This window comes from Klebsiella sp. KPN54798 (genome assembly GCF_021184225.1).
GTDB lineage: Bacteria > Pseudomonadota > Gammaproteobacteria > Enterobacterales > Enterobacteriaceae > Klebsiella > Klebsiella pneumoniae.
This window is the reverse complement of the sequence record NZ_CP089234.1, coordinates 1482197-1539867: the sequence shown is the minus strand read 5'-3', so window position 1 is coordinate 1539867 and position 57671 is coordinate 1482197. Positions and strand designations below refer to the sequence as shown.

The window sequence follows — 57671 nt, the reverse complement described above, 5'->3', positions numbered from 1 at the left end:
ATTAAAACCCACGGCCTGCGCAACTCCACGCTCTCCGCGCTGATGCCGTCCGAGACCTCGTCGCAGATCTCCAACGCCACCAACGGCATTGAGCCGCCGCGCGGCCACGTGAGTATCAAAGCGTCCAAGGACGGTATCCTGCGCCAGGTGGTGCCGGATTACGAAAACCTGCAGAACGCCTACGAGCTGCTGTGGGAGATGCCGAACAACGACGGTTATCTGCAGCTGGTGGGTATCATGCAGAAGTTTATCGACCAGTCGATCTCTGCCAACACTAACTACGATCCGACGCGCTTCCCGTCCGGAAAAGTGCCGATGCAGCAGTTGCTCAAAGACCTGCTCAACGCCTATAAATTCGGCGTCAAAACGCTGTACTATCACAACACCCGTGATGGCGCTGAAGACGCCCAGGATGACCTGGCCCCGTCCATCCAGGACGACGGCTGCGAAAGCGGCGCTTGTAAGATCTAAGGTATTTTTGCCGGGTAACGCTACGCTTACCCGGCCTACGTTTGTGTAGGCCCGGCCAACCCATTCCTGCCGGGCAATACAGTTCAACAGGACTCACTTCAATGGCATACACCACTTTTTCACAGACGAAAAACGATCAGCTGCTGGAACCTATGTTTTTTGGCCAGCCGGTTAACGTGGCCCGCTACGATCAGCAAAAATACGACATCTTTGAAAAGCTGATTGAAAAGCAGCTCTCCTTCTTCTGGCGCCCGGAAGAGGTTGACGTTTCCCGCGATCGCATCGACTACCAGGCGCTGCCGGAACATGAAAAACATATTTTCATCAGCAACCTGAAGTACCAGACGCTGCTCGACTCCATCCAGGGCCGTAGCCCGAATGTGGCGCTGCTGCCGCTGATCTCCATCCCGGAACTGGAGACCTGGGTAGAAACCTGGGCCTTCTCCGAGACCATTCACTCGCGTTCGTACACTCACATCATCCGCAACATCGTCAACGACCCGGCGACCGTGTTCGACGACATCGTCACCAACGAGCAGATCCAGAAACGTGCGGAAGGCATCTCTCACTATTACGATTCGCTGATCGAGATGACCAGCTACTGGCATCTGCTGGGCGAAGGCACCCACACCGTCAACGGCAAGACCGTGACCGTGAATCTGCGCGAGCTGAAAAAGAAACTCTATCTGTGCCTGATGAGCGTTAATGCCCTGGAAGCGATCCGCTTCTACGTCAGCTTCGCCTGCTCCTTCGCTTTCGCCGAACGCAAACTGATGGAAGGCAACGCCAAAATTATCCGCCTGATCGCCCGCGATGAAGCGCTGCACCTGACCGGCACCCAGCATATGCTGAACCTGCTGCGCTCCGGCAGCGACGATCCGGAAATGGCGGAAATCGCCGAAGAGTGCAAGCAGGAGTGCTATGACCTGTTCGTGCTGGCGGCGCAGCAGGAGAAAGAGTGGGCGGACTACCTGTTCCGCGACGGCTCGATGATCGGCCTGAATAAAGATATTCTCTGCCAGTACGTCGAGTACATCACCAATATCCGCATGCAGGCGGTGGGCCTCGATCTGCCGTTCCAGACCCGCTCCAACCCGATCCCATGGATCAACACCTGGCTGGTCTCCGACAACGTTCAGGTGGCGCCGCAGGAAGTGGAAGTCAGTTCTTATCTCGTCGGCCAGATCGATTCTGAAGTCGATGCCGACGATCTGAGCAACTTCCAGCTGTAATGAAGCGGATCTTCCTGAAAATCTCTGACACTCGCCTTGAGTGTCAGGATGAACACCCTTCCCTGCTGGCGGCGCTGGAGTCGCATAATATCGACGTCGAATATCAGTGCCGCGAAGGCTACTGCGGCTCCTGCCGCACGCGTCTGGTCTCCGGCCAGGTTGACTGGCTGACCGAGCCGCTGGCCTTTATCCAGCCAGGAGAAATTTTGCCCTGCTGCTGCCGGGCGAAAGGCGATATTGAGATCGAGATGTAGTCTTGTCAGGTGGCGCTACGCTTACCTGACCTACTGTTCCAGGACCGGCCGTTTACGCACTGCCGCCCTGGGCTGCTGAAACTGCCGGTGTTGACGGCCTCAAAATCGCTGAGACGTTCCCGGAAGGCCGGGGCAGCCCGCATGGATGCGGGACTGAGGGCCGTGTTTTGCATGGACGCTACCTCGGCCCGACCCGAAGCCTGCAGGGATAAGTCGAAGGGACTGCGCAGCGGCGATTTTGCTGGCCGGAGCCCGGGGTACAGGGGAGGCGGCGACTGGCCTCCCCTGTGCGCTCCCTGCGCTATGAAAGGCATAACGCAGAAGAAATATCGGGAGCGCAATCTTCCAGGAAATAACATAGAACAAACGTTATTCCCGGGTCGAAATCGTTGCACGCCGAGAACAGTGTCAACAAAACCGCAGTTCGTACGCCGGGTAAGGCGTAGCCGCCACCCGGCTTTTTAGTGTTTCGCGTCCAGGAACTGCACCGCTTTATCCGGGAAATCGGTAAATAAGCCGTCGACGCCCGCCTGGTTATACAGCACGTCATAGAGCTGATTAACGTTAGTCGCGTACTCCGGCAACTGATCCGCGCGCACGGTGTACGGATGCACCTGCAGATGGCTGGCATGCGCCTCTTTCACCATCGCCGTCAGCTTCACCGCCCCCGGCTTCGAGCCTTCCGCTACCAGCATATGGTAATCCGGGCCGATACCGTCCGCGTACTGCGCAATCTGCGCCATCGCCCCTGGCTTGAACATCCAGTCATAGCTGTAGTTCACCCACTTACCATCGGCCTGTTTCTGCTGGGTTTCATTCCAGTCGGTATAGGCGATGAGCTGCACCAGATTGAGATCCATCCCCATCTTCGGCTCCAGCTCATTTTTAATGCGTTTGAGCTCGTTGGCGTCAAAGCACTGCAGATAAACCTTATCCTGCTTGCTGGTATAGCCATATTCCTTCAGCACCTTCAATGTGCTGGCGGCAATATCTTTGCCTTCCTGGTGGTGGAACCACGGCGCTTTGATTTCCGGGTAGATACCGATGTTTTTGCCGGTTGAATGGTTCAGCCCCTGGACAAACTCAATCTCCTCTTCAAAGGTATGAATACGGAAATCGGATTTGCCCATCGGGAATCGCCCGGGATAGGTTTGCACGTTCTTACCATTTTTCGGCTCAAAACCTTCGGTGAACTTCAGCGACTTAATCTCGTCCAGGGTAAAGTCGATGGCGTAGAAACGGCCATCTTTACGCGCCCGCTGCGGGAAACGCTGCGCAACGTCAGTCACCCGATCGAGATAGTGGTCGTGTAACACCACCAGCCGGTCGTCTTTGGTCATCACCAGGTCTTGCTCAAGGTAATCCGCCCCCTGAGCGTAAGCCATCGCTTTCGCCGGCAGGGTATGTTCCGGCAGATACCCGCTGGCGCCGCGGTGGGCGATGACCATTTTATCAGCCGCTGTCGCACTGAAGCACAGCGCCGAACTGGACAGAATCATTCCGCTCATCAGCGCGGTAAGTTTCATTTTCATCGCCGCTCCTTAGGCTTGTTTCAGCTGTTGGTGATGGCGACGTTCACCGAGCATCACGATAACCAGCAGGATAACCGCCAGCACGCTGCCGCCGATCATCACCATAAAGCCGCCGTCCCAGCCGAAGAAATCGACGGTGTAGCCGACGATAGCGCTCGCGGCCACGGAACCGCCAAGATAGCCGAACAGGCCGGTGAAGCCCGCGGCGGTCCCGGCGGCTTTTTTCGGCGCCAACTCGAGGGCATGCAGACCAATCAGCATCACCGGGCCGTAGATCAGGAAGCCAATGATGATCATACAGGCCATATCGACGCCCGGATTACCCGGCGGGTTCAGCCAGTAAACGACAGTGGCGATGGTCACCAGGGTCATAAAGAACACGCCGGTGGCGCCGCGGTTGCCTTTAAACACTTTGTCCGACATCCAACCGCACAGCAGCGTGCCCGGGATCCCCGCGTACTCGTACAGGAAATAGGCCCAGGAGGATTTATCCAGCGCGAAGTGTTTAACTTCTTTCAGGTAGGTCGGCGACCAGTCGAGAATGCCGTAGCGCAGCAGATAAACGAAGACGTTAGCGATAGCGATGTACCACAGCAGCTTGTTCGGCAGAATGTACTGCATAAAGATCTGCTTCGCCGTCAGCTCTTCTTCGTGCTTTTCGCTGTAATCGTCCGGGTAGTCGTTTTTATATTCTTCAATCGGCGGCAGACCGCAGGACTGCGGGGTGTCGCGCATCATTGCGAAGGCGAAAATCGCCAGCAGAATGGCGCCGAATGCCGGCATATACAGCGCCGCGTGCCAGTCGTTAAACCACGCCATCCCTAACAGGAACAGCAGCGGCGGAATGCCGCCGCCGACGTTATGCGCGCAGTTCCACACCGAGACAATCCCGCCGCGCTCTTTCTGCGACCACCAGTGCACCATGGTCCGGCCGCACGGCGGCCAGCCCATCCCCTGGAACCAGCCGCAGAGGAACAGCAGCACGAACATTATCATGATGCTGGACGTCGCCCACGGCACGAAGCCCATCACCAGCATCACCAGCGCGGCGAGGATCAAGCCAGCCGGCAGGAAAATGCGCGGATTCGAGCGGTCAGAGACCGATCCCATGATGAATTTCGAAAATCCATAGGCGATGGAGATACCGGAAAGGGCGAAGCCGAGGTCGCCACGAGAGAACCCCTGCTCGATAAGATAAGGCATCGCCAGGGCAAAGTTCTTACGAACCAAATAGTAGGCGGCATAACCAAAAAAGATGCCAATAAAAATCTGCCAGCGTAATCGGCGATATAGCGGGTCAATCTCCGCTGCTGGCAAACGCGCTTTATGCGCGGCGGGTTTAAAAATACTTAACATATCAGCCTCCGTGGCCCTTGCTGTTTTCTACTGACGTCACGACAAAATCCCAGATTAATCACCAACTTCAAATATGGTCGCGATGGTAGGCAATACCTTGAGTTGATACTGTGAAACATCGCACAATTTGTTACAGAAATATGACAAAACGTTCCAATGTGAGCACGAAATCACATAACACGCTCAAATAACGCGCGAATATGCTCGAAATCAAACAATAACCTTACTAATTGTGGCTAAATGGCGTTAAACGAAAGCAGAGGAGCTGAAGATGACGGGACGTCTTGATAGCGAGGTCATTATCATCGGCGGCGGCGCAACCGGCGCCGGTATCGCCCGCGACTGCGCCCGGCGCGGATTACGAACGCTGCTCATTGAGCGCCATGATATCGCCACCGGGGCGACCGGCCGGAATCATGGACTGCTGCACAGCGGCGCCCGCTACGCGGTGACCGACAACGAATCCGCCCGCGAATGCATCAGTGAGAACCGCATCCTGCGCCGCATCGCCCGCCACTGTATTGAACCGACCAATGGGCTGTTTATCACCCTGCCTGAAGATGACCTGGCATGGCAGCAAACCTTTATCGACGCCTGTCAGCAGGCTGGCATAGAGGCCACGCCGCTCTCGCCGCAGGAAGCGCTGCGCCGGGAGCCCGCCGTCAACCCGACGCTGCTGGGCGCGGTGCAGGTCCCGGACGGTACCATCGACCCGTTTCGCCTCACCGCGGCCAATATGCTCGACGCCCGCGAACACGGCGCGCAGATCCTTACCGGCTGCGAAGTAACAGGCCTGCTGCGCCGGGGCGATCGCGTCTGCGGCGTCCAGGTATACGACCGCCAACTTCACCAGGCCCGCACTCTGTACGCCGGGATGGTGGTTAACGCCGCCGGGATCTGGGGACAGCGTATTGCGGAATATGCCGACCTGCGCATCACCATGTTCCCGGCGAAGGGATCGCTGCTGATCCTCGATCATCGGATTAACAACCTGGTGATCAACCGCTGCCGTAAGCCGGCCGACGCCGATATTCTGGTGCCCGGCGATACCATCTCGCTGATCGGCACTACCTCAATGCATATTCCTTATGACGAAATTGACGACAACCGGGTAACAGCGGCGGAGGTCGATACCCTGCTGCGCGAAGGGGAAAAGCTGGCGCCGGTCATGGGCCGCACCCGGATCCTCCGCGCCTACTCCGGCGTCCGCCCGCTGGTGGCCAGCGATAACGATCCCAGCGGGCGCGGCGTCAGCCGCGGCATCGTCCTGCTCGACCATGCCCAGCGTGACGGTATGGAAGGCTTCATTACTATCACCGGCGGCAAGCTGATGACCTATCGCCTGATGGCCGAGTGGGCCACCGACGCCGTCTGTCGTAAGCTGGGAAACACCACCCCCTGTACCACGGCCGAAGCCCCGCTGCCCGGTTCACAGGAGCCAACGGAAAGTACCCTGCAAAAGATTATCTCCCTCCCCACCCCGCTGCGCGGCTCGGCCGTCTACCGTCACGGCGATCGCACCCCGTCCTGGCTTGGCGACAGCCGCCAGCACCGTAGCCTGGTCTGCGAATGTGAAGCCGTCACTGCCGGTGAAGTGAAATACGCGGTGGAAAACCTGGCGGTCAACACCCTGCTCGACCTGCGCCGCCGCACCCGGATTGGCATGGGGACCTGTCAGGGGGAACTCTGCGCCTGCCGCGCTGCCGGACTGCTGCAGCGCTTTAACGTCACCACGCCCGCGCAGTCGTTAACCCAGCTCTCGGAATTTCTCAATGAACGCTGGAAGGGCGTGCAGCCCATCGCCTGGGGCGATGCGCTGCGCGAAAGCGAATTCACCCGCTGGGTCTACCTCGGCCTGTGCGGATTGCCACAGGAGCACCGGGATGAAGTTTGATTGCGCGATTATCGGCGGCGGGCTCGCCGGCCTGCTGTGCGGGCTGGCCCTGAATCAGCACGGCCTGCGCAGCGTCATCATCAGCCGCGGGCAGAGCGCGCTGCATTTTTCCTCCGCGTCGTTAGACCTGCTCTCGGCGCTGCCCAACGGCGATAACGTCACTGACGTCGCACAAGGTCTGCAGCAGCTCGCTGAAGAGCTTCCTGAACATCCTTATTCCCGGCTCGGCGCCGAGGCGGTGCTCGAATACGCGACGCAGACCGAAGCCCTGCTGGCCGCCTGCGGCGCGGTGATGCAGGGCGATGCGCGCCGGCCGCACCGGCGGGTAACGCCGCTGGGGACGTTGCGCCCGGCATGGCTGTCGCCCCTTGAGGTGCCTGTCGCGCCCCTGCCGTCGCAGGGCGCCTGTCTGGTGGGGATCAGCGGCTTTGCTGATTTTCAGCCGCATCTCGCCGCCGCCGCGCTCGGTCAACACGGAGTTACCGCCGCGGCGGTGGAAATCGAGTTACCGCTGCTGGATGTGCTGCGTGACAACCCGACCGAGTTTCGCGCCGCCAATATCGCCCGCGTCCTGGATGATGAGAATATGTGGCCGGCCCTGCATGCAGCGCTGCTACCGCTGGCGCAGCAGTATGACCTGCTGATCATGCCCGCCTGTTTTGGCCTCGCCGACGATCGCCTGTACCACTGGCTGCAGGCGCGTCTACCCTGCCCGCTGCGTCTGCTGCCGACGCTGCCGCCTTCGGTTCCCGGGATGCGTTTGCATTCTCAGCTGCAACGCCAGTTCATTCGCGAGGGCGGCGCCTGGCTCGCAGGCGATGAGGTGGTGAAAATCAGCCATCGACAGGACGCCGTCGAGGCGGTCTGGACGCGCAATCACGGCGATATTGCGCTGCGTCCGCGCTTTACCGTGCTGGCCAGCGGCAGCTTTTTCAGCAACGGTCTTGTCGCCACTCGCGATAGCGTGCGCGAGCCGATCCTCGGCCTCGACCTTCACCAGACCCTGCCACGGGAAAGCTGGTACCAGCGCGATTTCTTCGCCTCACAACCGTGGCAGCGCTTCGGCGTGAAAACCGATGCCCTGCTGCGCCCCCTGCTGGGCGGGCAGCCGTTCCATAATCTGTTCGCCATCGGCTCATTGCTCGGCGGGTTCGATGCCATTCAGCTCGGCTGTGGCGGCGGCGTCTGCGCCGTTACCGCGCTGCACGCCGCCAGACAGATCCACGCCCTTGCCGGAGGCCGGCCATGAACGATACCCGTTTTGAAAGCTGCATTAAGTGCACGGTCTGTACCACCACCTGCCCGGTAAGTCGGGTCAATCCGCGCTATCCCGGCCCGAAACAAGCGGGGCCGGACGGCGAACGCCTGCGTCTGAAGGATGGCGCGCTGTACGACGAGGCGCTGAAGTACTGCATTAACTGCAAGCGCTGCGAGGTCGCCTGCCCGTCGGATGTGAAAATTGGCGATATAATTCAACGCGCCCGGGCACAGTACGGCCAGCAAAAGCCGACCCTGCGCGACGCCATCCTCAGCCATACCGACCTGATGGGTACCCTTTCCACCCCCTTTGCCCCCCTGGTCAACGCCGCCACCGGCTTAAAACCGGTGCGCCGTCTGCTCGACGCGACGCTCAACATCGATCACCGGCGTACGCTGCCGAAATATGGTTTCGGCACCTTCCGCCGCGCTTACCGCCAGCTCGCCGCCCGTCAGAAGCAATACAGCGAACAGGTGGCTTTCTTTCACGGCTGCTACGTCAACTATAACCATCCGCAGCTAGGTAAAGATCTCATTCGCGTCGTCAACGCGCTGGGTACCGGGGTGCAGTTGTTATCAAAAGAAAAATGCTGCGGCGTACCGCTCATCGCCAACGGTTTTTTCGACAAGGCGCGTAAGCAGGCGCAGAGCAACGTCGCCGCGATGCGGGAAAACACGCTACCGATCATTGCCACCTCCTCGACCTGCGCCTTTACGCTACGTGATGAATACCCCCATCTCCTCGATGTCGATAACAGCGATCTTCGCGATCGGGTCGAGCTTGCCACCCGCTGGATCTGGAAACAGCTGGCTGCCGGCAGGACGCTACCGCTGCGCCCGCTGCCGCTGAAGGTGGTCTATCACACCCCGTGTCATATGGAAAAGATGGGCTGGTCGCTGTATACCCTCGAGCTGCTGCGGCTGATCCCCGGCCTGCAGCTGGAGGTGCTGGATTCACAGTGCTGCGGCATCGCAGGCACCTACGGGTTTAAAACTGAGAATTACGCGGTATCCCAGGCTATCGGCGCCCCGCTGTTCCGTCAGATTGAGGAGAGCGGGGCCGACCTCGTCGTCACCGACTGCGAGACCTGCAAATGGCAGATTGAGATGTCCACCAGCAAACGCTGCGAGCATCCGCTGACGGTGCTGGCGCAGGCGCTCGTCTGAGCCCAGCGCCAGCCTGTGCCGTCAATAGCTCGTTTTCTCTTGCGGCTGGGCGCTGTCAGATTTAAACATCGCCAGCCGGCGGTCCAGCGCCTGGGTATACAGCATGGTATCCACCCCGACGGCGACAAAGTTGGCCCCCCAGGCAAGACATTTTTCCGCCATCGCCGGGTCGACCGCCAGAAATCCGGCCGCTTTCCCCGCCGCGCGAATGCGCCGGATGCTCTGCTCGATCACCCGCTGCACGTCAGGGTGACCGGCATCGTCCGGGTAGCCCAGCGAGGCGGAGAGATCCGCCGGACCGATGAACACCCCGTCAATGCCGTCCACCTCGAGAATAGCGTCCAGGTTCTCCAGCGCGGTTCGGCTCTCGACCTGAATCAGCAGACAAAGTTCGTCATTTGCCTCCGCCATATAATTCTCCACCCTTCCCCAGCGCGCCGCTCTCGCCACGCCGGCGCCAACGCCGCGGCTCCCGATGGGGGGATAACGGGTCGCTGAGACCACCTCCCGAGCCTGCTCGGCGGTATCGACCATCGGCACCAGCAAGGTTCTGGCGCCAATATCCAGCACCTGTTTTATCAGGCTGCGGTTGCCCTCGACCGGGCGAATGACCGGCTGGCTGGCATAGGGGGCAATCGCCTGCAGCTGATGATAAAGGTCCTGAATGGTGTTCGGGGCATGCTCGCCGTCGATCAGCAGCCAGTCGTATCCCGACGTCGCAGCGATCTCCGCCATGTAGGATGAGGTGGAGCTCAGCCACAGGCCGATTTGCGTCTCACCGCGTAATAATCCCCGTTTGAAGGGGTTAGATAACAGTGCGTTCATAGCGATTCCTTTATTCAATGCTGTACGCTGCCGCGCTGGGGTACCGCGCGGGTAAGGCTCAATGAAAAGATAATGACCACCCCGACAATGGCGACGCCGGCCAGGGTTAACAGTCCGGCGGCGCTGCTGGCGAACAACGTTTCGGCCTGCACGCGCACGATCGGCGCCAGAAAACCACCGATGGCGCCAAACAGGTTAACAAAGCCAATCCCTGCGGCCAGCGCCGTGCCGGACAGCAGCTGCGTCGGCATCGTCCAGAAGACCGGCTGCACGGCGATCACCCCGACCGCCGCCACGCACAGCGCGATGATAGCCAGCACCGGCGCCACCAGTCCGGACACCGCAATCCCGACCGCCGCCGCCAGCAGCGTCAGGGCGGCAATATTGCGCCGCTCGCCGGTGCGATCGGAGTAGCGAGGGATAAGCCAGGTGCCAAACAGCGCCGCCACCCACGGGATGGCCGTCACCACCGAGGCAACAAAGCCGACTTTGGTGCCCAGCAGCGCAGCAACCTGGGTGGGCAGGAAGAAAATCAGACCATAGACCGCCACCTGAATGGTCAGATAAATCAGCGCCAGCTGCCAGACCCGCCCGTTACGCAGCGCATCGGACAGGCGCGAGGCAATCTTTTTCTCCTCCTCGCGCGCCAGCTCGCTTATCAGCGACTGTTTCTCCGCTGCGCTCAGGAAGCGGGCATGCTGCGGCGAATCGTCCAGCCAGAAGAAGGTGAACGCTCCCGCGGCGACGGCGAGCAGGCCTTCAATGACAAACATCCAGAACCAGCCGGGATGGCCCATAAATCCATGCATCTCCAGCAGCGCACCGGATAAAGGCGATCCCAGCGTCAGGGCCAGCGGCGCGCCCATATAAAACAGCCCCATAATGCTGGCGCGGTTTTGCTGGGGAAACCACTGTGAAGTGAGGTAGATCATTCCGGGAAAGAAGCCCGCCTCCGCCGCGCCCAGCAGGGTACGTACCAGCAGGAATTTCGCTTCCGTATCCGCCCACGCCATCGCCGCCGACAGCACGCCCCACAGCAGCGTGGTGCAGCCGATCCATCGCCTGGCGCCAAATTTGCGCATCAGCAGATTGGCCGGCACCCAGAGGAAGGCATAGACCACAAAGAAGATACCGGCCCCCAGCGCGTAGGCCTCATTGCTGAGTCCGGTATCCAGCTGGTAGGTCTCTTTGGCGAAACCGATATTAGAACGGTCAAGAAACGCCAGCACGTACAGCGCCAGCATAAAGGGGATTAAGCGGGCGCGGTTTTTCTTCACCACGCTCTCCAGCAGAGTGTTGCTCATCATAATATCCTCAGGCGCGGGCCGCCGGGCGGCCTGACGCAATCAGTGTTGATAAGGACGCTTCAGGTTGCAGTCGCGATTGAGCTCGACGCCAAAGCCGGGTTTATCCAGGACCGATTTATGAATGCGCCCTCTCTCCGGCACCGGCTCGCCGAGCAGGATCGGGTCGAACTGCGGGCGCAGCGTGGCGCAGTCCGGACTGGTCATCAGAAACTCGCTGAACGGCGTGTTGGTAAAGGTGATCACCGCATGATGTGAGTAAACCGACGAGCCGTGGGGCACTACCAGCTGCCCGCGCGCTTTGGCGATGGCCGCGATCTCCACCAGGGTGGTTAAGCCGCCGCACCAGCCGACGTCGGGCTGCATAATATCGATGCCGGTTTCCGACAGGGTGCGGAAGGACTGCAGCGTGCCGTGGTGCTCGCCGCTGGTCACCATCATCCCGGCCGGCGCCTGGCGCTTCAGCTCGCGATAGCCTTCATACTGCTGCGGCGGCAGACACTCTTCGATCCACTTGAGGTTATAAGGGGCGCAGACATGGGCAAGTTTGGTGGCATAGTTAACGTCCTGGCTCATCCAGCAGTCCAGCATTAACCAGAAATCCGGGCCGCATTTTTCGCGCATATCCGCCACCATGGCGACGTCTTTGCGGATCCCGGCGTCGCCATCGTGCGGCCCCCAGTGGGTAGGCATTTTGCCGCCGATAAAGCCCATCTCCTGCGCCAGGTCCGGACGTGCGCCGGTGGCATAGAACTGGATTTCGTCGCGCACCGCCCCACCCAACAGTTTGTAGACCGGCAGGCCAACCACTTTCCCGAACAGGTCCCACAGCGCCAGGTCGACACAGGAGATGGTATTCATCACCAGGCCGCCGGATCCCGCGTAGTAAAGGGTGGCGTTAAGCATCTGGTCATGGATCAGTTTGATATCGCTGACGCATTTGCCTTCGATAAAGCGGTTGAGATGTTTTTCGACGATAAAGCAGCCCATCTCCCCGGCCGTCGACACCGCAAAGCCGGTCTGTCCGTTGCCGGCTTCCACTTCCACAATCAGCGTCCCCAGCACGTTGATGCCAAACGACTGCCGGGACTGCTCATACTGTTTATATTTGCTGATCGGGGTGGCGATATGATCGTCAATCCAGTGGTTAGCCCCCTGGTCATGGTAATCGCCGCCGCCGGCGCCCTGCTCTGCTGTGGCGCCGCCGATGAACCAGGCGCGGACGTGTTTAATTTTCGGTAGGGTCATGATGTTCTCCTTATGATGAGGCGAGTTGTTCGAAGGGGCTTTTCCACCCCAGCAGACGTGAAATATCTTTCGCGCAGGCAATCGCCTTACCAGCCAGGTAATCGCGATTGTCTTCATTGATTTGCAGACGGGTACCCACCACCGAGATGGCGGCGGTCAGGTCGTTATTGGCGTTAAATACCGGGGCAGCCACGCAGCGCACATCCGGATAGTCCTCGCCATTATCAAAGCTCCAGCCCCGGGCGCGGATCCGCCCCAGCTCCTCCCGCAGCTGTTGAGCATCGGTGATGGTCGTTGGCGTGGCCCGCTCCCACTGTAGGTCTTCGATAATCGACGCCTGAACGCTGGCGGGCTGCCAGGCCAGCAAACATTTGCCGATCCCGGAGCGGTAAAGAGACAGGCTCTTACCCTCATGCGAGCGCACGCTGATGGTGGCGGGAGACTCAATTTTCAGAATGTAGTAGGCGTTACCCTGATCGATAATGCCCAAGTGACAAAGCAGGCCGCACTCATCCATCAGCCGGGTGAGGCGCGGCCGCGCCAGCTCGCGCAGGTCCATTTTGCTCAGCGCCTGCCCGGCCAGCTCCACCAACTTGGTCCACAGGCAGTAGTTATCCTGATTATCCATACTGATGAAGCGCTGCTTTTTCAGCTCGCCCAGCAGCAGATACACCGTGCTTTTCGGGATCCCCAGCTCCGCTATTATCGTCGCCGCGCTGCAGGGGCCGATGCGGCCAATTAAATTGAGGATCTCAATCGCGCGGGTCAGCGCCGGGACTTTCGTTGATTCCAACATACTGGACTCCAATCCTGAATACTGGAATCAGTGTTGCGATTGTCCGGGCGGTAAAGTGTGAGCGACATCGCGGGGCAATCGTTTTCCCGTATACTGGACCGTTCGCAGCAGAAAATTGCGACTTAACGCACAGAATTTTTTCAGAGGAGTACAACAGGTTGGACGACCGGCGCCCCGAGGATACGGTGCGCCGGGGGGAATGACTTACAGCGAGAGGGAATCCACCACGTTAATCCAGCCATGTTCGCTGGCCAGCGGTTGGCCATTCAGCCAGCGACGCAGCATGTTTAATGCCATCATGGCGCAGACTTCCTGGCGTACCGCCAGGCTGTGGCGGGTGGCGCTAAACTTCACCCGCAGCGCGAAGGTGCCGTCCGGGGTGGCCAGGGCCACGTTAAGATGATCGTTTTCCTGACCGCTCACCGCCAGGGCCAGGCCGGCAAAATGGTTTATGCGCCGCTCGGCCGCCCAGCGGGCCGCCTGCGCCAGCGTCTCCTCCTGCGCCGGAACGACTTCGCTGGCCAGCAGCGGCGCGCCGGCGCGGGACAGCTGGAGCGCCAGCAGGCCGCCGGTAAACTGCTCGCTGAGCGTCAGGCTCAACTGCCGCTCATGCAGACAGCGGGCGATCTGCGTCGGTAACCCTTCCGTACCTTCGAAAATCAGGCTGTCGCCAGCTACCTTACGCACCTCCGGCCACAGGGCCAGCATAGCGTCGCGCTGGTTGGCCGGTCCGGTTAGCTTGAGTTCAATGATCGGCATCGACGAGCGGTAACCCATCACCACGCCCGGAGGCAGCGTCAGCGGATTAAGACTTTGCGCCAGCTCGCTCTCCGAGCGGCCAAAGGTGGTCATACGCAGGCATACCGGCGGGTCCGGCAGCGTAAAGCGCTGGCGCAGGCGCGGTAAAATTTCCTGCTCGACCATCACCTTAAATTCAGAGGGGACCCCGGGAGTGAAAAACATCAGGCAGCGGTTGAGCTGGATGGCAAAGCCACAGGCCGTACCGACCGGGTTGTTGATCATCTCGGCGCTGGCCGGGATTTCCGCCTGCTTACGGTTGCTTTCCGCCATCGGCCTGCCGCGCTCGGCAAAAAAGCGGGTCATGGTTTCCAGCCACTCCGGATGCAAAATAAGCCCCTCGCCTTTCGCAGTGGCGGCGGCCAGCGCGCTCAGGTCGTCGCTGGTTGGGCCGAGGCCGCCGTTGACGATCAGCACATCCGCCTGTTCGCTGCGTTCGCGCAGAATCGCCACCAGCGCATCGAGATCGTCGCCAACGGTATTGCGGCGCGTTAACGGTAAACCCTGATTAAAAAAGAAATCCGCCAGCCATGCCGCATTGGTATCAATGATTTGACCATGCAACACTTCATCGCCGGTGGACAGCATTTCCACATTCAACATTGCTCACTCCTTGCCTGCCAGGTGAGAAATACTATAACGCAAAGCGGGATGCTGACGAGGAGGAAAATCTGGCGCAGCAAGAAGATGCCGCGCCGGAAGAGATTAGAAGCTGGCGCTGGCGCCGATGTATGGGCCGTCGGCGATGGTGTTATCGCGGTTGCCATCTTTGCCCGCCAGGTTCAGGTAACGGTAGCCGGCCTGGATGCTAAGCGGACGCATAATGGTCCAGCTGGCGCCGACGTTGGCTTCCTGGTAGCTATCAATGCCGCTGGAGAGCGAATCCGGAGAGTAGTAATAATCGCCGTACAGGCGGAAGCTGTCGCCGATTTTCCACTGCAGGCCGCCGCCGACCGCGGCCGCATAACCTTCATCGCCCTGTTTCGGATTGGTGTAAATACCTTTACCACCCACGGTCGCGAGGAACGGCCCCAGCGGAATATTGAGTCCCAGGCCTAAACCCGCGGCGTCGCCGTCGTTATCGCTGTGCAGCCAGTTACCCGAAACGGCCAGGCCGGTGGACTCGGTGCCGAAGCCGACGCCAAGGTTGGTGTAATGCTCGCCGGCTTCACCGGTAACGCTAATCGCATGGGCCGCCGAAGAAACCATCATCACGCCCGCCAGCGCCATAAAAATGCTTTTTTTCATTATTTACTCTATCCAGAAAATTAAAATCAAAGAAGTCCCGAAAAAACCTGAAAATTCTACTGCGCACCCATCAGGAATCAATGACCTGGCGAAATGAATTTTCACAAGAGTGTAACCAGTTGCGTATTTTTACGGCATCGAGCGTAGCCAGAACCACGAACAGCCTATTCAACGCCAGTAATATTCATGTTTATTATGATTAACGCTGACACATTGACGAAAACAGAGAGCTGGCGCCGCACGATCGGCGCGGCGCGGGTGGATAAGGGAATAATTAATGCTGCAGCCGGGCCAGACATTCCGGGGCGAGGCCGGTCAGTTTCGCCACCAGCGACAGGTCGAGTCCGTTAGCAAGCATCGCCCGGGCGATACGCTCCGCGGTCTGCTGCTCACCTTGCTCGATACCTTTTTCGATACCTTGTTCGATACCTTGTTCGATACCTTGCTGTAGACCTTGTTCAAGACCTTGCTTTAATCCTTGCTGATGGCCGCGTTGTTCCAGAAACTGGGCAATATTCATTAGCGTCTCCTTATGCGGCCGCCGGGGAACGTTTTGCGCAAGATGGCGCAAAAAAGCAACCGGATCGGCGGCGTTTCCTGCCTGTAATAAATAGTGCAACAGCGTCTTAAGCTGCCTGCGGCTAGTGTATCCCAGCGCCAGGAGCCTGACCAGCTGCTCATGCAGGTCCATCAAATCCCGCTGGCGAATATGCTTCTGCAGCAGCTCCAGCATCGCCACGCGCCGGTGGCGCATGATTTCATCGTCCGGGGTGCTAGTGATATCAATTAAGGGAAAATCTTCACCATAGATCCGCCGCGCGATGTCCGGATCGGCAAAGCCTGCCAGCCAGCACATTGGGTAAGGCCAGGGAGAAACGCGACCATGATAAAACAGCAGCGGGATAACCAGCGGCAGCTGCGTATGCCCTTTATCCAGATGACGCTGCATCGCGGCTATCGCATAGCGCATCAGGCGAAATGCCATATGGCGGTCTGCCGAGCTTTGGTGCTCTATCAACAGATAGATATAGCCCTCCCCCGCCTGCGTTTGCAGCGAGTAAAGGATATCGGAATGACTCGCCCGCAGTTCGTCGTCGATAAAGCTCCCGGACTCCAGCCGCAGCGTGTTCAGGTTACATAACGCGCGCAGCGGTGCGGGGAGGTGAATGTCCAGAAAATCCCTGGCCGTCGCCCGATGCGACAGCAGGTGTTTAAATACAGCATCGTGGGGAGAATTCGTCGCCCTTTCCATGGCGGTGCTCCATATAATCATTTTCGCTTAACGTAGCACTCAACAAGACCTGAACTGTATTTCGCTTGCAGTTTACCGAGGCGGCTCGCAAACTATTTCACCAGCATACCGCCCCATCCCTCTGCAGGAGAAAACCCATGCGCCAAAGGACGATTGTTTGCCCGCTGATCGAGAATGAAGGCCATTATCTGCTTTGCAAAATGGCCGCCGACCGCGGGGTTTTTCCCGGGCAATGGGCCTTATCCGGCGGCGGCGTGGAGCCAGGGGAACGTATTGAAGAGGCGCTGCGGCGGGAAATACGCGAAGAGCTCGGCGAAAAACTCATCCTTACCCATATCGCGCCATGGTGCTTTCGCGACGATACCCGCGTCAAAACCTACCCCGACGGGCATCAGGAAACGATCTACATGATCTATCTCATCTTCAACTGCGTGAGCGCCAATCGCGATGTGACGATCAACGAGGAGTTTGACGATTACGCCTGGGTCAAAGCCGAAGATCTCAAAAACTACGATCTTAATGCCGCCACCCGCGTTACTCTCAGCCTGAAAGGGCTACTTTAGTCCAGCATACCGCGTTCAACCCACCCGGCGTTATGCCGCGGGATAATGCGGGTGGCTACGATACGGTCGCATGCGTCTGCTGCCTGACCCACTCGCACAGCGCCCGGCGCGAAATCTTAATCCCGCCGTTTTTTAACGTTTCCGGCAACCGCAGCCAACGCACCGGCCGCTGAAAACGCGCTAACCGCTCAGCGCTCCATGCCGCCAGCGCGCTCAACTCGCAGCCGTCATCGCATTCCACCACCGCTACCGGGCGCTGGCCATATTCCGCATCATCCAGCGGCACGATAAACACCTGCTGTACCTGTGGATGGGCGAGTATCACACGCTCGACCTCTTCCGGTTGAATACCTTCTCCACCGCTAAAAAAGAGGTTATCCAGTCGCCCAACAACCGTCAGCCGACCGTTATGCAATGCTCCGTGATCGCGCGTCGCAAACCAACCTTCATTGTTGGTTAATGACAGCAATTGACCATCCCGCCAGTAGCCTGCGGCCATACTCGACGCCCGCAGCCAGATCTCGCCGGCGACAATTTTCACCTCTCGCCCCGGCAGCGCTTCGCCAACATCCGCAGCGCCGTCGGCCTCTTTGGCACACACGGTGGAGGCGAATTCGGTGAGGCCATAGCCGCAGAAGCTGCGTATGCCCTGCTTTCGCGCCCGTTCAGTCAATTCGACCGGGATCGACGCGCCGCCGAGCAGCACCGCCTTGAGGGAAACCGCAGCATCATCATTCAGCAGGCGCCATAGCTGAGTCGGCACCAGCGAAGCATGGGTACAGCCGTGCAGCATCTGCGCCAGCGGCTGTTTGTCACGTACCGTGAGTCGCGCGCCGGCCAGCAGCCAGCGCCAGACGATCCCCTGACCGGAGACATGGAACAACGGCAGCGACAGCAGCCAGTCATCTCCTGCGGCAAACGGCATCAGCGCCAGCACGCCAGCCGCGCTGGCCAGATGGGCGTTGGCGCTATGTACCGCCGCTTTCGGCAGGCCGGTTGAACCGGAGGTCAACGTCATCGACACCAACCGATCGCCATGCCAACAAACGGCACAAGCGCCTTCTGCCGCCTGCAGAGTTAACGCCGGTAAATTCCCCGGCAGCGTATCACCGTTAAGCACCAGCTGATGCTGCATGGTTAACGCGGGTAACAACGCCTGCAGCAACACCGCTGGCAGCTGCGGATTCAGCGGCAGCACCCGCGCCCCGCACTGTAGCAGCGCCAGCCATGCCAGCAGAGTTTCCGGCTGGTTATAGGCCCGGAGCGCCACTCCCTGCCCTTCCATTACGCCCTGCGCGGCAAAACCAGACGCCAGCGCGTCAACCCGCGCGCATAGCTCCCGCCAGGTCAGCGGCTGGTTATTCAGACGTAAGGCGAGGGCCTCTCCGCGCCGCTGACGCCAGTGCCGCCAGGGCCAGTCGTTAAAGGTCACAGCAGCGGCTCCAGCGCATCAATGTTGAGCACCGGCAGCGCACTTTCGGGCCACGGCCGTACCAGCTGGGCGCCCATCAGCGCCAGCGTATCCAGCCCAGGAATAGTCTGCGGCGTCAGCCAGGCGGCAATCCGCGCCAGCTGGGTTAAGCCGAGACTGGACTCGATCGACGAGCTGATCACTACGCTCAACCCCAGCGCATGCGCCGCGGCGACCTGTTGCTGCACCTTCTGCAAACTGCCGGTTAGCGTCGGTTTGATCACCACCGCACGCACCCCCGGCTCGGCGACAAAGCAGAAATCCGCCTCGCGCAGGCTTTCATCCCAGGCGATAGCGATCCCTGTCTCGCGGCTAAAGGCCCGAGAATCCTCCCGCGTTTTGCAAGGTTCTTCAAGAAAAGCAATGCGCTGGCGGTACGCCGGATTAACGTATTTGGCGAACTGTTGCGCTTTGAGCGGCGTCCAGGCGCGGTTGGCATCGAGCCGCAGCTGCAGGTCGGGGATCGCCTCCAGCAGCAGATTGACCACCATACCGTCGCGGACCGCCTCCCAGAGGCCAACTTTGACCTTAGCGACCTTCTCGCCGGGCATCGCCGCCAGTCTGGCGAATAGCTCATCCGGATCGCCGGAGCAGAGCGGCGCCGCGCGATAATCCGCGGCCTGCGGTAGTTCGCCGCCAAGCTCCGCCTGCGCGCAGCTGATGCCAAACGCGACGGAGGGCTGCGTGGGAAGCGGCGGCTCGGCGCCGTCGCGCCAGGCCTGTGCCCACGCTAACAGCGCCATTTGCGCCTCTTCCAGCGTCTCGACACTGAATCCCGGCAGGGGAGAAATTTCGCCCCAGCCTTCGCGTTCCCCCTCCTGCAGGCGGATGAACAGCCCGTCGCGGGTTTTTAACCGCCGCTCGCGCAGCACCACGCCCGCGTCCATCGGTATCTGCCAGCGGTAAACCTGCGAAACGCGCATTATGGATTCCGTTTAAATTTGCTGAAGTCCGGCTGACGTTTTTGGTTGAAGGCATTGCGGCCTTCCTGCCCCTCTTCCGTCATATAGAACAGCATGGTGGCGTTGCCCGCCAGCTCCTGCAGACCAGCCTGGCCGTCGCAGTCGGCGTTCAGCGCCGCTTTCAGGCAGCGCAAGGCCATCGGGCTGTTCTGCAGCATTTCACGACACCAGCGCACGGTCTCTTTTTCCAGATCCGCCAGCGGTACCACGGTATTCACCAGCCCCATGTCCAGCGCCTGCTGAGCGTCATACTGGCGGCACAGGAACCAGATTTCGCGCGCTTTTTTCTGCCCGACGATCCGCGCCATATAGGAGGCGCCCCAGCCGCCGTCGAATGAGCCGACTTTTGGCCCGGTCTGGCCGAAGATGGCGTTTTCCGCCGCGATAGTCAGATCGCACATCATATGCAGCACGTGACCGCCGCCGATAGAGTAGCCGGCCACCATCGCGACCACCGGTTTCGGGCAGGTGCGGATCTGACGCTGGAAGTCGAGCACGTTAAGATGATGAACGCCGGAGTCGTCCTGATAGCCGCCGTAGTCGCCGCGGACTTTCTGGTCGCCGCCGGCGCAGAAGGCTTTCTCACCTTCACCGGTCAGCACGATGACGCCGATATTGTCGTCATACCGGGCATCCGCCAGCGCCTGGATCATCTCTTTGACGGTCAGCGGGCGGAAGGCGTTGCGCACCTGCGGACGATTAATGGTGATTTTGGCAATCCCGTCAGTCGATTTGTGATAGCGAATATCGGTATAGCCTTCGGAGCAATCGTGCCATTCAACGGGGGCGTAGAGCATTGCTTCATCAAGAGAGATCATAGAATGTCCTTCAGTTAACTTGCCAGAATCTGCGCCAGACAGGCAATCACCGCCGCCGGGTTGTCCCGGTGCGCGTTGTGTCCGGCATGGTGAATAAGATGGAGATCCGCCGCGAGCGTCTGCGCGATGGCGCGAAACTTCGCGTCGCGCTCGCCGCACAGGTAGTGAAAAGGAAAATCGCGTGCCTGCAGAGACGCGTGCAGATCGGCCTGCGCGGCAAGGGAGGTTGCCTGCAGCATCGCCGCCAGCGTCGCGCCGTTGTTCCGGCTGCGTAAGGCGACCAATGACTCACGCTGCGCGGCATTCAGCGAAGCGAAGACCGGCTGCTGATACCAGTCGGCAAAGACCTGCTCAAGCGGCTCGCGGCGAAAACGTTCCGCCCAGGCGCTGTCATTGCTGCGCCGCGCCTGCCGCGCCTCTACATCCTGCAGGCCCGGATGGCCGCCTTCAACGATCAGCCCGCGCATGCCTGCGCGCGGCTGGCTGGCGAAGTTCATTGCCACCCGGCCGCCCAGCGAGTAGCCGATCAGCCAATACTTATGTATGTTGTAACTATTAAACATAGACTGCAGCAGAGTATTGACCCCGGCAAAGTCCTGCACCGCGATATCCGCGGAGCCGCCGTGCCCCGGCAGATCGAGGTACAGCCGCGGCCAGGCGGGAAAGGCGTCGCCCACTTTCCGCCACTCGTTGCGGTCGCCGGAAAAACCGTGCAGAAACACCAGCCAGGGATAGCCCGGCTGGCCGTTGTCGACAGCAGCGCTGAGGATCACAGGCGACTTACCTGCGCCAGCAGCTGCTGGAGGGTCTGCGCGCCGTCGGTCTCATTGACCGCCAGCTCAATCACCGTCGCCCCTGCCCTGCGCCAGGCGCCGGCCAGCGCCTCATCCAGCGACGGCCAGTCATCAGGGCGATGATAGGCCAGGCCGAACATCGCCGCCGCGTGGCTGAAATCCACGTCCTGCGGCATTAAATAGAACTGACGGCGTTCGTCCTGCGGCGTCGGCAGCATAGAAAAAATCTGCCCGCCGTTGTTATTCACCACGATCAGCACCAGCGGCGCCGACGCCTGGCGCAGCAGGGCCAGCGAGTTGAGATCGTATAGCGCGGAGAGATCGCCAACGATGGCCAGCGTCGGTCGGGCGCTGGCGCGCTGCACGCCGGCCGCAGTGGCGATCAGGCCATCGATGCCGCTGGCGCCGCGGTTGCTGTAGACCGGATACCCGGCCGGTAGCTGCGCCAGGGCGTCGATCAGGCGCACCACCAGGCTGTTGCCAACAAACAATTGGCCCTGCTCCGGCAGATAGCGCCGAATACGCTGCGCCAGCTGCGCTTCGCCAAAAGGCTCGTTGCTGGCGACCGCAGCCTGCCACGCCTGCCCGGCAAGCTGTGGGATCACCGTCGCCCACGGCTGGCGTTTCTCCGCCGGATGTAATTCGAGCCAGCGCTCAACGCTTGAGAGCAGACGGCGACCGCGGTGCTGCGCCGGGTCGAGGCGACCGGGCAGATTATCCACCAGCCAGTATTCATCCGGCTCGCAGGTCGCCTGCCACTGGAGCACGCGTTTGCCGGTCAGGCTGCTGCCGAGTTGCACGACGATCTGCGCCTGCGCCAGCTCGCTGACCGCTTTGCCGTTGCCCAGCCACAGGTCGGCGCACGGCAGCGGCTGCCCGGTCTGCGACAGGACATCGCCGATCAGCGGCCAGCCGAGGGTCTGCGCCCACTCAGCGACCTTTTTCCCTTCCGCGGCGCTCATTCTGCCCGCCACGACGACGCCGCGTTTTTGTCGCCAGAAGAACCAGTCGCGCTGCTTCTCGCTCTCTAACTGCAGCGCCTGGCGCAGCCAGGGTTTGTCGCTCTGCCACCAGTTGCCGAGCTGCTGCTGCCACTCCACGCCGGTCTCATCCATATCACCATACAGCGGTTCAGCGAACGGACAGTTAATATGCACCCCGCCGGCGTGCAGCGCCCCCAGCGCCTGGTCGATGGTTGAGACCAGCCAACGGGCAGGAATATCCTGCGAGGGACGCGGCAAAGAAATCGTCTGCGCAGGATGGGAGGCAAACATCCCCGGCTGGCGGATAGCCTGGTTCGCGCCGCAGTCGATCAGCTCCGGCGGACGGTCGGCGGTTAACAGGATCAGCTTTTCACCGGTGAGCCCTGCCTCAATCAGCGCCGGATAGAGGTTTGCGGTGGCGGTCCCGGAGGTGACTATCACCGCCACCGGCTGCCGGCTGGCCTTCGCCAGGCCGAGCGCCAGGTGGCCGAGGCCGCGCTCGTCGAAATGGGTATGATGGATAAAGGCGCGGTTTTCCGCCGCCGCCAGGGTTAAGGGTGTCGAGCGCGAGCCCGGCGCGATGCAGATATGCTGCACGCCATGGCGCGTTAAAGCTTCCAGGATCACCGCCGCCCAGCGTCGGTTAAATGCGCTTACTGACATGAAATTGTCCGGTATCAAATATTGATGCTAAGTATAGATAAGGCAAAGTGACGTCGTTTTGATATGCATCGTCATTCAAGCTTTATGGACACAGCAGCGAGCGCAGCCCGGCCGCTTTGTTGTCAATCTCCTGCCACTCCTGCTGTGCATCAGAGCCGCTAACGATCCCCGCCCCGGCATACAGCCGCAGGGTGTCGTGGTCCACTTTCGCCGAACGCAGCGCCACGCAAAACTCGCTTTGCGCCAGTGACAGATACCCGGCGGACCCGGCGTACCATTCGCGGGAAAACGGTTCATGGCGCTGAATGAACGCCAGCGCCGCCCAGCGCGGCAGGCCGGCCACCGCGGCGGTGGGCTGCAGCTGCAGCAGACAGCGGCTGTCGTCAGGCGCCGCCAGCTCGGTCCAGATGCAGCGTCGGAGATGCTGCACCTTACGCAGCCTCACCACCTGCGGCGGCAGGACGTCCAGCGTCGAGGCCTCACTCTGCAGGCGCTGGCAGATATCCTCTACCACCAGCATGTTTTCCCGCTGGTTTTTGTCATCTTTCATCAACCAGTCGGCCAGTTGCTGCGCCTTCGCGTCTTCCTGATGGTTCGCGACGGTCCCTGCCAGCGCTTCGGTGCGCAGCAGCGCGCCGCGCCGGCGCCACAGCCGTTCTGGCGTGGAGCCGAAAAACGCCTGCCGGGCATTGAACGCCATCAGGAAATGAAAACAGTTAAGATTGCTGCGCCGGCTAGCCGCCATGATGCTCACGGCGTCCAGCGGGGCGGCAAACTGCAGGTCGGTTGCCCGCGCCAGCACTACTTTATCCATTTCACCGGCGCTGATCGCCTTAGTCGCCCGCGCAATCATTGCCTGCCATTGAGGATAGTCGGATGAGTGGCGCTCGCTCAGCAACGGCGGTATGGCGCCGGGAGTCGCCTGAGTGGTTGTCAGGCTGGCGAGAAACGCGCGGGCCGTCGCGGCATCCTCACGCAGGGAGATATCACTATGCAGCACCAGCCGCAGCACGGCCCTGCCGCCGCACCGGCGCCACTCCAGACGCGGCAGCGCCAGGCTGCCCTGCTGCGGTTCAAACGCATTCAGGCCGCAGATACGCAGATCCTGCCGGCCGGCCTGGCGTAAAAAGCGGTTCGCCGCGTCGAGCGAGGTAAAGGTTTTTACCGCCCCCAGCGTCGCCAGTTCCTCATCGCCATTGCGCTGCTGCCAGTAAAACTGCGGCCATTGCGCCTGCTGGCCGCACCATAGTAGCGGATCGAAGGCATCATTCAGCGGAAAAGCAACATCGATAATTCGCGTGCCGGGCAAGTCTGGAAAAGACTCGCCCAGGCCGTCTTGCAAACGGGCCAGCGCAGTGGAAACAGACAGCACGCAAACCTCCACGGTAGTAAAACCCCACATTATAAGGGGTTCGACGGCGGAATAGCAGTACCCATGATGAGGGAGCGGGTTTTATCTTACCCGCTCGCCGGGCCAGAGCTGCGTGTGGACGAGGGTGCAGAGGAGTCAGACAGCGCGCTTTTCTCGCGCCATGCCAATGTGGGGGATGCCATCCTCATCATAGACCTCGGTCACCGGCGTAAAACCAAAGTGGGCGTAAAAGGATTGCAGGTGCGCCTGCGCCCCGAGGTAAATCGCCTTTTGCGGCCAGTGCTGCTGACAGCTGGCCAGCGCCTGCTCCATCAGCTGATAGCCGAGCTTCGCACCGCGGGCGGCGGGGCTGACGATGACCCGGCCAATCACCACCGGCGCAAACTCCTCTTCGCTTTTGAGGATCCGCGCGTAGGCCACCAGTTCGCCATCGCGCCAGCCGAGCAGATGGCGATTTTCACCAACCAAATCATCGCCGTCGACATCCTGATAGACGCACTGCTGCTCTACGACAAAGACTTCACTGCGCAATTTCAGCAGCGCATACAGCTGGGGAACGGTGAGTTCACTATGGTGGAGATCCTGCCAGGTCATCATCTGCTGCTCCTTATTGATATACTGATACTTTGCGACTCGCCCTGAGGACACTGGACGATGGAATTAACTTTTTTGGGGACATCCGCCGGGGTGCCGACCCGCACGCGTAATATGACGTCGATAATACTGAATTTGCAACAGCCGACCCGCGCTGAAATGTGGTTGTTTGACTGCGGCGAAGGGACCCAGCATCAGTTTCTTCACACGCCCTACCATCCCGGCAAACTGAATAAGATTTTTATTACCCATCTGCACGGCGACCACCTGTTCGGCCTGCCCGGTCTGCTGTGCAGCCGCTCGATGCAGGGAAACTCTCTGCCCCTCACCCTCTACGGGCCAAAAGGACTCAAAGAGTTTGTTGAGACCGCGCTGCGCCTGAGCGGTTCGTGGACCGACTATCCGCTCACCATCATCGAAGTCGGCCCTGGTCTGGTGTTCGACGAAGAGGGCTATCGGGTCACCGCGTATCCGCTCAGCCATCCGGTGGAGTGCTATGGGTATCGCATTGCGCAGCATGACAAGCCCGGCACCCTCGACGCCGCCCAGCTGATTGCCGATGGCGTGCCTCCCGGGCCGCTGTTCCATCAACTCAAGCGCGGACAGCGCGTCGAGCTGGCAGATGGCCGGGTCATCGACGGCAGCCGCTATCTGGGGCCAGCGACCCCGGGTAAAACGCTGGCCATCTTCGGCGATACCGCCCCCTGCCCGCAGGCGCTGGAGATGGCTCGCGGGGCGGATGTAATGGTCCACGAAACCACCCTTGAGCAGGCGATGGCGGAGAAAGCCAATAGCCGCGGCCACTCTTCCAGTCAGCAGACCGCGGCGCTTGCCAAAGAAGCGGGGGTCGGTACGCTGATCGCCACCCACTTTAGCTCGCGCTACGATGCCGAAGGCTGTCTGCGTATGCTGGCGGAATGCCGGGAGATTTTCCCTAACACGCTGCTGGCGGAAGACTTTATGGTCTACAAGATGGCGTAAAATCCGGGCATAAAAAAACCGCCATCCCGGCGGTTTTTTATTGAGTCAATCAACTTACATCAGCGGCGTCGCCAGCTGCACGATGCTAATCAGCGGCTGCGGCCAGATACCGAGCACCAGCACCAGCAGCGCGGAGATCAGCACCACGATACCGCCGGCGCTGTACTGCCAGTTTGACGGCGCATCGCGATTCAGTTGCTCCGGCGCGCTCAGGTACAGGCTCACTGCCACGCGCAGGTAGTAGTAGAGACCGATCGCCGAGCCGACAACCACCGCGGCAACCAGCCACCACAGATGCGCATGCACACCGACGGCCAGCACGTAGAACTTACCGATAAAGCCGAGGGTCATCGGGATACCGGCCAGGGAGAGCATCATCACCGTCATCACAGCCGACAGGATCGGACGGTGCCAGAACAGGCCGCGGTAGGAGAACAGCGAGTCAGCATCCGGACCGCGGTACGGGCTGGACATCAGGCTGACCACGCCGAACGCGCCGAGGCTGCTGAACAGGTAACCGGCCAGGTAAACGCCCACGGCTTCCATCGACATTTCACCGCTCTGCAGGGCAATCAGCGCCACCAGCAGATAGCCGAGATGGGAGATGGAAGAGTAACCGAGCAGGCGCTTAATGTTGGTCTGGCTCAGCGCCATCAGGTTACCGAAGATGATAGAGGCGAAGGCGATCAGGCCCAGCACCACGCGTACCGCTTCGCTGTTGCCCACCGGCATGTACAGGAACAGACGCATCACTACGCCGAAGATAGCGATCTTGCTGGCGGTCGCCAGGAAGGTGGAGACCGGCGCAGGCGCCCCCTGGTAAACGTCCGGCGTCCACAGGTGGAACGGCACCAGCGACAGTTTAAAGCCAAGACCGACGATCATCAGACCGAGGCCCGCCAGCAGCAGCGGCTCGTGCAGCATGTTGTCCGCCAGGCTTTTGCCCAGCGCGAGGAAGGACAGGTTGCCGGAGTTCGCATACACCAGCGCCATACCGAACAGCAGGAAGGACGAAGCTGCCGCGGAGAGGATGGTGTATTTGATGCTCGCTTCCAGCGAACGCTTCTGGCGGAAGGCGTAACCAACCAGGCCGAACAGCGGCAGCGAAATCAGCTCAATACCGAGGAACAGCGCCGCCAGATGATTCGCACCGGCCAGCAGAATGCCGCCCAGGGCGGCGATCAGCACCAGCAGGTAGAACTCTTCTTTGTTGTCCTTGTAACCCTCAAGCCACGGGTAGGCGAAAGTACAGGTCGCGAGGCTCGCCAGCAGCACCAGACCGGTGTAAAGCATGGCGTAGCCGTCAACGCGGATCAGCGGCGTGACGTCCATCGCCCCGTTCTGGCCGACGAACCAGAGCGAGACCAGCGCGGCGTTAAGTCCAAGAACCGACAGCGTGGCATTGAGAAAATGATTGCGTCGCCACGCAATGGAGAGCATCACAACCACCACCGTCAAGCCGACGATCAGCAGCGGTAGCAGTGCGATCAGTTGTTGTGGAGTTATTGTCATGGCGAATTACGGCCTTGTAGTAGAAACAGAATTAACAAACCACTGCTGAATGTTGCTCATCGCAGCATGCGAGGTGTCGAGGATCGGCTGCGGGAAGAAGCCCAACAGCACCAGCAGCACCACCAGCAGCAGGATGATAGACAGTTCACGCAGGGACATCCCCGGCAACTCTTTCGCCGCCGCTTCGCTCTTCGCTTTACCGAAGTAAGCGCGATGTAACATCGACAGCGAGTAAACGGACGCGAATACCAGACCAAAGGTGGAGATGACGGTGATCGTCGGCACCACTTTATAGCTGCCGAACAGGATCATAAATTCGCCGACGAAGTTACCGGTGCCCGGCATCCCCAGAGTGGCGACCGCGAAGAACATCGACATCGCCGGCAGCCATTTAATTTTGCTCCACAGACCGCCCATCTGGCGCATATCGCGGGTATGCAGACGTTCGTACAGCTGGCCGCAGAGAATAAACAGACCCGCCGCGGACAGACCGTGAGCAATCATCTGGATCACCGCTCCCTGATAGGCCAGCTGGCTGCCGGTGTAGATAGCAATCAGCACGAAGCCCATGTGGGACACGGAGGTGTAGGCGATCAGGCGTTTAATATCGGTCTGGGCGAAGGCCATCCACGCGCCGTAGAAGATACCAATCACGCCCAGCCACATGGCGATGGGCGCAAACTCGGCGGAGGCATTCGGGAACAGCGGCAGCGCAAAGCGCAGCAGACCGTAGGCGGCGGTTTTCAGCAGGATCCCCGCGAGGTCGACAGAGCCGGCGGTCGGCGCCTGGGAGTGAGCGTCCGGCAGCCAGCCGTGCAGCGGCACCACCGGCATTTTCACCGCGAAGGCGATGAAGAAGCCGAGCATCAGCAGGTATTCCACGCCGTGAGACATTGGGGTTTTCAGCAGATCTTCATAGTTGAAGGTCCACACGCCGGTGGCGTTGAAGTGGACGAAGGCCAGCGCCAGAATGGCAATCAGCATCACCAGGCCGCTCGCCTGGGTATAGATGAAGAACTTGGTGGCCGCTGTGATGCGCGTTTTACCGTCCGAGGCTTTGTGGCCCCACAGCGCGATCAGGAAGTACATCGGCACCAACATCATTTCCCAGAAGAAGAAGAACAGGAACATGTCGATGGCGAGGAACACGCCGATAACGCCGCCCAGGATCCACATCAGGTTGAGGTGGAAGAAGCCCTGGTATTTTTCGATTTCACGCCACGAACAGAGCACCGCCAGCACGCCGAGGAGACCGGTCAGCACCACCATCAGCAGCGACAGGCCGTCGATCGCCAGATGGATGCTAATGCCGAAGCGTGGGATCCACGGCAGCACGAATTCCGACTGCCATTGCGGAATACCCGCGGATTGCGTCAGAGAATAGCCGCCCTGCATCCACAGCTGCAGGCCAAGCACCAGCGTCAGTCCCATGGTAATCAGCGCGATCCAGCGCGGCACTTTCACGCCAAAGCGTTCGGTCTGCCAGCACAGGAAGCCGCCGATAAAGGGAATTAATATTAGCCAGGGTAGTAACATGGCGATTTTTATTCCTTGTTAAAGTCCCGTTCAGGACCGATTTTCAACGAATTCGACTACATTCACGTTTGAGTGCGGTTTGTTGTGTCGGGTGGCGCTTCGCTTACCCGACCTACGGTCTCGTAGGCCCGGTAAGCGAAGCGCCACCGGGCAAAACCGCGCGATCAAATCAACGCAATACCATCAGCAGCGCCAGCACCACCACCGCGCCGATGCTCATTGAAGCCACATACCAGCGCAGATAACCGTTCTCGCTCACCAGCAGGCCTTTGCCTGCGAAGCGGGAAAGGATCGCCGGGATATTCATCAACGAGTTCAGCGGATCGCGTTTCAGCAGCCAGGCAATACCGAGGAATGGTTTTACGAACACCTTGTCGTATAACCAGTCGAAGCCCCAGGCATGGAACCACCAGGTACCGAAGAAGCGGCCAGGCGCACTGTTGGCGATGGAGGTCACCAGCGTGCGTTTGCCCAGCCACAGCCATGCGGCGATCAGAATCCCGGCAATGGCGATGATCCCGGAGGCAATCTCCAGCGTCATCACGCTACCGTGGGCGAGCTCAGTGGTCTGCGGCAGTACGCCTTCCAGCGGCGGCACAATCAGCGCGCCAACGAAGGTGGATAGTACCAGCAGCACAATCAGCGGCAGATGATGGGTAATCCCCTTCCCTGCGTGCGCGTGAATTTGCTCTTTACCGTGGAATACGATGAAAATCATCCGGAAGGTGTACAGCGAGGTCATAAAGGCGCCGACCAGGCCTGCCACCATCAGATTGATATGGCCATTGGCCATCGCGCCTGCCAGAATCTCATCCTTACTGAAGAAGCCTGCGGTGATAAGCGGCAGTGCGGACAGCGCCGCGCCCCCCACCAGGAAGCAGACATATACCAGCGGAATCGATTTGCGCAGGCCGCCCATCTTGAAGATGTTCTGTTCGTGATGGCAGGCCAGAATGACCGAACCAGACGACAGGAACAGCAGCGCTTTAAAGAACGCGTGAGTCATCAGGTGGAAAATCGCCGCGTCCCATGCCTGCACGCCCAGCGCGAGGAACATGTAGCCAATCTGGCTCATGGTAGAGTAGGCGAGAACGCGTTTGATATCGGTCTGCACCAGCGCGGCGAAGCCCGCCAACACCAGGGTGACCGCCCCGACGATACCGACCAGATGCAGCACTTCCGGCGTCATCAGGAACAGGCCGTGGGTACGGGCGATCAGATAGACGCCCGCGGTGACCATGGTCGCGGCGTGGATCAGCGCAGAGACCGGCGTCGGACCCGCCATCGCATCGGCAAGCCACGTTTGCAGCGGCAGCTGGGCGGATTTACCGACCGCGCCGCCAAGCAGCATCAGCGTCGCCCACTGCAGCGTGGTGCTGCCGTTAGCGAAGTGCTGCGGCGCCAGCTCCACCATTTCGCGGAAGTTCAGGGTGCCCAGTTCGTTATAAAGAATGAACAGCGCGAAGGCGAGGAACACGTCGCCGACGCGGGTCACCACAAACGCTTTCATCGCTGCGGCGCCGTTCTTCGGATCGGTGTAGTAGAAACCGATCAGCAGGTAAGAACAGAGGCCCACGCCTTCCCAACCGAGGTACATCAGCAGCAGGTTATCGGCCAGTACCAGAACCACCATGCTGGCGATAAACAGGTTGGTATAGGCGAAGAAGCGGGAATATCCCTCTTCACCGCGCATGTACCAGGAGGCGAACATGTGGATCAGGAAGCCGACGCCGGTAACTACGGAGAGCATGGTCAGCGACAGGCCGTCCAACACCAGGTTGAAGCCGATGTTGAAATCACCGACCGACATCCAGGTCCACAGCGGCACGCTGACCGCCTGTTTGCCGTTAGCGAAAAAGTCGACGCCAACGTACGCGGTGACCAGCGCCGCCAGGCCTACCGAGCCCATGCCAACGGCGGCGGAAAGATTTTCCGACCAGCGCCCGCGGGAGAAGGCCAGCAGCACAAAGCCAATCAATGGCAAAAGAATGGTTAAGGCAAGCATGTTCATCCACGCAACTCACTTACTGAATCGATGTTCAGGTTCTGGCGGCGACGATGGAGCTGCAGCAGCAGCGCCAGGCCGATACTCGCTTCCGCAGCCGCGAGGCTGATGGCGAGGATATACATTATCTGACCATCTGCCTGACCCCAGTAGCTACCCGCCACCACAAAGGCCAGCGCGGCGGCGTTAATCATGATTTCCAGGCTAATCAACATAAACAGCAGATTGCGGCGGATCACCAGCCCCGTCAGACCAAGCACAAACAGGATGGCCGCGAGGATCAGTCCATGTGTTAAGGGGATCATGCGTGTTCCTCCGTTTTTCGTTTGTCGCTGTCGTTCAGACGGTTGCTCAGCACCTCGCCGGCGCGCTCTTCGCGGCCAATGTGGAAGGCAACCACCAGGCCCGCCAGCAGCAGCATGGAGGCCAGCTCCACCGCCAGGACGTACGGCCCAAACAGCGCAATGCCCACTTCTTTGGCGTTAATCGCCGCACCGTCGATACCCTGGTCGTTAATGCCCAGGATGGCGTAAACGATAACCACCAGCAGCACCGCGGAGAGGATGGCCGGGCCAATCCAGATCCCCGGCTGCAGCCACTTGCGCTCCTGTTCGATCTCGGTGCCGCCCAGGTTGAGCATCATCACCACGAAGACGAACAGCACCATAATGGCCCCGGCGTAGACGATGATTTCCAGCGCTCCGGCGAAGTACGCGCCCAGCGAGAAGAACACCCCGGCAATCGCCAGCAGCGAAATAATCAGGTACAGCAGCGCATGCACCGGATTGGTGTGGGTGACGACCCGCAAGGTTGCGAGGATGGCTATCAGGCCACAGATATAAAAAGCGAATTCCATTGCCCCTCTCCTTACGGTAACAGGCTCTTGACGTCGATTGGCTTAGCTTCATTTTCCGCTTCGCCCTTATCTTTGCCGTCGATTGCCATACCCGCCATCCGGTAGAAGTTATATTCCGGGTATTTGCCCGGACCGGAAATCAGCAGATCCTCTTTTTCGTACACCAGATCCTGACGCTTGTATTCACCCAGCTCGAAGTCCGGGGTCAACTGGATCGCCGTGGTCGGGCACGCTTCTTCGCACAGGCCGCAGAAGATGCAACGTGAGAAGTTGATGCGGAAGAACTCCGGATACCAGCGGCCGTCTACCGTCTCTGCTTTCTGCAGCGAGATACAGCCCACCGGGCAGGCTACCGCACACAGGTTACAGGCGACGCAGCGCTCTGCACCGTCCGGATCGCGGGTCAGCACGATGCGGCCGCGATAGCGCGGCGGCAGGTAGACCGGCTCTTCCGGATACATCCGGGTTTCACGTTTGGCGAAGGCATGCAGGCCAATCATCCAGATACTACGGACCTGGGTGCCAAACCCCACCAATAATTCTTTTAAGGTCATGTTCAATTCACCCCTTATTGCGCCTGCCAGAGAATGACAGCCGCCGTTACCAACAAGTTGACCAGCGTTAACGGCAGGCATACCTTCCAGCCAAAGGACATTACCTGGTCATAGCGCGGACGCGGTAATGATGCGCGGATCAAAATGAACATCATCATGAAGAACGCGGTTTTCAGCGCGAACCAGATGAAAGGAGGTAACCACGGGCCATTCCAGCCGCCGAAGAACAGCGTGACGATCAGCGCTGAAACGGTGACGATACCGATGTATTCCCCGACGAAGAACAGACCGAATTTCATGCCGGAATATTCAATGTGGTAACCATCGGCCAGTTCCTGCTCCGCTTCCGGCTGGTCGAACGGGTGACGGTGACACACCGCCACGCCGGCGATGGCGAAAGTCACGAAGCCGAAGAACTGCGGGATAACGTTCCACAGATGCGCCTGGTTGTTGACGATATCGGTCATATTGAATGACCCCGCCTGCGCCACCACGCCCATCAGGGAGAGACCGAGAAACACTTCGTAGCTCAGGGTCTGCGCGGAAGCACGCATCGCCCCCAGCAGCGAGTATTTGTTATTGCTCGACCAACCGGCGAACAGCACCGCGTAGACCGCCAGGCCTGCCATCATCAGGAAGAAGAGGATGCCGATGTTCAGGTCGGCCACCACCCACGTCGGGCTAACCGGCACGATAGCGAAGGCCAGCAGCAGCGAGGTAAAGGCGATAACCGGCGCCAGAGTAAAGATCACGCGATCGGAGAAGCGCGGGATCCAGTCCTCTTTAAAGAACATCTTGATCATGTCGGCGACCAGCTGCAGCGAACCGCCCCAGCCGACGCGGTTAGGTCCGTAGCGGTTCTGGAACAAGCCGAGCAGACGACGCTCGCCGAAGCTCATGAACGCGCCGCAGGTGACAACCACCAGCAGAATGACCACGGCCTTCAGGATGCTTAACAGAATGTCGATAAGATCCGGCGTTAACCAGCTCATGCTTTCGCCTCCTGCAGTGAATCAATACGCGATCCGGTCAGCACCGGCGCAATGCCCGGCATGCCCATCGGTAAGCCAACCTGTCCCGCGGTCAGGCCTTCAGAGATAACCAGCGGCAGACGCAGGGTCTGGCCTTCCACGCTAAAGGAGAGCATTGCGCCTGGGTTGACGCCAAGCTTCGCGGCATCCGCCGGGTTCAGCTTGATGTACGGCTCAGGCATCCGGCTCTGGAACACCGGCGCGCGCTGAGACAGCTCATCGCTGCCGAACAGATGGTAGTACGGCGCAATTCGCCATTTGCCCTCTTCCGCCTGGAAGCTGGCCGGCACCGCCGTGAAGTACTCCAGTCCGCTGGCGGACGCTTCAAACAGACGAACGCCCGGATCACCGTGGCGCAGTTTCCCGCCCACTTCATCCTGGAACTTGTTCCATGCCTGCGGGGAGTTCCAGCCCGGCGCCCAGGCGAACGGGATCTGCGAACGCGGGGCGGACGGCTGGTTGTTCCCTTCCATGGAGAAGGCGAACATCGTGTCTTTATCCTGCGGCTGACGCGGCTCGTGCACGCTGATGTTAGCGCGCATCGCCGTGCGGCCGCTGTAGCGGTGCGGTTCACGCGCCAGCTTCTGGCCGCGAATGCGGAAGGTCGCATCCGGCGCGGCGTCTTTAATGCCCGCCAGCTGCGGCAGCGCGGCAATCGCCGCATCAATGACGTGGTCCAGCTGAGTCCAGTCAACCTGACGGTTGTTGACGGTGCTGTGCAGCGAATGCAGCCAGCGCCAGCTTTCCAGCATTACGGTTTTCGCGTCGTAGTAAACCGGATCGTAAACCTGGAAGAAACGTTGGGCGCGGCCTTCGTTGTTCACCACGGTACCGTCGCTTTCCGCAAAGCTTGCCGCGGAGAGCACCAGGTGCGCTTTGTCCATAATCGCGGTGCGCTGATGATCCACCACCATCACCAGCGGCGCTTTCGCCAGCGCAGCGTCAACGCGCGCGGCGGAAGCATGACGGTGAAGGTCGTTTTCCAGCACGATAACCGCGTCTGCGGCGCCGCTTTCCAGTTCGTCCAGCGCCTCTTCAAGCGAGCCGCCGCCGATCATGCCCAGTCCGACGCTGTTAACCGCCCGGGCGACCATGGTCACCCCGACATCGGCGCCGCGGCCTTTCAGAGCTTTCGCCACGTTAGCGGCGGCCTGGATGATCTCCATGCTGCCGGCGTTGGTCCCGGAGATGATCAGCGGTTTTTTCGCCCCGGCCAGCGCCTGAACGATAACGTCGACTTTACCCTGCAGGTCCTGGCTCAGGCCGTCAACCGCCGGCGCGCTGTCGTCCAGCGCATGGGCAATAGCAAAGCCGAGACGCGCCTGATCTTCTACCGGCGCGCGGTAGGTCCACGCCGCGATGTCATCCAGGCGGGTGTCATCGACGTTGGTGACGAATAGCGGGTGCTTGGCGCGCTGGCCGATGTTGAGGATCGCGGCGATCTGCCAGTCGGCCACTTTCTGCGCCGCCGCCATTTCGCGTGCTTTCCCTTTCACTGCCTGGCGTACCGCCAGGGCCACGCGCGCGCCGGTCTGGGTAATGTCTTCGCCCAGCACCAGTACCGCATCGTAGGATTCGATATCGCGCAGGCTTGGCGTGTGGATCCCGCCCTCGCGCAGCACTTTCAGCATCATCTGCAGGCGCGCTTGTTCGCCTTTGGCGATGCCGGTATAGAAGTTGTCGGCGCCCACCAGCTCGCGCAGCGCGAAGTTGCTTTCAATGCTGGCGCGCGGAGAGCCGATGCCGATCACTTTCTTCGACTGGCGCAGGATATCCGCCGCCCCCTGCATCGCCTGCTCGGCGTTAAGGGTGATCAGATCGTCGCCGCGGCGCTGTACCGGCTGACGCGGACGGTCTTTCAGGTTCACGTAGCCATAGCCGAAACGACCGCGGTCGCAGAGGAAGTAGCGGTTCACGGTACCGTTATAGCGGTTTTCGATACGACGCAACTCGCCATAGCGTTCGCCCGGGCTGATGTTACAGCCGATGGAACACTGCTGGCAGATGCTCGGCGCAAACTGCATGTCCCACTTACGGTTATAGCGCTCAGAGTGGGTTTTGTCGGTGAAGACGCCGGTCGGGCAGACTTCCACCAGGTTGCCGGAGAACTCGCTCTCCAGGGTGCCATCTTCCGGGCGGCCGAAGTAGACGTTGTCGTGCGCGCCATAGACGCCCAGATCGGTGCCGTCGGCATAATCTTTGTAGTAGCGCACGCAGCGGTAGCAGGCGATGCAGCGGTTCATTTCGTGCGAAATAAACGGCCCCAGATCCTGATTGCGGTGGGTACGCTTGGTGAAACGATAGCGGCGGAAGCTATGACCGGTCATCACCGTCATATCCTGCAGGTGGCAGTTGCCGCCCTCTTCGCAGACCGGGCAGTCGTGCGGGTGGTTAGTCATCAACCACTCCACCACGCTTTCGCGGAACTGCTTCGCTTCGCTGTCGTCGATAGAAATAAAGGTGCCGTCGGATGCCGGAGTCATACAGGACATCACCAGGCGACCACGCGTGTCTTCCGCGTTCTGATATTGCTTCACCGCACACTGGCGGCAAGCACCGACGCTCCCTAGCGCCGGGTGCCAGCAAAAGTAGGGAATATCAAGACCAAGAGAGAGACAAGCCTCTAGCAGGTTGTCCGCCCCGTTGACCTCGTATTCTTTGCCGTCTACATGAATCGTAGCCATTTGCGTGCTTCCAAAAATAAAAAACCTTTAGATTACCAGCGCGTCTTAAGCAGGTTCGGCTGAATCCCGTTGATTGCATGGGTATTGCTGAACTGCTGCTTAATGCCAGCCTCGAATTCTTCGCGGAAATATTTAATCGCGCTCTGTAGCGGCTCGACCGCGCCCGGCGCGTGCGCGCAGAAGGTTTTACCCGGGCCCAGGAATCGACACAGTTGCTCAAGGGTTTCGATATCGCCAGGCTGGCCTTCGCCGCGCTCCAGGGCGCGCAGGATCTTCACGCTCCACGGCAGACCATCGCGGCACGGCGTACACCAGCCGCAGGACTCGCGGGCAAAGAACTCTTCAAGGTTACGCACCAGCGAGACCATGTTGATCTCGTGGTCAACGGCCATCGCCAGCGAGGTGCCCAGACGGCTGCCCGCTTTACCAATGCTTTCGAATTCCATCGGCAGATCGAGGTGCGCTTCGGTGAGGAAGTCGGTCCCTGCTCCGCCCGGTTGCCAGGCTTTAAACTTCAGGCCATCGCGCATACCGCCGGCGTAATCTTCGAGGATCTCGCGGGCAGTGGTGCCGAACGGCAGCTCCCAGACGCCCGGATTCTTCACCCGGCCGGAGAAGCCCATCAGCTTGGTGCCAGCATCTTTGCTGGTGGAAATGTTCTGGTACCACTCGACGCCGTTGGCGAGGATCGCTGGCACGTTGCACAGGGTTTCTACGTTGTTGACGCAGGTCGGCTTGCCCCAGACGCCGGAGCTCGCCGGGAACGGCGGCTTGGATCGCGGGTTGGCGCGGCGGCCTTCCAGAGAGTTGATCAGCGCCGTCTCTTCGCCGCAGATATAGCGCCCTGCCCCGGTGTGCACGAACAGCTCGAAGTCAAACCCGGTGCCGAGGATGTTTTTCCCCAACAGACCCGCTTCGGTGGCTTCGGCAATCGCGCGACGCAGATGCTGGGCCGCTTCAATATATTCTCCGCGCAGGAAGATGTAGCCGCGGTACGCTTTCAGCGCAAACGCGGAGATCAGCATGCCTTCCACCAGCAGGTGCGGCAGCTGCTCCATCAGCAGGCGGTCTTTATAGGTGCCCGGCTCCATTTCATCGGCGTTACACAGCAGGTAACGGATGTTCATGGATTCGTCTTTCGGCATCAGGCTCCACTTCAGACCAGTAGAGAAGCCCGCGCCGCCGCGCCCTTTCAGGCCAGCGTCTTTTACCGCCGTGACAATCTCATCCGGGGCCATCCCGGTCAGGGCTTTACGCGCCCCTTCATAGCCATTTTTACTGCGATACTCGTCCAGCCACACCGGCTGCTTGTCGTCGCGCAGGCGCCAGGTGAGCGGATGCGTTTCCGCAGTACGAATTACGGTTTTCATTTGTACTGCTCCAGCAGGTCAGGAATTGCCTCCGGCGTCAGATGGCTGTGAGTATCCTCATCAATCATCATGGTCGGTCCCTTGTCGCAGTTACCCAGGCAGCAGGTCGGCAGCAGGGTAAAGCGGCCATCAAAGGTGGTCTGCCCCGGCTTGATATTCAGTTTCTTCTCAATGGCGGCCTGAATACCCTGATAGCCGGTGATGTGGCATACCACGCTGTCGCAGTAGCGGATCACGTGACGGCCAACCGGCTGGCGGAAAATCTGGCTGTAGAACGTCGCCACGCCTTCCACGTCGCTGGCCGGGATCCCCAGCACATCGGCGATGGCGTAGATCGCGCCATCCGGCACCCAGCCGCGCTGTTTCTGAACGATTTTCAGCGCTTCGATGGACGCCGCACGCGGGTCTTCGTAGTGGTGCTTCTCGTGCTCAATAGCCTCACGCTCTGCCGCACTCAGCTCAAAAGCCTCGGTTTGTGGTTGTTGATTCTCGTGCATAATTAGCGGTCCACGTCTGACATAACAAAATCGATACTACCCAGATAGACGATCAGGTCGGATACCAGGCTGCCGCGGATCGCCGACGGGATCTGCTGCAGGTGCGCAAAGCTCGGCGTACGGACGCGGGTGCGGTAGCTCATGGTGCTGCCGTCGCTGGTCAGGTAGTAACTGTTGATCCCTTTGGTCGCCTCAATCATCTGGAAAGATTCGTTGGCCGGCATCACCGGGCCCCACGATACCTGCAGGAAGTGGGTGATCAGGGTTTCGATATGCTGCAGCGTGCGCTCTTTCGGCGGCGGCGTGGTCAGCGGGTGATCCGCTTTGAACGGGCCTTCCGGCATGTTATCGAGGCACTGCTGAAGAATGCGCAGGCTCTGGCGCAGCTCTTCTACTTTCAGCATCACGCGGGTGTAGCAGTCTGAGACGCCCCCCCCGGTCGGGACTTCGAAGTCGAAGTTTTCATAGCCAGAGTAAGGACGCCATTTACGCACGTCGAAGTCGATACCGGTGGCGCGCAGGCCTGCGCCGGTGGTGCCCCACTCCAGCGCCTCTTTGGCGGTATAGGCTGCCACGCCGACGGAACGGCCTTTCAGAATGGTGTTGCGCAGGGCGGCCTTCTCATAGGAGTCCAGACGCTTCGGCATCCACTCGAGGAACTCACGCAGCAGGCGATCCCAGCCACGCGGCAGATCGTGCGCGACGCCGCCGATGCGGAACCACGCCGGGTGCATACGGAACCCGGTAATCGCTTCCACCAGATCGTAAATTTTCTGCCGATCGGTAAAGGCGAAGAAGACCGGCGTCATCGCGCCGACGTCCTGAATAAAGGTCGAGATATACAGCAGGTGGCTGTTGATGCGGAACAGCTCGGAGAGCATCACGCGGATCACGTTCACGCGATCCGGTACGGTGATCCCAGCCAGTTTTTCCACCGCCAGCACGTACGGCATCTCGTTGACGCAGCCGCCGAGATATTCAATACGGTCGGTATACGGGATGTAGCTGTGCCAGGACTGACGCTCGCCCATCTTCTCGGCGCCGCGGTGGTGATAACCGATATCCGGTACGCAGTCGACGATCTCTTCGCCGTCCAGTTGCAGAATAATGCGGAACGCACCATGCGCCGATGGGTGGTTCGGACCGAGGTTGAGGAACATGAAGTCCTCGTTGTCGGTGCCGCGCTTCATGCCCCACTCTTCCGGTTTAAAGGTCAGCGCCTCCATCTCCAGATCCTGTTTGGCTTTGGTCAGCTCAAACGGGTCGAACTCGGTGGCACGCGCCGGATAATCTTTACGCAGCGGGTGACCTTCCCAGGTCGGCGGCATCATGATGCGACGCAGGTTCGGGTGACCATCGAAGGTAATGCCAAACATTTCCCAGGTTTCACGCTCATACCAGTTGGCGTTGGGGAACAGTTTGGTGAAGGTCGGCAGATGCAGATCGTTTTCCGACAGCGCCACCTTGAGCATGATGTCGCGGTTGCGATCGATGGAGATCAGGTGATAGAAAACGGAAAAATCCGCGGCGGGCAGGCCATCGCGGTGCGTGCGCAGACGTTCGTCCATGCCGTGCAGGTCAAACAGCATCACGTAAGGCTTCGGCAATTTCTTCAGGAAATCACCCACCTCCAGCAGCTGTTCACGCTTCACCCATACCACCGGTACGCCGGTACGGGTTGGCTGAACGGTAAAGGCATCCGGCCCAAAGCGGTTGCGCAGTTCGCCAATCACCGGGTCATCAAGGTGATCGCGGGTTTGCCAGGCTGGTGCGGCGTCATGCGCGGTTAAATCGGTCATATTGTTCACCATTGCAAAAGGTCCGTGGTGACTGCCGGCGAGACTTCGCGCTGTTGTAGATTGATTTGCGAAGTGGTTCTCCCGCCCGCAGGCGCAAATTAAATCTCGTCCGGCGTCCGCAGATTGGTCACTGCAATACGTTCGCCGCGTTTACGCTCGCGTTCCGACTGCATATTGGCGCGATAAACGCCCTGATCGCCAACCACCCATGAGAGCGGACGACGTTCTTTACCAATGGACTCCTGCAGCAGCATCAGCGCCTGCATATAGGCCTCCGGACGCGGCGGGCAGCCCGGGATGTACACATCGACCGGAATGAATTTATCCACGCCCTGGACGACGGAATAGATGTCGTACATCCCGCCTGAGTTGGCGCAGGCGCCCATGGAGATCACCCACTTCGGCTCCAGCATCTGATCGTAGAGACGCTGAATAACCGGCGCCATTTTGGTAAAGCATGTTCCCGCGACCACCATCAGGTCCGCCTGACGCGGAGAGGCGCGCAGAACTTCTGCCCCAAAACGCGCAACGTCATGCACCGCAGTGAATGACGTCACCATTTCCACATAACAGCAAGAAAGGCCGAAGTTGTACGGCCAAATTGAGTTCTTACGGCCCCAGTTCACCATGTCATGCAGCGCGTGTTCGAGTTTCCCCATATACACGCTTTTATTGACTTCCTGCTCCAGAGGATCGGTAACGATCTCCTGTTTCTGCAGGGGGTAACGGTCGTTCTCACCGTTAGGATCTATGCGGGTGAGCGTATAATCCATCTTATTGCCTCGCTTTTACTGCATATGACGGTTAGTGGGACTGTCTGTTTCCGGGTTAACCAGCGTGCGACGGGAACGCGCAGGCGTCCAGTCCAGTGCGCCGATGCGAACGAGATAAACCAGACCAGCCAGTAGCACTAAAATGAAAATTGCGGCTTCCACAAAGCCGACCCAGCCGCTCTCGCGGATAGAGGTCGACCATGCGTAGAGATACAGGGCTTCCACGTCGAAGATAACGAAGAACATGGCAACCAGATAAAACTTCGCAGAAAGACGTAAGCGGGCCGAACCGACGGAGTCGATCCCCGATTCAAACGGCGTGTTTTTACTACGCGCGCGCGCGCGACCGCCAAGGTACCAGCCGCCGACGAGCATGAGGCAGCACAGGCCGATAGCGATGATGAGAAATATAGCGAATGCCCAATGATGAGCGATGACTTCAGTGGATGTTGACATACGCATTGCTTAACCAAAAAAGTGTAGCGCCAAAACCCTCTGCTCTTACTGGCAGATGAACGCCACAGCGTTTCACGGGAGGAATAAAAAATAACCGTGCAAAAAAGCGTCCCTGGTCGATGTGAGAAGCCCAGATGCCGTGGCTTTTTACCCCTTTCTTTAACCTTTTGTCAACTTTAACAAAAGTTTTCATAACATTAATTTACATTGGAATCTTTTCATTAACATTAAATGCCCTTTTCTGCGAAATAACCTTGCATACTGTTCGGTTTTAGTGTTGTTGAATCGTGTCCGTTTCCGTCGTAAATCAAAAATCCCTTCTATTTTGACAGGATTTAGCCTCGATTCCTCCCCCAAAGAGGGGTATTTTCTTGATCTGCGACACGGTTTTGTTAATTACCCCAGGAAATCGGCAACAATCCATCCGGTTTTTTAACATTAGCAGGAAGTGTTGAAAGTGCAGGGAAAAGTCGACAAGCTGAGCGCCTTGTCACGCCAATACGCTGATTTTTCTGCAAAGAAATACAAAAAAGATTCAAAACATCAATAAGAGTGCAAAAAAAAGAGCCGCCAGGGGGGAAACCAACTCCTGAGGCTCTTTTTGGGCACTTACATTCTGTTACCAGTTTTTGTGATCTTTGTTAGCAAGAATACCCTTACACAACCAAGGTATTCCCTCCCTCTTCCGGAGTAAGTGCTGTGCCCGTTTCCCAGGGATGGATCTCCTGGCTCAGAGACTGAAAAATCGCCTGCGGCAGTTCGCTCACCGTCCGCGGATTGCAGCTGACGACGTACCGGGTGTCCGGCAACGCCGGTAACCCCTCACTGATGCCAGCCACGCGTAGATCCGGGCTCATCATTTCGACCGGGCGCGCCGTCACGCCCAGCCCGGCCTTCACCGCCGCTTTCACGCCCGATAGCGAGGAAGCTCCGTGGGCCAGATGCCAACTGACGCGAGCAGTTTCCAGCGCGGCGATAATATCCTGGCGGAATGGACTTGGCTCTTCGAGCAGGATCAGGGGGATAGATTCCCCCTTCGCCAGCACATATTCCGCTGCGCAATACCAGAGAGTAGGTGATGTTCTCAGGGTAAAAGAGGTAAAGCCGGGAGGCTGATGGGTGGTCAACGCCAGATCGACCAGCCCCTCGGCCAACATCTCCATGATGGCGGCATGGGGGTGAACTTTGATCTCCAACGTCATTCTGGGATAGAAACAGCCGATGCGGTTTAACAAAAACGGCAGGATGGTGTCAGCCGTTTCTTCTGACGCACCGATGCTCAGAGCCCCCTGCAGGCTGCCATACATCAGCGACATACAGGCTTCATCGTTAAAACGGAGAATTTTGCGGGCATAGCCCAGCAGCTGGATCCCCTGCTCGGTCAGCAGCTTATTGCGGCCGTGGCGGGCGAAAAGCTCTTTGCCCACCAGCTGTTCCAGGCGTTGCATTTGCTGACTGACCGCGGACTGAGTACGACACACTGCGGCGGCGGCGGCGGCAAAAGTGTTCAAATCAGCGACCGCGACAAAGGTACGCAGCAGATCGAGATCGAGGTTGAGTATGGGACGTGTTGTATTAATCATCTTTCTTCACTTACAGGTGGCTAACGCTGACCTGCCTTGTTGATGCTTTACGCCAGGTATCCGGCTATTCCCTGAGCCTCGTGCTCACCGTCTGACGGCGGATAAACAACTGGACGAACGTTATTACATGCCAAAGTACTCGTCTGGGCAAATGCGCAGAACTGCGGAGTAATATATTGTTCGTATTTCTCATTATTATTTATTACCACGACCAGCCAGGCGCCATGCGTCGCCGCGGGAACCCGGTCAGTGATGCTGAGAAAATCGCTCTTCTGGCGTAACTTCCCGGCAGAAAAGGAACAATAAAATCCTGTAATAACAATATATTAAATCTCAATGCAACCGCAGTTCTTGGCGGTTAACACGGATATTAACGGTGATATTCTAACCTATCCCCTCCTTTTTATAAGCCTTAATAAGGATTAACTGAGACAATTTTAAATTTTTTTCAACATTTTATATTAATTAACAAACCTCAGATTATTACCCGCTAAAAATAATAATAATGTGGTCGCACGCTGTTTTTTATTAAAATTATTTAACATCAAAATTACAAGCCAATCGCGCTTGTATGCAGGATAACGTTTATTGCGACTCCCCCTTCTCCCTCCCCCATATTACCGGGCAAACAAACGAGATAAATGATGGCAAAACCGCTACTAAATCTATATTTACGACCAAAAAATCGACATAAAAAGGCATAAGCCACAGACCAAATCCGCAATCGGTAGATAAATCAATTGCGCTTAAAATCCGGCGTTAGCAAAATCTTCTCCTGCAAAGCCTTCAAAACAGCGGGGAGGGGGAGTACATTGTTCCGTGCTGACTTCCACGGCAGGGAGTGGCGATAACAGCTAAAAGGTCAAGATTCATGTCCCCCATCGAAAAATCCAGCAAGTTAGAGAACGTCTGTTATGACATCCGCGGCCCGGTTCTGAAAGAAGCCAAACGTCTTGAAGAAGAAGGCAATAAGGTTCTGAAACTGAACATCGGCAACCCGGCGCCATTCGGCTTCGAGGCCCCTGACGAGATCCTCGTCGACGTCATCCGCAATTTGCCTACCGCCCAGGGTTACTGCGATTCGAAAGGATTGTACTCGGCGCGTAAAGCTATCATGCAGCATTACCAGGCCCGGGGTATGCGCGATGTCACGGTGGAAGACATCTATATCGGCAACGGCGTGTCCGAACTGATTGTGCAGGCGATGCAGGCGCTGTTAAACAGCGGCGATGAGATGCTGGTTCCCGCCCCGGACTACCCGCTGTGGACGGCGGCGGTGTCGCTTTCCAGCGGCAAAGCGGTGCACTATCTGTGTGACGAATCCTCTGACTGGTTCCCGGATCTGGACGACATCCGCGCAAAAATCACACCGCGCACCCGCGGGATCGTGATCATTAACCCTAACAACCCCACCGGCGCGGTCTATTCCAAAGAATTGCTGCAAGAGATCGTGGAGATCGCTCGTCAGCATAATCTGATCATTTTCGCCGATGAAATTTACGACAAGATCCTCTACGACGAAGCCCAGCATCACTCTATTGCCGCCCTTGCGCCGGACCTGCTGACGGTGACCTTTAACGGATTGTCGAAAACCTACCGCGTTGCCGGCTTCCGTCAGGGCTGGATGGTGCTGAATGGCCCGAAAAAACACGCGAAGGGCTATATCGAAGGGCTGGAGATGCTGGCTTCAATGCGCCTATGCGCCAACGTGCCGGCCCAGCATGCTATCCAGACGGCGCTGGGCGGCTATCAGAGCATCAGCGAATTCATCATCCCCGGCGGACGCCTGTATGAACAACGCAACCGCGCCTGGGAGCTTATCAACGATATTCCGGGCGTCTCCTGCGTGAAGCCAAAAGGCGCGCTGTATATGTTCCCGAAAATCGACGCCAAACGCTTCAATATTCATGACGACCAGAAAATGGTGCTCGACTTCCTGCTGCAGGAGAAAGTCCTGCTGGTGCAAGGCACCGCCTTTAACTGGCCGTGGCCGGATCACGTACGCATCGTGACCCTGCCGCGCGAAGACGACCTGGAGATGGCTATCTCCCGCTTTGGCCGCTTCCTCTCCGGCTACCATCAGCTTTAATCGCGCCGCCGCCGGCATTTGCATCCGGCGGCGATCCCTGCGCACAATGGAACCCGATGTTGTCACTGATTAAGGGTCCCTATGAGTCAGAGTCATTTCTTTGCCCACCTCTCCCGCCTGAAACTGATTAACCGCTGGCCGCTGATGCGCAACGTGCGCACCGAAAATGTCTCCGAACACAGCCTGCAGGTGGCGATGGTCGCCCACGCGCTGGCGGCGATTAAAAACCGCAAATTTGGCGGCCAGGTCAACGCCGAACGTATCGCCCTGCTGGCGATGTACCATGACGCCTCCGAAGTATTAACTGGCGACCTCCCTACCCCGGTGAAATATTTCAATTCGCAGATTGCCCAGGAATATAAGGCGATTGAGAAAATTGCTCAGCAAAGGCTGGTGGATATGGTCCCTGACGAGCTGCGCGATATTTTCGAGCCGCTGATTGATGAGCATCACTACAGTGAGGAAGAGCAGTCGATCGTTAAACAGGCTGACGCCCTCTGCGCTTACCTGAAGTGCCTCGAAGAGCTGTCTGCAGGCAATAACGAATTTCTGCTGGCCAAAGGTCGGCTGGAAAAGACCCTGGCATCGCGGCGCAGCGCGGAGATGGATTACTTTATGCAAGTGTTCGTCCCAAGCTTCCAGCTGTCGCTGGACGAAATTAGCCAGGATTCGCCGCTGTAAGGTTCTGGCCGGGCGGCGGTTGTGCTCTACCCGGCCAGAATATCTTAAAACGGAAACAGTACCGGGATTAGCAGGACGCAGACCACCATCACCAGTATGGTAAAGGGCACGCCTATTTTGACAAAATCGCTAAATGAGTACTTGCCCGGGCCAAGCACCAGGGTGTTAACCGGCGAGGAGACCGGGGTCATAAACGCCGCCGAAGCCGCCATCGCCACCACCATGGCAAAAGGATAGGGTGAGACGCCCATTGACTTCGCCGCCGCTAAGGCAATAGGCGCCATCAGCACCGCCGTGGCGGTGTTTGAGATAAACAGCCCAATCGCCGCGCACATCACGAACAGGCAGCCGAGCATCAGATAAGGCCCCTCGCCTCCGGCGACATCCATCAGTCCCTTCACCACCAGATCCACCCCGCCGGTTTTTTGCAGCGCCAGGGCAAACGGCATCATCCCAACAATCAAAATAATGCTCGGCCAGTGGATCGCCTTGTAGGCGCTTTCGGCATTGATGCAGCGGAATTTGCCCATCAGCAGACAGGCGATAATCGCGGCAATCGGGTTGGGAATTTCATCGGTGAGCATCAGGGCTACCATCAGCACCAGGCAGAAAATCGCATGCGGAGCCTGGCTGTGGGCCGGCGAAGCGTCATCGACCTCAACCGGCATATTGAGCACCACGAAATCCCGGCCGCGCTTCGCCAGCAAGGCAATTTGCCGCCAGTTGCCGACCACCAGCAGGATATCGCCGAGCTGCAGCGGCTCGTCGACCACCGAACCATCCATCGCTTTGCCATCGCGCTTCATGCCGACGATATTGAGACCAAACCGGGTGCGGAAGGCTATCTCTCGCACCGTTTTGCCCATCATCTCTGAATCCGGGATCAGCGCCACCTCCGCCATCCCCACATCCAGCGCCTGATCGGCAAAATACTCGCCGCGCAGCACCATCGGCTCAAGCATTTGCTCGCCGCAGAACTGGCGTAAATCGACATCGGAGGCGGACATATCGATTAGCAGGACGTCGCGGGCGCGAAATTCCGATACCCCGTTGACGTTGACAATTACCCGGCGGAACCGCCGCCAGCGTTCAACGCCGATCACGTTGGCGCAGTAGCGCTCACGCAGCTTTAAATCATCCAGCCGCTGACCGATCATCGGCGAACCCGGGCGGATGGCCAGCCGGCGAGCGCGGCCGGTGAGGTGATATTCGCGGATCAAATCGCGGAAGGTGCTTCTTTTTCGCCCATCGCGTGCGGAGTCGCCATTATCCGTCTTCAGCATAAAGCGCACCGCCAGCATATAGACGATGCCCAGGATCAGCACCACCAGGCCAATCGGCGTGACGCTGAAAAAGCTGAAGCCGTGCAGTCCCTCGCGCAGCAATTCACTGTTGACCACCAGGTTGGGCGGCGTCGCCACCAGGGTCATCATCCCGCTGATAAGCCCGGCGAAGCTCAGCGGCATCATCAGCCGCGATGGCGAGGTATTCATCCGCGCCGAGACGCTAAGTACCACCGGGATGAAAATGGCGACCACCCCGGTGGAGCTCATAAACGCGCCCAGACCGGCGACGGTGAGCATCAGGTAGATCAGCATCTTGGTTTCGCTGTTCCCCGCCACGCTCACCAGCCATGCCCCCATTTTGGTGGCGACTCCGGTGCGCACCAGGCCATCGCCGATAATAAACAGGGCGGCAATCAGGATCACGTTAGGATCGCTGAATCCGGAAAAAGCTTCATTTAACGTCAGCGTTCCGCTGAGGACAAAGGCGACAATGACCATCAGGGCGATAGCATCCATGCGCACCTTGCCGGTAGCAAACAGCACAACCGCGATGGCCAGGAGGGATAAAACCCAAATCAATTCACCGTTCACAACGTTTCCTTGTCACAAGTGGGAGTCGACATAGTGGCATAAAAAAGCCCCGACGACGCGGGGCGAAATCATGGGTTTACGCTTTAAGACGCACATTTACCACGCCGTCAGTCTGGCGTTCAACCACCAGATCTTCCAGGCTGCTCAGCACGAGGTCGGCTTCATCCAGGCGAGGGGCATCGGCGGGCACGTTGACCGCGATAGTGCGACAGCCGGCCGCCAGTCCGGAGAGGAGCCCCGCCGGCGCATCTTCCACCACCGCGCACTCCCCGGCAGGCAGACCCAGCCGCTCGGCGCCCAGCAGATAGGCGTCCGGCGCCGGTTTGCCGTGTTTCACCTGCTCGGCGGTGACGAACACCTCAGGCATCGGCAGGCCCGCCGCGCGGTGACGCGCGTGGGCAACCGGAATCGAGCCGGAGGTGACAATCGCCCACGGGATCCCGGCCTCATTGAGCGTATTCAGCAGGGCTAATGCCCCCGGCAGCGCAACGATACCCTCAATATCAGTGGCTTCTATCTGCTCGAGGTAGCGAAATTCGGCCTGGATATCCTCCTCGCTGCGCCCCGGCATAAAATGGCGAATGGAGGTAATGGCCTGCTTGCCGTGAATAAAACTGAGAATTTCATCATGGTCAATGGCGAAACGATCCCCCCACTTGCACCATGAACGCTCTACCACCGGCAAGGAATCCACCAGCGTCCCGTCTAAATCGAACAGGAAACCTTTACACTGCACGGGCACCTCCCTCAGGCGTTGATAATTTGATTAATTTCATTACTGCTCAGATGATACTGGCGCGGGCAAGCGTGCCAGACGCTCAGCATCCGCTGATATTTCTCCCACATCGGGGTCTGCGAGTTAAAGCCATGGGTACCGGCGTCAAAATGGCTGTAGCGGCCTTCAACGTTGACCATAAAACGCACATAGCCGAGATAACGCGCTTCGGTGGCGGCATCAAATCCGAGGAAGGTGACCCGGCGTTCATCGATACCCGCCGCGTCTTTCAGGTTGGTCCAGGAGACGTGCAGCGCGTGGTACATCTCCATGATATCAATAACGGTACGGCAGGTTTCTTCCGTCAGCTGGCCGAACTCGCGGTCCAGTTCACGCATCTGTAGCCCATACCCACGCTCTATGATGGTTTGCAGACGACGGTAGCGTTCCGCATTATCCGGGTCGAGCATCGTCATCATTTTGTACTGATTGGATAAAATCAGACGCTGCGCATTGGTCATTTCCATGTTGTGACTCCTGTAGCACGGTAGGGCGTGAAATAAAGAAGGCGCATAAATCATGCGCCTTCTTTTATATGCGTTTTCCGTAGTGAATTACAAATCATCAAGGAAAGTTTTATCCAGTTGTTTGAAGGCGCGCTTAAGCGTGTCAGCCAGCGCCTGATAATCGGGCTTGCCTTCGACCGGTGCCAGCGCCTGCCCCGCCTCCTGCAGTTTACCGCGCACTTCATAGAACCAGTTAAGAATGGAGGGCGGCAGCGGCGTCACCGAACGCTTACCCAACCACCAGAGTCCCTGCATCGGCAGGCTCAGCGCAAACAGCGCGGTAGCGACGGCGGGGCCCAGCTGGCCGCCAAGAGCTATCTGCCAGCAGAGGGTAAAAATGGCGATTGGCGGCATGATGCGGATGGCATAGCGGGTGGCACGAATAATGCGGTTTTCAATAAACACCGGCGCGAGGCGCTTGTCGAGAGGCCAGGTCTTTGCGTAATGCTGCCCGCGGTTGAACAAGCTAAAGAAGCTAACGGGGCGTTTCTCAGGGGTCGACATGGCTTTACCTCAACTTTACATATAAAACTTAAAAAATTCGTGCAAAACACCAACTATGCATGACATCGTTCAAAAGATTTTGGCAAAGGATGCCGCAATCAGGTATCCTGTGCCCGCCTGAAAGGGCGGTTAGACTCTTTGCCAGGCTAGTCAAATTATCGCATATTCTGCCATTGGCTGAAAATTATGCAAAATGGCATAAAATCAAATGTACTTCTCTCATCGTGCCCGAAAACAGAACAAGGCATGATGTTAATCATAAATGTCGAGGTCATCCTGCGCTACGCTAATGACACACTGACGTTTTTTTAGCCACGTATCATAAAAAGGTACTTCCATGTCGAGTAAGTTAGTACTGGTTCTGAACTGCGGTAGCTCCTCTCTGAAATTTGCTATCCTTGACGCCGTGAACGGCGACGAATATCTGTCCGGTTTAGCGGAATGCTTCCACCTGCCGGAAGCCCGTATCAAATGGAAAATGGACGGCAGCAAACAAGAAGCCGAGTTAGGCGCGGGCGCCGCGCACAGTGAAGCGCTGAACTTTATCGTTAACACTATTCTGGCACAAAAACCAGAACTGTCTGCTCAGCTGACCGCAATCGGCCACCGTATCGTACACGGCGGTGAAAAATACACCAGCTCCGTGGTGATCGACGAGTCCGTAATTCAGGGTATTAAAGACGCCGCGTCTTTCGCACCGCTGCACAACCCGGCACACCTGATCGGCATCGCTGAAGCGCTAAAATCCTTCCCGCACCTGAAAGACAAAAACGTGGCTGTATTCGATACGGCGTTCCATCAGACCATGCCGGAAGAATCCTATCTCTACGCCCTGCCGTACAGCCTGTACAAAGAGCACGGCGTTCGTCGTTACGGCGCGCACGGCACCAGCCACTTCTACGTGACTCAGGAAGCCGCTAAGATCCTCAACAAGCCGGTGGAAGAGCTGAACATCATCACCTGCCACCTCGGCAACGGTGGTTCTGTTTCCGCTATCCGTAACGGTAAATGCGTTGACACCTCCATGGGTCTGACCCCGCTGGAAGGCCTGGTGATGGGTACCCGCTCCGGTGACATCGATCCGGCCATCATCTTCCATCTGCACGACACCCTGGGCATGAGCGTTGACGCGATCAACAAAATGCTGACCAAAGAGTCCGGCCTGCTGGGTCTGACCGAAGTCACCAGCGACTGCCGCTACGTGGAAGACAACTATCAGGAAAAAGCCGACGCTAAACGCGCGATGGACGTTTACTGCCACCGCCTGGCGAAATACATCGGTTCCTACACCGCGCTGATGGACGGCCGTCTTGACGCCGTTATTTTCACCGGTGGTATCGGTGAAAACGCCGCGATGGTGCGTGAGCTGTCGCTGGGCAAACTGGGCGTACTGGGCTTTGAAGTTGACCATGAGCGTAACCTTGCTGCCCGCTTCGGCAAGTCTGGCTTCATCAACAAAGAAGGCACCCGTCCTGCCGTGGTTATCCCGACCAACGAAGAGCTGGTCATCGCGCAAGACGCCAGCCGTCTGACCGCATAATTCCACATCGCCAGCCCTGACCCGCAATAATTCGAGCTGCAGGAAGGCGGCGACACAGCAAAACCCCGGCCGCGTACAGCGCGTACGCCACCGGGGTGAGCAAGTAGAGCCAACGCACGTGCAACTTGAAATATGACGGATAGCTGGCGGTGCTGTTTTGTATCCCGCCTGATACTGGCGGTAACGAAAGAGGATATACCGTGTCCCGTACTATCATGTTAATTCCTACCGGTACCAGCGTAGGTCTGACCAGCGTCAGCCTCGGTGTGATCCGCGCTATGGAACGCAAAGGCGTTCGTCTGAGCGTCTTTAAACCTATCGCCCAGCCGCGTTCCGGTGGCGATGCCCCAGACCAGACCACCACCATCGTTCGCGCCAGCTCCTCCACCACCACCGCCGCTGAACCGCTGAAGATGAGCCATGTTGAGTCTCTGCTCTCCAGCAATCAGAAAGATGTGCTGATGGAAGAGATCATTGCCAACTACCACGCGAATACTCAGGACGCGGAAGTGGTGCTGGTGGAAGGCCTGGTACCGACCCGTAAGCATCAGTTCGCCCAGGCGCTGAACTTTGAAATCGCCAAAACGCTGAACGCTGAAATCGTCTTCGTGATGTCTCAGGGCACCGACACGCCAGAACAGCTGAACGAGCGTATCGAACTGACCCGTAACAGCTTTGGCGGCGCCAAAAATACCAGCATCACCGGCGTTATCGTCAACAAACTGAATGCCCCTGTCGACGATCAGGGCCGTACCCGTCCTGACCTGTCGGAAATTTTCGACGACTCGTCGAAAGCAAAAATCGTGAAGATTGACCCGGCTCAGCTGCAGAAAGGCAGCACGCTGCCGGTGCTGGGCGCAGTGCCATGGAGCTTCGATCTGATCGCGACCCGCGCGATCGACATGGCGCACCATCTGAATGCGACCATCATCAACGAAGGCGATATCAATACCCGCCGCGTGAAATCCGTGACTTTCTGCGCGCGCAGCATCCCGCACATGCTGGAACACTTCCGCCCTGGTTCTCTGCTGGTTACCTCCGCAGACCGTCCTGACGTGCTGGTTGCGGCCTGCCTGGCGGCAATGAACGGCGTGGAAATCGGCGCCATTCTGCTGACCGGCGGCTATGAAATGGACGCGCGCATCAGCAAGCTGTGTGAACGCGCTTTCGCGACCGGCCTGCCGGTATTCATGGTCAACACCAACACCTGGCAGACCTCCCTGAGCCTGCAGAGCTTTAACCTCGAAGTACCGGTTGACGATCACGAGCGTATCGAGAAAGTTCAGGAATACGTGGCCAACTACATCAACGCCGACTGGATCGAATCGCTGACCGCGACCTCCGAGCGCAGCCGCCGTCTCTCTCCGCCAGCCTTCCGCTACCAGCTGACCGAGCTGGCGCGCAAAGCCGGCAAACGTGTCGTTCTGCCGGAAGGCGACGAACCGCGTACCGTGAAAGCGGCGGCGATTTGCGCCGAACGCGGGATCGCCACCTGCGTCCTGCTGGGTAACCCGGATGAGATCAACCGCGTAGCCGCGGCCCAGGGCGTTGAGCTTGGCGCCGGCATTGAAATCGTCGATCCGGAAGTGGTTCGCGAAAGCTATGTGGGTCGCCTGGTCGAACTGCGTAAGAACAAAGGCATGACCGAAGCGGTCGCGCGTGAGCAGCTGGAAGACAACGTGGTTCTCGGCACCCTGATGCTGGAACAGGACGAAGTCGACGGTCTGGTATCCGGCGCGGTTCACACCACTGCCAACACCATTCGTCCGCCGCTGCAGCTGATCAAAACCGCGCCGGGCAGCTCGCTGGTCTCCTCCGTGTTCTTCATGCTGCTGCCGGAACAGGTTTACGTTTACGGCGACTGCGCGATCAACCCGGACCCGACCGCCGAGCAGCTGGCGGAAATCGCTATTCAGTCCGCTGAATCCGCGATTGCCTTCGGCATCGAACCGCGCGTGGCGATGCTCTCCTACTCCACCGGTACCTCCGGCGCGGGTAGCGATGTCGAGAAAGTCCGCGAAGCGACCCGTCTGGCGCAGGAAAAACGTCCTGACCTGATGATCGACGGCCCGCTGCAGTATGACGCCGCGGTGATGGCTGACGTAGCGAAGTCCAAAGCGCCGAACTCACCGGTAGCTGGCCGCGCGACCGTGTTCATCTTCCCGGATCTGAACACCGGTAACACCACGTACAAAGCGGTACAGCGCTCTGCCGACCTGATCTCCATCGGGCCGATGCTGCAGGGTATGCGCAAGCCGGTCAACGACCTGTCCCGTGGCGCGCTGGTAGACGATATCGTCTATACCATCGCACTGACCGCGATCCAATCGGCTCAGCAGCAGAAGTAATCTGCCGCTGTGGTCAAAGCAAAAGGCAGCCGAATGGCTGCCTTTTTGTCGTCAGGAGGCGAGCGACGATTGCTGTCGCGCGTTTGCGATCTTTATTCGCGCTCGCTCTCTTCCGCATCATCATACTCATTACCGGCGTTGCGGGTCATCCACAGCGCCAGCGCTTTCAGGGAGTCCGGCGTGAACTCATCGCAGCGGGCGGTGATCTCTTCCGGCGTTAACCAGCACACCTCGCTGACCTCTTCTTCCTGCAGGGCGAACGGCCCGTGGGAGACGCAGCTAAACAGACTTCCCCAGACGCGGCAGAATTTGTCTTCGTAATAAAACTGGCCGTGATCGGCAAACGGCACCCCGGCGATGCCTAACTCCTCTTCCGCCTCGCGACGGGCCGATTCCAGCAGCTGCTCATCAGCCTGCACGACGCCGCCAGCGGTGGCATCCAGCATGCCCGGATGAAAGTCTTTTGTCTCGGTGCGTCGCTGCACCAGAATTTTCCCCATTCCGTCATGAACGACGATATAGGTCGCCCGGTGGCGCAGGCACTGCGCGCGCATTTGCTCGCGGCTGGACTGTGCTATCACCTCATTGTTTTCATTAACAATATCGACCCATTCTGTGCTTGCCAAATGATTCTGTTCCGCCATCAGGAAACCTTACTTTAAATGCGCTCTCGCGGCGCGTCTTTATGATTGAGGGCTAAATTACGGGTAAATTGCAACCTCTGCAATAACCTGATTATCATTGAGTGCTAAAACCTGCAGCCGCCCCTGTTCCAGCAGCCCATAGCTGGCGGAATATCCCCCTTTCGGGATACTCACTGAGCCGGGATTAAAGAGGTAAATTGCGCCGCGTTTTTCCGCGACCGGTATATGAGTATGGCCATATGCCAGGACATCGCCAGCGGCCAGCGGCGGCAGATTATCCGGACTATAGAGATGCCCGTGGGTCAGAAACAGGCGATAGCGTTCGCTAAGCACCTGCTGCCAGGGCGCGGTCATTGGAAAACGAAGCAGCATCTGATCCACTTCGCTGTCGCAGTTGCCGCGAACGGCAACAATGCGTTCCGCCACGCTGTTCAACCGCTCCGCCACCTCACCCGGCGCATACCCCTCAGGCAGCGCGTTGCGCGGACCGTGATTGAGCACATCGCCGAGTATGATCAGCCACCTGGCGCCGCTTTGCGCGAACCGTTCAAGCACGCGTTCCGTGGTGGGCAGCGAACCATGAATATCGGAGGCAAACATCAGCTTCATAGGTTCCATCTCCACTGGTTACGATGCCTCTATGATAGCGGAAGCGCGGCGGGTTATCAGCCTCAGCGTTTGGCGGAAAGCGCCACGTAACGCTGGATTGAGGCCCGCTGCCACTGGAAAGACGCATAATCAGCCAGCGCCTCCGGTACCTTATCGCCATTGAGAACCAGGCGATTGAGCATCAGCGCCAGGTCTGCGTCGGCAATAGACCATTCGCCAAATAAATTTTGCCCGCCGTGGGCCAGTAGCGTGGTGGCGGTGGCAAACAGCTTTTCCGCAGATTGCCTGCCGGCCTCGCTGAGGTCCGGCATTTTCGCCCCGCCAAACACCACGGCGGTGGATCGCTCTTCACGAATTGGCATCAGATCGCTGCGCAGCCAGGCCTGGATCTGCCGGGCGCGGGCTCGTTTTTGCAGATCATGCGGGTAGATGCGCTCCCACTCCGGCGGCGCGAAACGCTCATCCAGATACTCAGTAATCGCCGAAGACTCACTTAGCGCGAAATCATCAACCTCCAGCAGCGGTACGCGACGGGTGGCGGCATAGCCTGTCCAGCCCGCCTGCAGATGTTCGCCGCGGTTCAGGTCGACGGTTTTAAGGGTAAAAGGCAGGCTTTTTTCCTGCAGAGCGACATAGACAGACATCACGTACGGTGAGAAAAAATCGGCATCGGACCACAGAGTAATGACAGGCTGGCTCATAGCTTCCTCAAGGGTGGTAGACAGGACAATAAGCCAACATAGCCTGTCTTACAGGCGATGTCACTGCTCGAGCGCGGACGACTCGTCGCCTGGCTGCCGGGTCGCTTGCGGAATTTCTCCCGGGTGGCGCAGCTTCACCTATACTCGAACAGTTTGCGACCCACGACGGCGGGAAATATTATGATCGATCTTTACTATGCACCCACCCCAAACGGCCACAAAATCACCCTGTTCCTCGAAGAGGCGGAGCTAGCCTATCGGCTAATTCGGGTCGATATCGGCAAAGGGGAACAATTTCATCCGCAGTTTCTGGCGATTTCGCCGAATAATAAAGTTCCGGCTATCGTCGACCACATGCCTGCTGACGGCGGGGCGCCGTTGAGCGTTTTCGAGTCCGGCGCCATCCTGCTCTATCTGGCGGAAAAAAGCGGTAAGCTGCTGAGCGGCGAGCTGCGGGAACGCTACGTCACGCTGCAGTGGCTGTTCTGGCAGGTCGGCGGGCTGGGGCCGATGCTGGGGCAAAATCAACATTTTTCCCACACCGCGCCGCAAACCGTGCCCTACGCTATTGAACGTTTTCAGGTGGAAACCCAACGACTGTATGGGGTGTTAAATCAGCGCCTGGGATGCAGCCCGTGGCTTGGCGGCGACCACTACAGTATCGCCGACATCGCCGCCTGGCCCTGGGTGAACTGCCATGTCCGACAGCGTATCGATCTGGCGAACTATCCGGCGGTGCACAACTGGTATGAGCGCATTAAGCAGCGGCCGGCAACGGCGGAAGCGATGTTAAAAATTCAGCTTTATTAACCCCCTGCTCGCCCGTCGCGCTTTGTTGTATGATTGCAGGACTTACACCACGGAGGAAGCCTGCAATGTCTCAACCAGACGCCATTATTCGTATTAAGAACCTGCGCCTGCGGACTTTTATTGGTATTAAAGAGGAAGAGATCGCCAACCGCCAGGACGTGGTAGTGAATGTAGCCATTCACTACCCTGCCGATAAAGCGCGCGACAGCGAGGACATCAATGATGCGCTGAACTATCGCACCATTACCAAGCGCATAATCAGCCATCTTGAGAATGGCCGTTTTTCGCTGCTGGAAAAATTAACTCAGGATGTGCTGAATATCGCATGCGAACATCACTGGGTCACATATGCTGAAGTGGAGATTGATAAACTTCATGCGCTGCGCTATGCCGACTCGGTGTCCATGACCATGAGCTGGCGTCGCTAACTATGTCAGGGAGGTGGTATGAAGATCCTGCTTACTGGTGGTACCGGCCTGATTGGCCGACATCTGATACCCAGATTGCTGGAGCTCGGGCATAGCGTCACGGTCTCCACGCGACATCCGGATACCGCCCGCGCCCGTCTCGATCCGCGCGTCACCCTGTGGCGCGATTTCGAGGGCCATCACCACCTCAATAATATTGATGCCGTCATCAATCTGGCGGGTGAACCCATCGCTGATAAACGCTGGACGGCCGAGCAGAAACAACGCTTGTGCCATAGCCGCTGGGATCTCACGCAGCGGCTGGTGGGCCTGATCCACGCCAGCGACACCCCTCCCTCCGTGCTGATCAGCGGGTCTGCCATCGGCTACTATGGCGACCTCGGCGAGGTGGTGGTGACCGAAGAAGAGCCACCGCACAATGAGTTTACCCATAAGCTGTGCGCCCGCTGGGAGCAAATTGCCTGCGAAGCGCAAAGCGAGCGCACCCGCGTCTGCCTGCTGCGCACCGGCGTGGTACTGGCTCCGCGGGGCGGTATTCTCGGCAAAATGACACCCGCCTTTAAGCTCGGCCTCGGCGGGCCTATCGGCAACGGCAGACAGTACCTGGCCTGGATCCATATCGACGATATGGTTAACGGCATTCTGTGGCTGCTGGATAACGATCTGCGCGGTCCGTTCAATATGGTTTCTCCCTACCCGGTGCATAACGAGCAGTTCGCCCATGCACTGGGTCATGCGCTCCATCGACCGGCGATTTTCCGCGTTCCCGCCGCCGCTATCCGCCTGTTGATGGGGGAATCCGCCGTCCTGGTGCTCGGCGGCCAGCGCGCGCTGCCAAAGCGTCTGGAGGCCGCCGGCTTCGCCTTCCGCTGGTACGATCTGGACGAAGCGCTAAAGGATGTGCTGAGTTAATGGCTGACACAGGGGAGCATTGGCTCCCCTGATTCCATTCTGCTGGCTCATGCTCCACGCCTTGATGGCCTCACCCTGGCGCTGCAGCATCGCCATATTCAGGACAACCAGCGCCCTTAATCGCCTGAATTCACCGCCAGCCGGCCGGTTCGCCGGTGTTACCTGGCAAAGCAAAGTGCTAAGGTAGGCTTTTCTTTCTGCGTATTGACTGCTTTATGACGACCATCACCACACCACGCCTTTCGCTTACCCGCTTTGTTACCGATGACTGGCCCTTTTTTCTGCGCCTGCGCCAGGATCCGCAGGTGATGCGTTTTATGGGGGAGGTGTTAAGCGAGGAGGCGCTGCGCAGCGTCTTCGTCAGTCGCTGTGCCGATCCCGGGGTGTTTGTATTGCGCGATAAATTCGGCGAGGCGCTGGGCGATATTGGGCTCCGCATCAGCCCGAAAAATCCGCACGAAGCTGACGTCGGCTACGCGCTGCTGCCTCAGGCTCAGGGAAAAGGCTATGCCAGCGAAGCGCTGCGGGCGGTCTGCGAGTATGGTTTCACCACCCTGGGGGTGCAGGCCATCAATGCCTGGGTGCTGGGTGAAAACCGTGGCTCATCGCGCCTGCTGGAGAAGCAAGGCTTTGTGCGCACCCAGGTGCTGGAGAAAGCCTATCATCTGAACGGCGTCGATTACGATGACTGGATCTATCGGCTGGAGCGGGAAGCTCATCCGGCGTCCGCAGACGCCGGATGAGCCGATTATTTCA

Annotated in this window: 55 protein-coding genes (2 of these 55 running past the window's edge); 16 read left to right on the top strand and 39 right to left on the bottom strand. The window is 58.8% G+C overall.

The features are described from left to right. The 3 genes from nrdA to yfaE form a co-directional block, all read left to right on the top strand. Positions 1-471, top strand: partial view of a class 1a ribonucleoside-diphosphate reductase subunit alpha gene (gene nrdA / locus LPQ25_RS07640; protein WP_009307388.1) — the final stretch only. The gene continues 1815 nt to the left of window position 1, outside the view; 471 of the gene's 2286 nt are visible here — the last part of the coding sequence; the start codon falls outside the window, past its left edge; it ends in the stop codon at positions 469-471. Between the two features lie 101 nt (positions 472-572). Continuing rightward, the gene (gene nrdB, locus LPQ25_RS07635; protein ID WP_004140835.1) at positions 573-1703 is read left to right on the top strand and encodes a class Ia ribonucleoside-diphosphate reductase subunit beta; all 1131 of its coding nucleotides are present in this window, start codon (positions 573-575) and stop codon (positions 1701-1703) included. Beyond that, entirely contained in the window at positions 1703-1957 is a 255-nt protein-coding gene (gene yfaE / locus LPQ25_RS07630) for a class I ribonucleotide reductase maintenance protein YfaE (protein WP_002913017.1), read from the top strand. The genes nrdB and yfaE overlap by 1 nt, the downstream gene beginning before the upstream one ends. Before the next feature lie 461 nt (positions 1958-2418). Here yfaE and glpQ read toward each other — a convergent pair whose 3' ends face one another. Further along, positions 2419-3489, bottom strand: coding sequence for a glycerophosphodiester phosphodiesterase (gene glpQ, locus LPQ25_RS07625; RefSeq protein ID WP_014907172.1), 1071 nt, complete (start codon positions 3487-3489; stop codon positions 2419-2421). Positions 3490-3498: 9 nt separating this feature from the next. After that, positions 3499-4845, bottom strand: coding sequence for a glycerol-3-phosphate transporter (gene glpT / locus LPQ25_RS07620; RefSeq protein ID WP_002913019.1), 1347 nt, complete (start codon positions 4843-4845; stop codon positions 3499-3501). Positions 4846-5116: 271 nt separating this feature from the next. On the opposite strand from glpT, the gene glpA reads away from it, so the two are divergent. Genes glpA through glpC form a run of 3 tightly spaced genes read left to right on the top strand, consistent with a single transcriptional unit; the run spans position 5117 to position 9163 of the window. Further along, a complete protein-coding gene (gene glpA / locus LPQ25_RS07615; RefSeq protein WP_004214634.1) occupies positions 5117-6739 on the top strand; it encodes an anaerobic glycerol-3-phosphate dehydrogenase subunit A in 1623 nt (540 codons plus the stop codon). Continuing rightward, on the top strand, positions 6729-7988 hold the full coding sequence (gene glpB / locus LPQ25_RS07610) for a glycerol-3-phosphate dehydrogenase subunit GlpB (RefSeq protein WP_040169764.1): 1260 nt from the start codon (positions 6729-6731) through the stop codon (positions 7986-7988). The genes glpA and glpB overlap by 11 nt, the downstream gene beginning before the upstream one ends. After that, positions 7985-9163 carry an anaerobic glycerol-3-phosphate dehydrogenase subunit GlpC gene (glpC, locus tag LPQ25_RS07605; protein WP_002913041.1) on the top strand — a complete coding sequence of 393 codons (1179 nt, stop codon included), beginning with the start codon at positions 7985-7987 and terminating at the stop codon, positions 9161-9163. The genes glpB and glpC overlap by 4 nt, the downstream gene beginning before the upstream one ends. 21 nt (positions 9164-9184) lie before the next feature. Here the strand turns inward: glpC and yfaU are convergent, their stop codons facing one another. The 7 genes from yfaU to LPQ25_RS07570 form a co-directional block, all read right to left on the bottom strand. Next, on the bottom strand, positions 9185-9988 hold the full coding sequence (gene yfaU, locus LPQ25_RS07600) for a 2-keto-3-deoxy-L-rhamnonate aldolase (RefSeq protein ID WP_004899554.1): 804 nt from the start codon (positions 9986-9988) through the stop codon (positions 9185-9187). A gap of 14 nt (positions 9989-10002) precedes the next feature. Beyond that, positions 10003-11292 carry an MFS transporter gene (locus tag LPQ25_RS07595; protein ID WP_014907170.1) on the bottom strand — a complete coding sequence of 430 codons (1290 nt, stop codon included), beginning with the start codon at positions 11290-11292 and terminating at the stop codon, positions 10003-10005. A gap of 42 nt (positions 11293-11334) precedes the next feature. Further along, entirely contained in the window at positions 11335-12540 is a 1206-nt protein-coding gene (rhmD, locus tag LPQ25_RS07590) for an L-rhamnonate dehydratase (protein WP_014907169.1), read from the bottom strand. A gap of 10 nt (positions 12541-12550) precedes the next feature. Continuing rightward, positions 12551-13336, bottom strand: a complete 786-nt coding sequence (locus tag LPQ25_RS07585) for an IclR family transcriptional regulator (protein WP_002913046.1) — start codon at positions 13334-13336, stop codon at positions 12551-12553. A gap of 204 nt (positions 13337-13540) precedes the next feature. After that, a complete protein-coding gene (locus LPQ25_RS07580) occupies positions 13541-14737 on the bottom strand; it encodes a nicotinamide mononucleotide deamidase-related protein YfaY (protein ID WP_014907168.1) in 1197 nt (398 codons plus the stop codon). Positions 14738-14839: 102 nt separating this feature from the next. Next, a complete protein-coding gene (locus LPQ25_RS07575; protein ID WP_002913070.1) occupies positions 14840-15382 on the bottom strand; it encodes a YfaZ family outer membrane protein in 543 nt (180 codons plus the stop codon). A 274-nt stretch (positions 15383-15656) separates the two neighbouring features. After that, positions 15657-16634 (bottom strand): Rpn family recombination-promoting nuclease/putative transposase, encoded by a 978-nt coding sequence (locus LPQ25_RS07570; RefSeq protein WP_014907167.1) that lies wholly within the window; start codon positions 16632-16634, stop codon positions 15657-15659. 137 nt (positions 16635-16771) lie between these two features. On the opposite strand from LPQ25_RS07570, the gene nudI reads away from it, so the two are divergent. Beyond that, the gene (gene nudI / locus LPQ25_RS07565; protein ID WP_014907166.1) at positions 16772-17197 is read left to right on the top strand and encodes a nucleoside triphosphatase NudI; all 426 of its coding nucleotides are present in this window, start codon (positions 16772-16774) and stop codon (positions 17195-17197) included. Between the two features lie 55 nt (positions 17198-17252). On the opposite strand, the gene menE is transcribed toward nudI, so the two are convergent. The 7 genes from menE to LPQ25_RS07530 all read right to left on the bottom strand — a co-directional run bounded on the left by menE (position 17253) and on the right by LPQ25_RS07530 (position 24857). Beyond that, entirely contained in the window at positions 17253-18629 is a 1377-nt protein-coding gene (gene menE, locus LPQ25_RS07560; RefSeq protein WP_014907165.1) for an o-succinylbenzoate--CoA ligase, read from the bottom strand. Next, positions 18626-19591 carry an o-succinylbenzoate synthase gene (gene menC, locus LPQ25_RS07555; RefSeq protein ID WP_014907164.1) on the bottom strand — a complete coding sequence of 322 codons (966 nt, stop codon included), beginning with the start codon at positions 19589-19591 and terminating at the stop codon, positions 18626-18628. Before menC ends, menE begins: the two co-directional genes overlap by 4 nt. After that, entirely contained in the window at positions 19591-20448 is an 858-nt protein-coding gene (gene menB, locus LPQ25_RS07550) for a 1,4-dihydroxy-2-naphthoyl-CoA synthase (protein WP_002913098.1), read from the bottom strand. Before menB ends, menC begins: the two co-directional genes overlap by 1 nt. Before the next feature lie 14 nt (positions 20449-20462). After that, positions 20463-21221 carry a 2-succinyl-6-hydroxy-2,4-cyclohexadiene-1-carboxylate synthase gene (gene menH / locus LPQ25_RS07545; RefSeq protein WP_014907163.1) on the bottom strand — a complete coding sequence of 253 codons (759 nt, stop codon included), beginning with the start codon at positions 21219-21221 and terminating at the stop codon, positions 20463-20465. Then, entirely contained in the window at positions 21218-22888 is a 1671-nt protein-coding gene (menD, locus tag LPQ25_RS07540; RefSeq protein ID WP_004214600.1) for a 2-succinyl-5-enolpyruvyl-6-hydroxy-3-cyclohexene-1-carboxylic-acid synthase, read from the bottom strand. Before menD ends, menH begins: the two co-directional genes overlap by 4 nt. Before the next feature lie 82 nt (positions 22889-22970). Further along, positions 22971-24260 carry an isochorismate synthase MenF gene (gene menF / locus LPQ25_RS07535; RefSeq protein WP_014907162.1) on the bottom strand — a complete coding sequence of 430 codons (1290 nt, stop codon included), beginning with the start codon at positions 24258-24260 and terminating at the stop codon, positions 22971-22973. Between the two features lie 135 nt (positions 24261-24395). Continuing rightward, positions 24396-24857 carry a GNAT family N-acetyltransferase gene (locus tag LPQ25_RS07530; protein WP_004184987.1) on the bottom strand — a complete coding sequence of 154 codons (462 nt, stop codon included), beginning with the start codon at positions 24855-24857 and terminating at the stop codon, positions 24396-24398. A gap of 57 nt (positions 24858-24914) precedes the next feature. On the opposite strand from LPQ25_RS07530, the gene rnz reads away from it, so the two are divergent. Then, positions 24915-25835 (top strand): ribonuclease Z, encoded by a 921-nt coding sequence (rnz, locus tag LPQ25_RS07525; RefSeq protein WP_004214593.1) that lies wholly within the window; start codon positions 24915-24917, stop codon positions 25833-25835. 54 nt (positions 25836-25889) lie between these two features. Here the strand turns inward: rnz and nuoN are convergent, their stop codons facing one another. The 14 genes from nuoN to LPQ25_RS07455 all read right to left on the bottom strand — a co-directional run bounded on the left by nuoN (position 25890) and on the right by LPQ25_RS07455 (position 42491). Further along, positions 25890-27347 (bottom strand): NADH-quinone oxidoreductase subunit NuoN, encoded by a 1458-nt coding sequence (gene nuoN, locus LPQ25_RS07520; RefSeq protein WP_004151107.1) that lies wholly within the window; start codon positions 27345-27347, stop codon positions 25890-25892. A gap of 6 nt (positions 27348-27353) precedes the next feature. Continuing rightward, a complete protein-coding gene (gene nuoM, locus LPQ25_RS07515; protein WP_014907161.1) occupies positions 27354-28883 on the bottom strand; it encodes an NADH-quinone oxidoreductase subunit M in 1530 nt (509 codons plus the stop codon). A 169-nt stretch (positions 28884-29052) separates the two neighbouring features. Further along, the gene (nuoL, locus tag LPQ25_RS07510) at positions 29053-30894 is read right to left on the bottom strand and encodes an NADH-quinone oxidoreductase subunit L (protein ID WP_004151106.1); all 1842 of its coding nucleotides are present in this window, start codon (positions 30892-30894) and stop codon (positions 29053-29055) included. Continuing rightward, positions 30891-31193, bottom strand: a complete 303-nt coding sequence (gene nuoK, locus LPQ25_RS07505; RefSeq protein WP_002913148.1) for an NADH-quinone oxidoreductase subunit NuoK — start codon at positions 31191-31193, stop codon at positions 30891-30893. Before nuoK ends, nuoL begins: the two co-directional genes overlap by 4 nt. Then, complete coding sequence (gene nuoJ / locus LPQ25_RS07500; RefSeq protein WP_002913150.1) at positions 31190-31744, bottom strand: NADH-quinone oxidoreductase subunit J; 555 nt, start codon at positions 31742-31744, stop codon at positions 31190-31192. The genes nuoK and nuoJ overlap by 4 nt, the downstream gene beginning before the upstream one ends. A gap of 11 nt (positions 31745-31755) precedes the next feature. Continuing rightward, positions 31756-32298, bottom strand: coding sequence for an NADH-quinone oxidoreductase subunit NuoI (gene nuoI, locus LPQ25_RS07495; protein WP_002913152.1), 543 nt, complete (start codon positions 32296-32298; stop codon positions 31756-31758). Between the two features lie 14 nt (positions 32299-32312). Next, a complete protein-coding gene (gene nuoH / locus LPQ25_RS07490) occupies positions 32313-33290 on the bottom strand; it encodes an NADH-quinone oxidoreductase subunit NuoH (protein WP_002913156.1) in 978 nt (325 codons plus the stop codon). Beyond that, the gene (gene nuoG / locus LPQ25_RS07485; protein ID WP_015875066.1) at positions 33287-36013 is read right to left on the bottom strand and encodes an NADH-quinone oxidoreductase subunit NuoG; all 2727 of its coding nucleotides are present in this window, start codon (positions 36011-36013) and stop codon (positions 33287-33289) included. Before nuoG ends, nuoH begins: the two co-directional genes overlap by 4 nt. 32 nt (positions 36014-36045) lie before the next feature. Beyond that, positions 36046-37383, bottom strand: coding sequence for an NADH-quinone oxidoreductase subunit NuoF (gene nuoF / locus LPQ25_RS07480; RefSeq protein ID WP_002913158.1), 1338 nt, complete (start codon positions 37381-37383; stop codon positions 36046-36048). Continuing rightward, a complete protein-coding gene (gene nuoE / locus LPQ25_RS07475; RefSeq protein ID WP_002913160.1) occupies positions 37380-37880 on the bottom strand; it encodes an NADH-quinone oxidoreductase subunit NuoE in 501 nt (166 codons plus the stop codon). The genes nuoF and nuoE overlap by 4 nt, the downstream gene beginning before the upstream one ends. A 2-nt stretch (positions 37881-37882) precedes the next feature. Beyond that, positions 37883-39691, bottom strand: coding sequence for an NADH-quinone oxidoreductase subunit C/D (gene nuoC, locus LPQ25_RS07470; RefSeq protein ID WP_002913162.1), 1809 nt, complete (start codon positions 39689-39691; stop codon positions 37883-37885). A gap of 86 nt (positions 39692-39777) precedes the next feature. Then, positions 39778-40452 carry an NADH-quinone oxidoreductase subunit NuoB gene (gene nuoB / locus LPQ25_RS07465; protein WP_002913178.1) on the bottom strand — a complete coding sequence of 225 codons (675 nt, stop codon included), beginning with the start codon at positions 40450-40452 and terminating at the stop codon, positions 39778-39780. 15 nt (positions 40453-40467) lie between these two features. Continuing rightward, entirely contained in the window at positions 40468-40914 is a 447-nt protein-coding gene (gene nuoA / locus LPQ25_RS07460; RefSeq protein WP_002913181.1) for an NADH-quinone oxidoreductase subunit NuoA, read from the bottom strand. 650 nt (positions 40915-41564) lie between these two features. Beyond that, a complete protein-coding gene (locus tag LPQ25_RS07455) occupies positions 41565-42491 on the bottom strand; it encodes a LysR family transcriptional regulator (protein ID WP_048336779.1) in 927 nt (308 codons plus the stop codon). Positions 42492-43362: 871 nt separating this feature from the next. Between LPQ25_RS07455 and alaA the strand changes: the two genes are divergently transcribed. Further along, a complete protein-coding gene (gene alaA, locus LPQ25_RS07450) occupies positions 43363-44580 on the top strand; it encodes an alanine transaminase AlaA (protein WP_002913185.1) in 1218 nt (405 codons plus the stop codon). Between the two features lie 81 nt (positions 44581-44661). Further along, the gene (yfbR, locus tag LPQ25_RS07445) at positions 44662-45261 is read left to right on the top strand and encodes a 5'-deoxynucleotidase (RefSeq protein WP_014907159.1); all 600 of its coding nucleotides are present in this window, start codon (positions 44662-44664) and stop codon (positions 45259-45261) included. Positions 45262-45305: 44 nt separating this feature from the next. On the opposite strand, the gene LPQ25_RS07440 is transcribed toward yfbR, so the two are convergent. From LPQ25_RS07440 to yfbV, 4 genes are all read right to left on the bottom strand, one after another. Beyond that, entirely contained in the window at positions 45306-47138 is a 1833-nt protein-coding gene (locus LPQ25_RS07440) for an SLC13 family permease (protein WP_009484760.1), read from the bottom strand. Between the two features lie 76 nt (positions 47139-47214). Beyond that, complete coding sequence (locus tag LPQ25_RS07435; RefSeq protein ID WP_004174996.1) at positions 47215-47874, bottom strand: sugar phosphatase; 660 nt, start codon at positions 47872-47874, stop codon at positions 47215-47217. Between the two features lie 11 nt (positions 47875-47885). Beyond that, a complete protein-coding gene (locus LPQ25_RS07430) occupies positions 47886-48380 on the bottom strand; it encodes a YfbU family protein (RefSeq protein WP_002913193.1) in 495 nt (164 codons plus the stop codon). An 87-nt stretch (positions 48381-48467) separates the two neighbouring features. Next, positions 48468-48923: a terminus macrodomain insulation protein YfbV gene (gene yfbV / locus LPQ25_RS07425; protein ID WP_002913194.1), complete on the bottom strand. Its 456-nt coding sequence runs from the start codon at positions 48921-48923 to the stop codon at positions 48468-48470. Between the two features lie 337 nt (positions 48924-49260). On the opposite strand from yfbV, the gene ackA reads away from it, so the two are divergent. Together ackA and pta are read left to right on the top strand one after the other, a co-directional pair. Continuing rightward, the gene (gene ackA, locus LPQ25_RS07420) at positions 49261-50463 is read left to right on the top strand and encodes an acetate kinase (RefSeq protein ID WP_002913195.1); all 1203 of its coding nucleotides are present in this window, start codon (positions 49261-49263) and stop codon (positions 50461-50463) included. Positions 50464-50663: 200 nt separating this feature from the next. After that, a complete protein-coding gene (gene pta, locus LPQ25_RS07415) occupies positions 50664-52811 on the top strand; it encodes a phosphate acetyltransferase (RefSeq protein ID WP_002913196.1) in 2148 nt (715 codons plus the stop codon). A gap of 92 nt (positions 52812-52903) precedes the next feature. Here pta and yfcD read toward each other — a convergent pair whose 3' ends face one another. The 3 genes from yfcD to yfcF all read right to left on the bottom strand — a co-directional run bounded on the left by yfcD (position 52904) and on the right by yfcF (position 54765). Continuing rightward, positions 52904-53455, bottom strand: a complete 552-nt coding sequence (gene yfcD / locus LPQ25_RS07410) for an NUDIX hydrolase YfcD (protein ID WP_002913197.1) — start codon at positions 53453-53455, stop codon at positions 52904-52906. A 57-nt stretch (positions 53456-53512) separates the two neighbouring features. Further along, positions 53513-54064: a phosphodiesterase gene (gene yfcE / locus LPQ25_RS07405; RefSeq protein WP_015875069.1), complete on the bottom strand. Its 552-nt coding sequence runs from the start codon at positions 54062-54064 to the stop codon at positions 53513-53515. Positions 54065-54126: 62 nt separating this feature from the next. Beyond that, positions 54127-54765, bottom strand: coding sequence for a glutathione transferase (yfcF, locus tag LPQ25_RS07400; protein ID WP_014907157.1), 639 nt, complete (start codon positions 54763-54765; stop codon positions 54127-54129). A 180-nt stretch (positions 54766-54945) separates the two neighbouring features. Here yfcF and yfcG point away from each other — a divergent pair, with 180 nt between their 5' ends. From yfcG to LPQ25_RS07385, 3 genes are all read left to right on the top strand, one after another. Next, on the top strand, positions 54946-55575 hold the full coding sequence (gene yfcG / locus LPQ25_RS07395) for a GSH-dependent disulfide bond oxidoreductase (RefSeq protein ID WP_014907156.1): 630 nt from the start codon (positions 54946-54948) through the stop codon (positions 55573-55575). A gap of 65 nt (positions 55576-55640) precedes the next feature. Then, positions 55641-56003 carry a dihydroneopterin triphosphate 2'-epimerase gene (folX, locus tag LPQ25_RS07390; RefSeq protein WP_002913200.1) on the top strand — a complete coding sequence of 121 codons (363 nt, stop codon included), beginning with the start codon at positions 55641-55643 and terminating at the stop codon, positions 56001-56003. 18 nt (positions 56004-56021) lie between these two features. Beyond that, positions 56022-56915 (top strand): TIGR01777 family oxidoreductase, encoded by an 894-nt coding sequence (locus LPQ25_RS07385; protein ID WP_014907155.1) that lies wholly within the window; start codon positions 56022-56024, stop codon positions 56913-56915. Here LPQ25_RS07385 and LPQ25_RS07380 read toward each other — a convergent pair. After that, the gene (locus LPQ25_RS07380; protein ID WP_014343361.1) at positions 56895-57011 is read right to left on the bottom strand and encodes a hypothetical protein; all 117 of its coding nucleotides are present in this window, start codon (positions 57009-57011) and stop codon (positions 56895-56897) included. The two genes, LPQ25_RS07385 and LPQ25_RS07380, sit on opposite strands and share 21 nt — an antisense overlap. 119 nt (positions 57012-57130) lie before the next feature. On the opposite strand from LPQ25_RS07380, the gene LPQ25_RS07375 reads away from it, so the two are divergent. Further along, complete coding sequence (locus tag LPQ25_RS07375) at positions 57131-57658, top strand: GNAT family N-acetyltransferase (RefSeq protein WP_004140943.1); 528 nt, start codon at positions 57131-57133, stop codon at positions 57656-57658. 5 nt (positions 57659-57663) lie between these two features. Here the strand turns inward: LPQ25_RS07375 and hisP are convergent, their stop codons facing one another. Beyond that, positions 57664-57671, bottom strand: the 3' end of a protein-coding gene (hisP, locus tag LPQ25_RS07370; protein WP_002913206.1) for a histidine ABC transporter ATP-binding protein HisP. It continues 766 nt past the right edge of the window; 8 of the gene's 774 nt are visible here — the last part of the coding sequence; the start codon falls outside the window, past its right edge; the stop codon is at positions 57664-57666.

Coding starts and splice junctions, on each gene's coding strand:
- nrdB (WP_004140835.1), top strand. CDS start 573: ATGGCATACACCACTTTTTCACAGACGAAAAACGATCAGCTGCTGGAA.
- yfaE (WP_002913017.1), top strand. CDS start 1,703: ATGAAGCGGATCTTCCTGAAAATCTCTGACACTCGCCTTGAGTGTCAG.
- glpQ (WP_014907172.1), bottom strand. CDS start 3,489: ATGAAAATGAAACTTACCGCGCTGATGAGCGGAATGATTCTGTCCAGT.
- glpT (WP_002913019.1), bottom strand. CDS start 4,845: ATGTTAAGTATTTTTAAACCCGCCGCGCATAAAGCGCGTTTGCCAGCA.
- glpA (WP_004214634.1), top strand. CDS start 5,117: ATGACGGGACGTCTTGATAGCGAGGTCATTATCATCGGCGGCGGCGCA.
- glpB (WP_040169764.1), top strand. CDS start 6,729: ATGAAGTTTGATTGCGCGATTATCGGCGGCGGGCTCGCCGGCCTGCTG.
- glpC (WP_002913041.1), top strand. CDS start 7,985: ATGAACGATACCCGTTTTGAAAGCTGCATTAAGTGCACGGTCTGTACC.
- yfaU (WP_004899554.1), bottom strand. CDS start 9,988: ATGAACGCACTGTTATCTAACCCCTTCAAACGGGGATTATTACGCGGT.
- LPQ25_RS07595 (WP_014907170.1), bottom strand. CDS start 11,292: ATGAGCAACACTCTGCTGGAGAGCGTGGTGAAGAAAAACCGCGCCCGC.
- rhmD (WP_014907169.1), bottom strand. CDS start 12,540: ATGACCCTACCGAAAATTAAACACGTCCGCGCCTGGTTCATCGGCGGC.
- LPQ25_RS07585 (WP_002913046.1), bottom strand. CDS start 13,336: ATGTTGGAATCAACGAAAGTCCCGGCGCTGACCCGCGCGATTGAGATC.
- LPQ25_RS07580 (WP_014907168.1), bottom strand. CDS start 14,737: ATGTTGAATGTGGAAATGCTGTCCACCGGCGATGAAGTGTTGCATGGT.
- LPQ25_RS07575 (WP_002913070.1), bottom strand. CDS start 15,382: ATGAAAAAAAGCATTTTTATGGCGCTGGCGGGCGTGATGATGGTTTCT.
- LPQ25_RS07570 (WP_014907167.1), bottom strand. CDS start 16,634: ATGGAAAGGGCGACGAATTCTCCCCACGATGCTGTATTTAAACACCTG.
- nudI (WP_014907166.1), top strand. CDS start 16,772: ATGCGCCAAAGGACGATTGTTTGCCCGCTGATCGAGAATGAAGGCCAT.
- menC (WP_014907164.1), bottom strand. CDS start 19,591: ATGCGCGTTTCGCAGGTTTACCGCTGGCAGATACCGATGGACGCGGGC.
- menB (WP_002913098.1), bottom strand. CDS start 20,448: ATGATCTCTCTTGATGAAGCAATGCTCTACGCCCCCGTTGAATGGCAC.
- menD (WP_004214600.1), bottom strand. CDS start 22,888: ATGTCAGTAAGCGCATTTAACCGACGCTGGGCGGCGGTGATCCTGGAA.
- LPQ25_RS07530 (WP_004184987.1), bottom strand. CDS start 24,857: ATGATGACCTGGCAGGATCTCCACCATAGTGAACTCACCGTTCCCCAG.
- rnz (WP_004214593.1), top strand. CDS start 24,915: ATGGAATTAACTTTTTTGGGGACATCCGCCGGGGTGCCGACCCGCACG.
- nuoN (WP_004151107.1), bottom strand. CDS start 27,347: ATGACAATAACTCCACAACAACTGATCGCACTGCTACCGCTGCTGATC.
- nuoM (WP_014907161.1), bottom strand. CDS start 28,883: ATGTTACTACCCTGGCTAATATTAATTCCCTTTATCGGCGGCTTCCTG.
- nuoL (WP_004151106.1), bottom strand. CDS start 30,894: ATGAACATGCTTGCCTTAACCATTCTTTTGCCATTGATTGGCTTTGTG.
- nuoK (WP_002913148.1), bottom strand. CDS start 31,193: ATGATCCCCTTAACACATGGACTGATCCTCGCGGCCATCCTGTTTGTG.
- nuoJ (WP_002913150.1), bottom strand. CDS start 31,744: ATGGAATTCGCTTTTTATATCTGTGGCCTGATAGCCATCCTCGCAACC.
- nuoI (WP_002913152.1), bottom strand. CDS start 32,298: ATGACCTTAAAAGAATTATTGGTGGGGTTTGGCACCCAGGTCCGTAGT.
- nuoH (WP_002913156.1), bottom strand. CDS start 33,290: ATGAGCTGGTTAACGCCGGATCTTATCGACATTCTGTTAAGCATCCTG.
- nuoG (WP_015875066.1), bottom strand. CDS start 36,013: ATGGCTACGATTCATGTAGACGGCAAAGAATACGAGGTCAACGGGGCG.
- nuoF (WP_002913158.1), bottom strand. CDS start 37,383: ATGAAAACCGTAATTCGTACTGCGGAAACGCATCCGCTCACCTGGCGC.
- nuoE (WP_002913160.1), bottom strand. CDS start 37,880: ATGCACGAGAATCAACAACCACAAACCGAGGCTTTTGAGCTGAGTGCG.
- nuoC (WP_002913162.1), bottom strand. CDS start 39,691: ATGGTGAACAATATGACCGATTTAACCGCGCATGACGCCGCACCAGCC.
- nuoB (WP_002913178.1), bottom strand. CDS start 40,452: ATGGATTATACGCTCACCCGCATAGATCCTAACGGTGAGAACGACCGT.
- nuoA (WP_002913181.1), bottom strand. CDS start 40,914: ATGCGTATGTCAACATCCACTGAAGTCATCGCTCATCATTGGGCATTC.
- LPQ25_RS07455 (WP_048336779.1), bottom strand. CDS start 42,491: ATGATTAATACAACACGTCCCATACTCAACCTCGATCTCGATCTGCTG.
- alaA (WP_002913185.1), top strand. CDS start 43,363: ATGTCCCCCATCGAAAAATCCAGCAAGTTAGAGAACGTCTGTTATGAC.
- yfbR (WP_014907159.1), top strand. CDS start 44,662: ATGAGTCAGAGTCATTTCTTTGCCCACCTCTCCCGCCTGAAACTGATT.
- LPQ25_RS07430 (WP_002913193.1), bottom strand. CDS start 48,380: ATGGAAATGACCAATGCGCAGCGTCTGATTTTATCCAATCAGTACAAA.
- yfbV (WP_002913194.1), bottom strand. CDS start 48,923: ATGTCGACCCCTGAGAAACGCCCCGTTAGCTTCTTTAGCTTGTTCAAC.
- ackA (WP_002913195.1), top strand. CDS start 49,261: ATGTCGAGTAAGTTAGTACTGGTTCTGAACTGCGGTAGCTCCTCTCTG.
- yfcD (WP_002913197.1), bottom strand. CDS start 53,455: ATGGCGGAACAGAATCATTTGGCAAGCACAGAATGGGTCGATATTGTT.
- yfcE (WP_015875069.1), bottom strand. CDS start 54,064: ATGAAGCTGATGTTTGCCTCCGATATTCATGGTTCGCTGCCCACCACG.
- yfcF (WP_014907157.1), bottom strand. CDS start 54,765: ATGAGCCAGCCTGTCATTACTCTGTGGTCCGATGCCGATTTTTTCTCA.
- yfcG (WP_014907156.1), top strand. CDS start 54,946: ATGATCGATCTTTACTATGCACCCACCCCAAACGGCCACAAAATCACC.
- folX (WP_002913200.1), top strand. CDS start 55,641: ATGTCTCAACCAGACGCCATTATTCGTATTAAGAACCTGCGCCTGCGG.
- LPQ25_RS07385 (WP_014907155.1), top strand. CDS start 56,022: ATGAAGATCCTGCTTACTGGTGGTACCGGCCTGATTGGCCGACATCTG.
- LPQ25_RS07380 (WP_014343361.1), bottom strand. CDS start 57,011: ATGGCGATGCTGCAGCGCCAGGGTGAGGCCATCAAGGCGTGGAGCATG.
- LPQ25_RS07375 (WP_004140943.1), top strand. CDS start 57,131: ATGACGACCATCACCACACCACGCCTTTCGCTTACCCGCTTTGTTACC.